Genomic DNA, 57,671 nt, shown 5'->3' with positions numbered 1-57,671 from the left:
GCCTTGGTCTGCTCGGCATTGGGCTTGTCGTACTCGTCGCTTTCTGGCTTTACAGCGCTATCTATGTGGTTGACGAGCAAGAGCAGGCTGTCGTGCTGCGTTTCGGTCAGTACCACGAGACCGTGGGGCCGGGCCTTAACATCTACTTCCCGCCGTTCGATCGCAAGTACATGGAGAACGTGACTCGCGAGCGTGCCTACAGCAAGCAGGGCCAGATGCTCACCGAAGACGAGAACATCGTCGAAGTGCCGCTGACCGTGCAGTACAAGATCAGTGATCTTCAGGCGTTCGTGCTGAACGTCGACCAGCCTGAAATCAGCCTGCAGCACGCGACTGAAAGTGCGTTGCGCCATGTCGTGGGTTCCACGGCGATGGACCAGGTACTGACTGAAGGCCGTGAACTGATGGCCAGCGAAATCAAGGAGCGTCTGCAACGCTTCCTCGATACCTACCGCACCGGCATCACCGTGACCCAGGTGAACGTACAGAGCGCCGCCGCGCCGCGTGAAGTGCAGGAAGCCTTCGATGACGTGATCCGCGCCCGTGAAGACGAGCAGCGTGCACGTAACCAGGCTGAAAGCTACGCCAACGGTGTGATCCCGGAAGCCCGTGGTCAGGCTCAGCGTATTCTCGAAGATGCCAACGGTTACCGCGATGAAGTGGTTTCGCGTGCCAAGGGTGAGGCGGATCGCTTTACCAAACTGGTTGCCGAGTACCGCAAGGCACCTGAAGTCACCCGCCAGCGTCTGTATCTGGACACCATGCAGGAAGTCTTCAGCAACACCAGCAAGGTTCTCGTGACCGGCGACAAGGGGCAGAACAACCTGCTTTATCTGCCGCTCGACAAGATGATCGAGAGCAGCCGCAGCGGTACCGCCAATGGCTCCAATGCAGGTACGCCATCGCAGTCGGCCAATGATGCTGCCGCTGCTGCTGCCGCCGCCCGTGCGAATGAGGCTCAGCAGCGTGGTGAAGTACGTACCAGGGAGACTCGCTGATGAGTAACAAATCGCTGATCGCCCTCATTGTTGGCGTGATACTGGCTGTCATTGCCTGGAACAGCTTCTACATCGTGTCCCAGACAGAGCGTGCGGTCCTGCTGCAATTCGGTCGTGTGGTCCAGGCTGACGTTCAGCCGGGTCTGCATGTGAAGGTTCCTTACGTGAACCAGGTGCGCAAGTTCGATGGTCGTTTGCTGACCCTCGATGCACCGACCCAACGCTTCCTGACGCTGGAAAAGAAAGCGGTCATGGTCGATGCCTACGCCAAGTGGCGTGTGAAGGATGCGGAGCGTTTCTACACCGCGACTTCCGGCCTCAAGCAGATCGCCGACGAACGTCTTTCGCGTCGTCTGGAATCCGGTCTGCGTGACCAGTTCGGCAAGCGCACCCTGCACGAAGTCGTGTCGGGTGAGCGAGACGCGCTGATGGCAGATATCACCGGTTCGCTGAACCGCATGGCCGAGAAAGAGCTGGGTATCGAAGTTGTCGATGTCCGGGTCAAGGCCATCGATCTTCCGAAGGAAGTGAATCGCAGCGTTTTCGAACGTATGAGCACCGAGCGTGAGCGCGAAGCGCGCGAACACCGTGCCAAGGGTAACGAGCTGGCTGAAGGCATCCGTGCCGATGCCGATCGTCAGCGTCGTGTGCTGCTGGCCGAAGCCTATCGCGAGTCGGAAGAAGCGCGTGGTGATGGTGATGCCCAGGCTGCCGCGATCTACTCCAAGGCGTATGGTCAGGACCAGGAGTTCTACGCGTTCTATCGCAGCCTGCGTGCCTACCGCGAAAGCTTTGCGAACAAGAGCGACGTGATGGTGCTTGATCCGAACAGCGAATTCTTTCGCTACATGGAAAAAGCCAAGCCGTAATTAATCACCCGCCGGGCGGCAAAACCGCCCGGTGGGGTGAACGTACGGTGAAACGTGTGTATCATGCGGCAGCCGGGAAATTCCCGGCTTTTTTGCGTCTGCACGATTGATTGGCCGTATCTGAATTTGAACGCGGCAAGATTTTTCGAGGAAAGTGGTCTGCAAGGCCTGTCTCGGGCATTTGTCGTGCCCGTCATACGGCGCACCACTTTCTGCTTCACTCAAGGCCGGCCTGTAGGCTGGCCGCCTGGATCACAGGGGAATGGCGTAATGGCAACGGTCGACCGCTGGCTGCTACCAGATGGCATCGAAGAAGTACTGCCACCGGAAGCGGCGCGCATTGAAGTAGCGCGCCGTCAGGTGTTGGATCTGTTTCAGAGCTGGGGCTATGAGTTTGTCGTCACCCCGCATATCGAGTATCTCGAGTCGCTGCTGACTGGCGCGGGTTCGGATCTGGATCTGCGCACCTTCAAGGTTATCGACCCGCAATCGGGCCGGCAGATGGGCTTTCGCGCCGACATCACGCCGCAGGTTGCACGCATCGATGCTCACACCCTGAAACGTGAAGGCCCGAGCCGTCTGTGCTACGCGGGCAGCGTTCTGCACGCCCAGCCGCGTGCGCTGTCGTCCTCGCGCAGCCCGATACAACTGGGTGCCGAGTTGTACGGCGATGCGAGCCCGAGCAGCGACGTCGAAGTCATCAGCCTGATGCTGGCCATGCTGCAACTGGCCGATGTGCCGGATGTGCACATGGACCTCGGGCATGTCGGTATCTATCGCGGTCTGGCGCGCGCCGCCGGCCTGTCGGGTGAAGTCGAGCAGCAGCTGTTCGATGCGCTGCAGCGCAAGGCCATTGATGAGGTGATTGCCCTCACCGCCGATCTGCCGCAAGAGCTGGCCGCCATGCTGCGTGCACTGGTCGACCTGTGCGGTGGTCGTGAGGTGCTCGACGCCGCACGCGATCGTCTGGCCGGCGCACCTGCGCCAGTGCTGGCCGCGCTGGATGACCTGCTGTCGATCGCCGAGCGTCTGGCTGTGCGTTTCCCGCAGTTGCCGCTGTACTTTGACCTCGGCGAGCTGCGCGGCTACCACTACCACACCGGTGTGGTGTTCGCGGTATTCGTGCCGGGCGTGGGCCAGTCGATCGCTCAGGGCGGTCGTTACGATGACATCGGTGCCGACTTCGGTCGTGCCCGTCCGGCGACCGGCTTTTCCACCGACCTGAAAACCCTGGTAACCCTGGGGCAGGCAGAAATCGTCTTACCGTCTGGTGGTATCTGGGTGCCGGACAGTACGGATGCGGCACTCTGGCAGAGGGTTTGCCAGTTGCGCAGTGAAGGTCAGCGTGTGGTTCAGGCGTTGCCTGGGCAGCAGGCGAGCGCCGCGCGTGAAGCCGACTGTGACCGGCAATTGATTCAGCATGGCGAGCACTGGCAGGTAATGCCGCTGGCTTCTTGAGTATTCCTGCCGGCCGCCGCCGGCACCAAGTTTGCGTGAATGAGGACAAGTGTTATGGGTAAGAATGTCGTAGTCCTGGGCACTCAATGGGGTGATGAGGGCAAAGGCAAGATCGTTGATCTGCTGACCGAACATGCTACCGCCGTGGTTCGCTATCAGGGTGGCCACAACGCCGGCCACACACTGGTGATCGACGGTGAGAAAACCGTATTGCACCTGATTCCGTCCGGTGTGCTGCGCGAAGGCGTGCAGTGCCTGATCGGTAACGGTGTGGTGGTTGCTCCCGACGCGCTCCTGCGCGAAATCGTCAAGCTGGAAGAGAAAGGCATTCCGGTGCGCGAGCGTCTGCGCATCAGCCCGTCCTGCCCGCTGATCCTGTCGTACCACGTGGCACTCGACCAGGCGCGTGAAAAGGCCCGCGGCGAGTTCAAGATCGGCACCACCGGTCGTGGTATCGGCCCGGCCTACGAAGACAAGGTTGCACGTCGCGGTCTGCGCATCGGCGACCTGTTCCATCGCGAGCGTTTCGCCGCCAAGCTGGGCGAGCTGCTCGACTACCATAACTTCGTGCTGGTCAATTACTACAAAGAGCCTGCCATCGACTTCCAGAAGACGCTCGACGAGTGCATGGAATACGCTGACATGCTCAAGCCGCTGATGCTCGACGTCACCGCTGCGCTGCATGAGATGCGTCGCGACGGCAAGGACATCATGTTCGAAGGTGCCCAGGGTTCGCTGCTGGACATCGACCACGGTACGTACCCGTACGTCACCAGCTCCAACACCACTGCGGGCGGCATTGCCACCGGTTCCGGTTTTGGTCCGATGTACCTGGATTACATCCTGGGCATCACCAAGGCCTACACCACACGCGTGGGTTCGGGTCCGTTCCCAACAGAGCTGTTCGACGACGTCGGTGCTTTCCTGGCCAAGCGTGGCCATGAGTTCGGTGCCACCACCGGTCGCGCACGCCGTTGCGGCTGGTTTGACGCCGTCATCCTGCGTCGCGCCATCGAAATCAACAGCATCTCGGGCCTGTGCCTGACCAAGCTGGACGTACTCGACGGTCTGGAAACCATCAACATCTGCGTGGGCTACGAGAACGAAGAGGGTGCCGTCATCGACGCGCCTACCGACGCCGACAGCTATCTGGGCCTGCGTCCGGTCTACGAGCAGATGCCAGGCTGGAGCGAATCCACGCTGGGTGCCAAGACCCTCGAAGAGCTGCCTGCTGCCGCTCGCGCTTACATCAAGCGCGTCGAAGAGCTGGTCGGCGCGCCTATCGACATCATTTCGACCGGTCCTGACCGCAACGAAACCATCGTGCTGCGTCATCCGTTCGGCTGATACGTCACCGGGCTGTGCCAAAAAGGGTCGCATGTGCGGCCCTTTTTTGTTTTCGCGCCGGGGGCAGGGACGCTCGCAAAAGTGAGACTTGTGTCACGGCACGGCGCTTGCTACAAAGATGACAGAAAAGTGCCATCATTTTAATGGCGCTGAGGGTGGAGGGATTCTCCTGTGTCTGCTGTCTTATCTCTTTTGCAAAGTCGTTTGTTGCGTCCAGTCTTCATCGCGCTGGGCATCGCCCTTTTGGTGCAGGTGGTGGTGGCGGTTGCGCTTACCCGGAGCACGGTCACTGCGCTCGAGGCTGATCTCGCCAACCGCCTGGGGGTAGATTCGCAACATCTTTCCTCAGAGCTGGAATCGGCGAGTAGCGAAGTGACATCGAGCCTCGATGCATTGTCAGCCAGCACTCGTCAGCGCCTCAGCGTCGGACTCTCTACCCGCCTGAAGGACGAGCAGGCTCAACTGCGTGCCACGCTGGAAAAAGACCTTCGCGAGTCCGCGACCGACATGGCCGAACTGCTGGCCGCCGTTGCCCCGCGAGCCATGTGGGACAACGACACTCCAACGCTTTCCGAATTCGCACGCCGTGCGCAGCGCAATCCCAACGTACTGTTCGTTGTCTATGACGACGCCGCAGGTGAACACCTTACGCGTTACATGAACCGCGACAATCCGCTGGTCAAGGCCCTTTTGGCCAAGGGCGAAGGCGAGCGGGCGATGGACAAAGTCCTCAATGCGGCGAAAAACGATCCTTCCGTGTATTACGTCGAAGCATCCATCAGCCCCAACGGTGTGGAGATCGGCAAAGTGCGCATGGGTGTGTCCACGGCGACGGTCGAGGAGAATCTTGCCGCCCTGGACAAGCGTTTCGCGACCCTGATCACCAGTGGCGAGCAACTGGTGTCTGAGAGCCTTGCCAGCGCCTCGAAAGACAGCTCGACCGCTCTGCGCACGCGTCTGCAGTCGGCTCAGGCGGCGGGTGTGGCAATGACCGCCAATACGCGTGTGGCGGTTCAGGAGGCTGCCGAAACGCTGCGCTGGCGCATCGGCATGGGGCTGGCGCTGGTCGGCCTGTGCGTATTGCTGTTGCTGGCGGTGGTGCTCGGGCGTCGGGTTGTCAGCAAGCTGCATCTGTTGATCGCGGCACTCAATGACCTGGCGGCGGGTGAGGGCGATCTGACCAAGCGCGTCAAGCTGGACAGTAATGACGAGATTGGCGATATGTCGGCCGCGGTCAACCGCTTCATCGACAAGCTGCAACCTATCGTCCGCGAGGCTGGCGAGGTGGCGCAGCGCACCGGGCAGGAAATCGGTGTCATGAGTGAGCGCAATGCCGGCGCTGATGCCGCAGCCGAATTGCAGCGGGACGAAGTGGCGGCCAGCCTGAAAGCGCTGGAGCAGATGGCCGACGAGGCGCAGTCGGAAAGCCATGCGATGCAGGCAGCCCTGCGTCAGGTGATCGATATCAAACAGGCAACCGATGAAAACACCCGTACTTCCAGTCAGGTTGGCGGGTTGATCGAAGCGCTGGCCGGGCAGGTCGAGACGGGGGCGCAAGTGATCGAGCGTCTGGCGCAGCAAAGCCAGCAGATCGAGGTGGTGCTGGAAGTCATTCATGGTATTGCCGAGCAAACCAACCTGCTCGCGTTGAACGCAGCCATCGAAGCGGCTCGCGCAGGCGAGACGGGCAGAGGCTTTGCCGTGGTGGCTGACGAAGTGCGTGCGCTGGCCAGCAAGACACAAAGCTCGACGGGCGATATTCAGGAGCACATCGTGGCCTTGCAGCGCGGCGCGAAAGAGGCGGTCGCTGCCATCGGCATCGCCGGACGCCAGGCCAAGGAAGGTCTGGAAGTGCTGCGCGACAGCGCCAAGCGACAGCAGACGGTGCAGGCCTCGGTGGAGCAGGTGCATGCGGCCATTGGTCTGGCGACGAAGGCGGCCGTTCATCAGGCTGAAGGTGCCCAGGCGGTGCGTGGTCGGGTAGAGGTGATCCATGCTCAGGCCGAGCGTGCTGCAAAGGCGGTGGTCGAGACGACTGCCAGCGGCAAGGTGCTCGATGGGCTGGCTGCACAATTGAAGGCGAGCCTGGGGCAATTTCGGGCTTGAGCACCATGTGCGGCGCTGCAAATGTGGCGCTGCACTGTCTGCAGGAGGAGAGCTTTCGGGAGTCTGAAAGCAAAAAACCGAGCCATTGGCTCGGTTTTTTTGAATTGGTGCCCAGAAGAAGACTCGAACTTCCACGACCTTGCGGTCACCAGCACCTGAAGCTGGCGTGTCTACCAATTTCACCATCTGGGCAGCATCAGCAGCGTGTACGCCGTTGATGGGGCGCACTATACGGCGATCGTTTTACTCTGTAAACCCCTGTTTTGATTTAATAATCAAAACCCTGAAAATGCAAAAACCCGCTTTCGCGGGTTTTTGTGAGGCTTGAGACTGTTGTAGTCTGTTGCCTGAATTGGTGCCCAGAAGAAGACTCGAACTTCCACGACCTTGCGGTCACCAGCACCTGAAGCTGGCGTGTCTACCAATTTCACCATCTGGGCAGTATCGGCAGGCATCAACCTGTCGATGGCGCGCACTATACGGAGCGCCTTTTGGACTGTAAAGCCTGCCAGTGAAAAAAACTCGAAAAAAATCGCGGACGGCGTATTTCGGGTGTTTCAGCGGGGTTGAACAGGCTTTTTGTTGGGTGCATTGAGCGTGAAATTTCCCGTTTCATGAGGTCTATGCCAAACTAACCCCTATATATACAAGGTGAAAACTATCTAATGGCCGATTGGCAGTCCCTCGATCCCGAGGCCGCTCGTGAAGCGGAAAAATACGAAAACCCTATTCCCAGCCGCGAGCTGATCTTGCAGCATCTTGCCGAGCGCGGTTCGCCGGCCAGTCGCGAGCAACTGGTCGAAGAGTTCGGCCTGACCACCGAAGACCAATTCGAGGCTCTGCGCCGCCGCCTTCGGGCGATGGAGCGTGACGCCCAGTTGATCTACACCCGTCGCGGCACTTATGCACCGGTAGACAAGCTTGACCTGATCCTGGGTCGCATCTCCGGGCATCGCGATGGCTTCGGCTTCCTGGTACCTGACGACGGCTCCGATGACCTGTTCATGAGCCCGGCGCAAATGCGTCTGGTGTTCGACGGTGACCGGGCGCTGGCTCGCGTTTCCGGTCTTGACCGCCGTGGTCGTCGCGAAGGCGTGATCGTCGAAGTGATCTCTCGTGCCCACGAAAGCATCGTGGGTCGCTATTTCGAAGAAAGCGGCATCGGCTTCGTGGTGCCCGACAACCCGAAAATCCAGCAGGAAGTGCTGGTGACGCCGGGCCGTAACAACGGCGCCAAGATCGGCCAGTTCGTCGAGGTGAAAATCACCCATTGGCCGACGCCGCGCTTCCAGCCGCAAGGCGACGTGATCGAAGTGGTGGGCAACTACATGGCGCCCGGCATGGAGATTGATGTCGCGCTGCGTACCTACGACATTCCGCACGTGTGGCCCGAGGCTGTGCTCAAAGAGGCTGCCAAGCTCAAGCCGGAAGTCGAAGAGAAGGACAAGGAACACCGCGTTGACCTGCGCCATCTGCCGTTCGTGACCATCGACGGTGAAGATGCTCGCGACTTCGACGATGCGGTCTATTGCGAAGCCAAACCGGGCAAACTGCGTTTGTTCTCCGGTGGCTGGAAACTCTACGTGGCGATTGCCGACGTATCGAGCTACGTGAAGATCGGTTCGGCCCTGGATGCCGAGTCCCAGGTGCGCGGCAACTCGGTGTATTTCCCCGAGCGCGTCGTGCCCATGCTGCCTGAGCAATTATCCAACGGCCTGTGCTCGCTGAACCCGCATGTCGATCGTCTGGCCATGGTCTGCGAGATGACCATCTCCAAGACCGGCGAGATGACTGACTACGTGTTCTACGAAGGCATCATCCACTCCCACGCTCGCCTGACCTACAACAAGGTCAGCACGATTCTGGAACAGCCGAAAACCGCTGAAGCCAAGAGCCTGCGTGGCGAATACGGCGATGTGGTGCCGCACCTCAAGCAGCTTTATGCCATGTACAAGGTATTGCTGGGCGCGCGTCATGTGCGCGGTGCGATCGATTTCGAAACTCAGGAAACCCGGATCATCTTCGGTTCCGAGCGCAAGATTGCCGAAATCCGTCCGACCACTCGTAATGATGCCCACAAGCTGATCGAGGAATGCATGCTGGCCGCCAACGTGGCCACTGCGCAGTTCCTGAAGAAACATGAAATTCCTGCGTTGTACCGCGTCCACGATGGTCCGCCGCCAGAGCGCCTGGAAAAACTGCGCGCATTCCTCGGTGAGCTGGGTCTGACGCTGCACAAGGGCAAGGAAGGTCCGACGCCGAAGGATTATCAGGCGCTGCTTGAAACCGTTCGCGATCGTCCTGACTACCACCTGATCCAGACCGTGATGCTGCGTTCGTTGAGTCAGGCGGTCTACAGCTCGGACAACAACGGTCACTTCGGTCTGAATTACGAAGCGTATACGCACTTCACGTCGCCGATCCGTCGTTATCCGGACCTGCTGACCCATCGCGCGATCCGCAGCGTCATTCGCTCCAAGCAGGATACGCCGCACGTTCGTCGTGCTGGTGCTGCGACGATTCCGAAGGCGCGCATCTACCCGTACGACGACGCGCTGCTCGACCAGTTGGGCGAACAATGCTCAATGAGCGAGCGCCGTGCCGACGAGGCCACGCGCGACGTGGTCAACTGGCTCAAGTGCGAGTACATGAAGGATCGCGTGGGCGAGTCGTTCCCGGGCGTGATCACCGCTGTAACCGGCTTTGGTCTGTTCGTCGAGCTGACCGACATCTATGTCGAAGGCCTGGTCCACGTGACCGCCTTGCCGGGTGACTACTATCACTTCGATCCGCTGCACCACCGCCTTGCCGGGGAGCGTACCGGGCGTAACTTCCGCCTGGGCGACACCGTTGAAGTGCGGGTCATGCGCGTCGATCTGGATGAGCGCAAGATCGATTTCGAGATCTCCGAAGCGGCAGCGGCTGCAAAGCCGACGGCTCGCAAGCGTCGTGGTAATGACACCGCGGCACCTGCTGCCACCACCACGGCTGAAAAGGACAAGGCGCCTGCCAAGTCCGGACGCCGTAGCGCTTCGACCAAGGAAAGCAGCCCCGAAGCGTATCGCCCGAGCGATGCCGCTGCGAAGAACGCCGAAGTGCGTAAGAGCCGCGAGCTGAAAAAAGCGCTTTTGGCAGACGCGAAGGGTGGTAGCAAGGCATCGTCGGGAAAGTCTGACAGGTCGGGCTCTGCGCCTTCATCGGGCAAGCCGGCCAGCAAACACCGTAAAGGCTCGTCAAAGACGGGCTCCGCGCCAACTGCGAAAAGCAGTGGCGCTCGTAAACCCAAGGCCAAGTCATGAGTCAGCTGGAAAAAATCTACGGCGTTCACGCCGTAGAAGCGTTACTTCGTCATCATCCGAAACGCGTCAAGCACATCTGGCTGGCCGAGGGTCGTAATGACCCTCGCGTCCAGACGCTGGTGGCGCTGGCAGCCGAGAATCGCGTGACCATCGGTCAGGCCGAGCGCCGCGAAATGGATGCCTGGGTCGAGGGCGTGCATCAGGGCGTGGTTGCCGATGTGAGCCCGAGTCAGGTCTGGGGCGAGGCAATGCTCGACGAGCTGCTGGATCGCAGTGAAGGCTCGCCGTTGTTGCTGGTGCTGGATGGCGTGACCGATCCGCACAACCTCGGCGCCTGCCTGCGTACCGCCGATGCGGCTGGTGCGCTGGCTGTTATCGTGCCCAAGGACAAGTCTGCAACCCTGACGCCAGCCGTGCGAAAGGTCGCCTGCGGTGCCGCCGAGGTCATCCCGCTGGTGGCGGTGACCAACCTGGCGCGCACGCTGGAAAAACTGCAGCAGCGCGGATTGTGGGTGGTCGGTACTGCGGGCGAGGCCGAGGTCGAGCTGTATCAGCAGGATCTGACCGGGCCAACCATCATTATCATGGGTGCCGAAGGCAAGGGCATGCGTCGCCTGACCCGTGAGCATTGTGATTATCTGGTGCGCTTGCCGATGGCGGGCAGTGTCAGCAGCCTCAACGTGTCGGTCGCGACCGGCGTGTGTCTGTTCGAAGCGCTGCGTCAGCGCAGTGTCAAGGCTGCCGGCAAAAAGGCCTGATTTCGGCGCCGGGCCAGAGTGAGCAGGTCGCGCCTTGCGATCTGCTCATTAATTCACCAATTGCCTTGCGCCTCCCTCGACCCTTCTCTACAATTGCGCCCCTTGCTGTCACGGCAGGTGCGCATGTGCCTGTCCCTGAGCAAGACCAACAGTGTCATTCACTCCTTGTCTGACCGCTATTTGAGCGGCAGGCTACAACCCGTAAGGAGCATTCATGCGTCATTACGAAATTATCTTTTTGGTCCACCCGGATCAAAGCGAGCAAGTCGGCGGCATGGTAGAGCGTTACACCAAGCTGATCGAAGAAGACGGCGGCAAAATCCACCGTCTGGAAGATTGGGGCCGTCGTCAACTGGCTTACGCAATCAACAATGTTCACAAGGCTCACTACGTGATGCTGAACGTTGAGTGCACTGGCAAGGCTCTGGCCGAGCTGGAAGACAACTTCCGTTACAACGATGCTGTGATCCGTAACCTGGTCATCCGTCGCGACGAAGCCGTAACTGGCCAGTCCGAGATGCTCAAGGCTGAAGAGAACCGCAGTGAGCGCCGTGAGCGTCGTGACCGTCCTGAGCACTCCGACAGCGCCGATGGCGATGACGGCGACAACAGCGACGTTAGCGATAACGCTGACGAGTAATCCACGGACCTTTTGAGGAGCCAATTACATGGCACGTTTCTTCCGTCGTCGTAAATTCTGCCGCTTCACCGCTGAAGACGTCAAAGAGATCGATTACAAAGATCTCAACACTCTGAAAGCCTACGTATCCGAGACCGGCAAAATCGTTCCAAGCCGTATCACTGGTACCAAAGCACGTTATCAGCGTCAGCTGGCCACCGCTATCAAGCGTGCCCGCTTCCTGGCCCTGCTGGCCTACACCGACAGCCACGGCCGCTGAGACCAGGTAGTCGACAAAACGTAACAAAGGATAGAAAGCATGCGTGCCCTGGCTGAATTCATCATGCGCGGCCGTATGCAGGCCACTCTCGTAGTGGCTGGATGTGCGGCATTGCCGCTGTTGTTCTGGTTGAGTGCTGCCGCAGGGTGCCTTGTGCTCCTGCGACGCGGGTTCAGTGATGCCGTTGGTGTCCTGTCCTGGGCTCTGCTGCCGGCCTTGGTCTGGTGGTATTTCGGTGAACCTCGTACAGCCATGGTGCTGGCCGGTTCACTGAGTTTGGCAATGGTTTTGCGTGCCAGCGAGTCCTGGGTCCGCGTGCTGCTGGTCAGCGTGGCGTTGGGTGTGGTGTATGCAGTAATTCTGGGCACGGTTTTTCGCGAACCTCTGGAAGCAATGTCGCAGGAGTTGCAGAAACATCTGCCGACAATGCTGGCCGGGCTCTACGAGCAGTTGAACGTAGAAGAGCGAGCGCGTCTGGGGGCGCTGATTGCACCCGTCCTGAATGGCCTGATAGCGGCTGTGCTGCAAATCGTCAGTGTGCTGTGCCTGATTCTTGGGCGGTACTGGCAAGCGATGATGTACAACCCTGGTGGTTTCGGGCGTGAGTTTCGCGCCGTGAAACTCCCGCTGGCGCCTGCGTTGGTGCTGGTGGTGTGCATGCTGGTGGGGCCGAATTTCGGTCCGCAGATAGCGATGCTTACACCGCTGTGCAGCGTACCGCTGGTCTTTGCGGGCCTGGCCCTGATTCACGGACTGGTCGCTGAAAAGCGTCTGTCCAGGTTCTGGCTGGTGGGGATGTACATCACGCTGCTGGTGTTCATGCAGCTGATTTATCCGTTGCTCGTGGTAATTGCCATTGTCGACAGCCTGATTGATTTTCGCGGTCGCCGGAGCTCGAAAGATTCCGGCAATGGCCCTGCGAACGGTGAAGGTTAAAAGTTAAGAGGATTTCCACATGCAACTGATCCTTCTGGAAAAAGTCGCCAACCTGGGCAACCTGGGCGACAAAGTAAACGTTAAGGCCGGTTACGGTCGTAACTACCTGCTGCCTTACGGCAAAGCAACCGCTGCAACCGCTGCCAACGTGGCTGCGTTTGAAGAGCGTCGTGCCGAGCTGGAAAAACTGGCTGCAGACAAGAAAGCATCTGCCGAAACTCGCGCTGCCCAACTGGCTGAGCTGGAAGTGACTATCACTGCCACCGCTGGTGACGAAGGCAAGCTGTTCGGTTCGATCGGCACCCACGACATCGCTGATGCACTGACCGCCTCTGGCGTTGAAGTTGCAAAAAGCGAAGTTCGTCTGCCGAACGGCACTATCCGCAACGTTGGTGAATTCGACGTAGCCGTGCACCTGCACAGCGACGTAGAAGCAACCGTACGCGTTGTCGTAGTGGCTGCTTAAGCAACACGTAATCGTCTGGTGGCATTGCCGTCAGAGGATTAACATCGGGCACGATCCTGTTCACAGGTCGTGCCCTTTGTCTTTGTGCCATCCCCATTCTGCAAACCTCGAATTGAAGTGGCCATGAACGATATTTCCGCCCCCGAACAATACGATCTGCAAACCGCTGCCCTGAAGGTGCCGCCCCATTCCATCGAGGCCGAACAGGCTGTACTCGGTGGTCTGATGCTGGACAACAACGCCTGGGAGCGGGTGCTCGATCAAGTTTCCGATGGTGATTTCTATCGACATGACCACCGCCTGATATTCCGCGCCATCGCCCGGTTGGCCGATCAGAACAGCCCGATCGACGTGGTCACCCTGGCTGAACAGCTGGACAAGGAAGGGCAGACCTCGCAAGTAGGCGGCCTGGGCTACCTCAGTGAGCTGGCGAAAAACACGCCTTCTGTCGCCAACATCAAGGCCTATGCGCAAATCGTCCGGGCCCGGGCCACGCTGCGGCAATTGATCGGCATCAGTACCGAAATCGCCGACAGTGCGTTCAACCCCGAAGGCCGGACTGCCGAAGAGATTCTTGACGAGGCTGAACGGCAGATCTTCCAGATCGCCGAAGCGCGCCCCAAGACCGGCGGCCCGGTCAGCGTCAACGACCTGCTGACCAAGGCCATCGACCGTATCGACACGCTGTTCAACAGCGACAACGCCATTACCGGCCTGTCGACCGGGTACACCGATCTCGATGAGAAGACCAGCGGGCTGCAACCCTCCGACCTGATCATCGTGGCCGGACGTCCGTCGATGGGTAAGACCACCTTCGCCATGAACCTGGTCGAGAATGCGGTGCTGCGCAGTGACAAGGTCGTACTGGTCTACTCGCTGGAGATGCCAGGTGAGTCGCTGATCATGCGTATGCTGTCCTCGCTGGGGCGTATCGACCAGACCAAGGTGCGGGCGGGCCAGCTTGATGACGATGACTGGCCGCGTCTGACATCGGCGGTCAATCTGCTCAATGACCGCAAACTGTTCATCGACGACACGGCCGGTATCAGCCCCTCGGAAATGCGCGCGCGGACACGGCGGATCGTGCGTGAGCATGGCGACATCGCCATGATCATGATCGACTACCTGCAGTTGATGCAGATCCCCGGCTCCAGCGGTGATAACCGTACCAACGAGATTTCCGAGATCTCGCGCTCGTTGAAAGCGCTGGCCAAGGAATTCAATTGCCCGGTGATTGCCCTGTCGCAGCTCAACCGCTCCCTCGAGCAGCGTCCCAACAAGCGCCCGATCAACTCCGACCTCCGGGAATCCGGAGCGATCGAGCAGGATGCCGACGTGATCATGTTCGTTTACCGGGACGAGGTATACCACCCGGAAACCGAGCACAAGGGCATTGCCGAGATCATCATCGGCAAGCAGCGTAACGGCCCCATCGGTACCACGCGCCTGGCGTTCATCGGCAAATACACGCGCTTCGAGAACCTGGCGCCGGGCAGTTACAACTTCGACGACGACTGAGTTCGGGTCGAGCCCATCAAATCCGACCACCGTGGTCGGACTTGATCAAAAAATGTGCTATATTCCGCGCCCGCGATTTTTCCAACGTGCAAACGTAGGTCCTGAACATGCAATCAGCCAAGCCGTTATTTGACTATCCCAAGTACTGGGCCGAATGTTTCGGACCAGCACCTTTCCTGCCCATGAGCCGGGAAGAAATGGATCTGCTTGGCTGGGATTCCTGCGACATCATTATCGTGACCGGTGATGCGTACGTGGATCACCCGTCTTTCGGCATGGCGATCATCGGTCGTCTGCTCGAGTCCCAGGGCTTTCGGGTCGGGATCATCGCGCAGCCCAACTGGCAGTCCAAAGACGACTTCATGAAGCTCGGCGAGCCGAATCTGTTTTTCGGTGTCGCTGCCGGCAACATGGACTCGATGATCAACCGCTATACCGCGGACAAGAAGATTCGCTCCGATGACGCCTATACCCCTGGCGGCATGGCCGGCAAGCGTCCGGACCGCGCAAGCCTGGTCTACAGCCAGCGCTGCAAGGAAGCCTACAAGCATGTGCCGATCGTGCTGGGCGGTATCGAGGCTTCGCTGCGCCGCATCGCGCACTATGATTACTGGCAGGACAAGGTTCGCAACTCGATCCTGATCGACGCCTGCGCCGACATCCTGCTGTACGGCAATGCCGAGCGTGCGATTGTCGAAGTCGCCCAGCGTCTGTCCTACGGCCACAAGATCGAAGACATCACCGACGTGCGCGGTACGGCGTTCATTCGCCGTGACACGCCGCAGGGCTGGTATGAGGTCGATTCCACGCGTATCGACCGTCCGGGCAAGGTCGACAAGATCATCAACCCGTACGTCAACACCCAGGACACCGAGGCCTGCGCCATCGAGCAGGAAAAAGGCAACGTCGAGGACCCCAACGAAGCCAAGGTGGTGCAGATTCTTGCCAGCCCGCGCATGACCCGCGACAAGACGGTCATCCGCCTGCCTTCGGTGGAAAAAGTCCGTAACGACGCTGTGCTGTATGCCCACGCCAACCGCGTGTTGCACCTGGAAACCAATCCGGGCAACGCTCGCGCACTGGTGCAGAAGCATGGCGAGGTGGACGTCTGGTTCAATCCGCCGCCCATTCCGATGACCACTGAAGAAATGGACTACGTGTTCGGCATGCCTTATGCGCGCGTCCCGCATCCTGCGTACGGCAAGGAAAAGATCCCCGCCTACGACATGATTCGCTTCTCGGTGAACATCATGCGTGGCTGCTTCGGCGGCTGTACCTTCTGCTCGATCACCGAGCACGAAGGGCGGATCATTCAGAACCGCTCTGAAGAGTCGATCATTCGCGAAATCGAAGAAATCCGCGACAAGGTGCCGGGCTTTACCGGGGTCATTTCCGACCTGGGCGGGCCGACCGCGAACATGTATCGCATCGCCTGCAAAAGCCCGGAGATCGAGTCGGCCTGCCGCAAGCCGTCCTGCGTATTCCCGGGCATCTGCCCGAACCTGAATACCGATCACTCGTCGCTGATCCAGCTGTATCGCAGCGCGCGCGCCTTGCCGGGCGTGAAAAAGATCCTGATCGCCTCCGGCCTGCGCTACGACCTTGCGGTCGAGTCGCCGGAGTACGTCAAGGAACTGGTCACCCACCACGTAGGTGGTTACCTGAAGATCGCCCCGGAACACACCGAGGAAGGTCCGCTCAACCAGATGATGAAGCCGGGCATTGGCAGCTATGACAAGTTCAAGCGCATGTTCGAGAAGTACACCAAGGAAGCCGGCAAGGAGCAGTACCTGATTCCTTACTTCATCGCCGCCCACCCGGGCACCACCGATGAAGACATGATGAACCTGGCGCTGTGGCTCAAGGGCAATGGTTTCCGTGCGGACCAGGTGCAGGCGTTCTACCCGTCGCCGATGGCCACGGCCACGGCCATGTACCACTCGGGCAAGAACCCGCTGCGCAAGGTCACCTACAAGAGCGATGCGGTCACCATCGTGAAGAGCGAAGCGCAGCGTCGCCTGCACAAGGCTTTCCTGCGTTATCACGATCCGAAAGGCTGGCCGATGCTGCGTGAGGCACTGGAGCGCATGGGCCGTGCCGATCTGATCGGGCCGGGCAAGGATCAACTGATTCCGCTGCATCAGCCGGCGACTGACAGCTACCAGAGTGCGCGCCGCAAGAACTCGACGCCGGCGGGCAGCCACAAGGTTGCAAAAAATGCCAAGACCACGCTGATCCAGACCCAGCACACCGGCCTGCCGCCACGTGGAAGCGATGGCAGCAAGCCGTGGGACAAGCGCGAAGAGGCCAAGGCTGCCGCAATGGCGCGCAACAAGCAGGCCGCCAAGGAACGCATGGATGCAGCCAAAGGCAAAGGCACCAAACCGCCCAAGCGCAAGCCAGTGGTGCCACGCTAACGCTCGGCGATAGCGCCGCCTGCTCGTAGAGGGGCGGACGCAGAGCGTCCAGAACGGCATGTCGACGCGGAGCGTCGCACGACAGTTGAGATCATCGTTCCTCACGCTCCAGCGTGGGAATGCCGTTCGTGACGCTCCGCGTCACATCATTCCCGCCGCGCCGCTCTATCCATCAACGGCACACGCCCACGGCGCTCACAATTCTTCACCCCCCATTCGATCCCTCTGCCACACTGTCTGCCTTATTACTGTGCGACCCTTGCACCGTTGGCTTCGGCCGGCACGATTTTGGTGCTGCGCCTGTTCAGGCGGGGAATGCCACTCTCGTTGGCGCACGACTTTGACCGGATGGCATAAGTCTTGCGCGGCTCAATTACCGTTCAGGCTCGCAGGAGGCACGCCGTGTCGATTCATATTGCCTTGCACCATGTCACGCATTATCGCTACGACCGCGCGGTCGAACTGGGTCCTCAGATCGTTCGCCTGCGCCCGGCCGCCCATAGCCGCACACGCGTGCTGTCGTATTCGCTGAAAGTCCTGCCTGAAAACCATTTCATCAACTGGCAGCAGGACCCTCAAGGCAATTACCTGGCGCGCCTGGTCTTCCCGGAAAAGACCCATGAGTTTCGCGTCGAAGTCGACCTGGTCGCCGAGATGGCGGTGTTCAATCCGTTCGACTTCTTCCTCGAGCCCTACGCCGAGAACATCCCGTTCACCTACGCCAGCGAAGAGCAGCGCGAGCTGGCGCCGTACCTCGAAAAACTGCCGCTGACCCCGAGATTTCAGGCGTATCTGGACAGCATCAGTCGCGAGCCGATTCCGGCCATCGACTTTCTGGTCGGTCTCAACCAGCGCCTGAGCCAGGACGTCGCTTACCTGATCCGCATGGAACCGGGCGTTCAGACCCCGGAATTCACCCTGGAGAACGCATCGGGCTCGTGCCGTGACTCCGCGTGGTTGCTGGTGCAGCTGCTGCGTCATCTGGGCATGGCGGCGCGGTTCGTGTCGGGCTACCTCATTCAGCTCAAGGCCGATGTCGAGGCGCTCGACGGGCCGTCGGGTACAGATGTCGACTTCACCGACCTGCACGCCTGGTGCGAGGTCTATCTGCCAGGCGCGGGCTGGGTCGGGCTGGATGCTACCTCCGGTCTGTTCGCTGGCGAAGGACACATTCCTCTGGCATGCAGCCCCGAACCTTCCTCCGCAGCGCCGATCAGCGGTCTGGTCGAGCCGTGCGACACCGATTTCAGCCACGAAATGTCGGTCGAGCGCATCTGGGAGGCGCCGCGCGTCACCAAGCCTTACACCGAAGCGCAATGGCAGGACATTCAGGCTCTGGGCCGACAGATCGACGCTGATCTGCTGCGCGACGATGTGCGTTTGACCATGGGCGGTGAGCCGACCTTTGTGTCCATCGACGACCGCGATGGTGCCGAATGGAACACCGCTGCGCTGGGGCCGCGCAAGCGCGAACTGTCCGCCGAGCTGTTCCAGCGCATGCGCGGGCATTACGCGCCGCTGGGCATCGTGCATTTCGGGCAGGGCAAATGGTATCCGGGTGAGCAGTTGCCGCGCTGGTCGCTGAACTGCTTCTGGCGCAAGGACGGCCAGCCGGTGTGGCGCAATAATGCGCTGATCGCCGACGAGACCCGCGACTATGGCGCGACCGGCGAACTGGCGGGGCGTTTTCTGGCCAGCGTTGCCGAGCGCCTGAAGCTGCCGGCGCGCTTCGTTTTCCCTGCTTACGAAGACAATTTCTACTACCTGTGGCGCGAAGGCGCGTTGCCGGTCAACGTCTCGGCCGAAGATTCGCGGCTGGGCGATGAGCTGGAGCGTGCACGCCTGCGCAAGGTCTTTGCCCAGGGGCTGGACAAGATGATCGGTCAGGTCCTGCCGCTGGCTCGCAACGCGGACGGTGACAGCTGGCAGAGTGGCCGCTGGTACCTGCGTGACGAGCATTGCCGTCTGGTGCCTGGGGATTCTGCGCTGGGCTATCGATTGCCGCTGGCGTCGCAGCCTTGGGTGAAGGCGGCGGAATACCCGTTCATTCACCCGACCGACCATAACCAGGACTTCCCCGAACTGGCCGACAGCGATTCGTTGACTTCGGCGCTCAAGTCCACAGACACGGACGCCGAACGCGCGCCGAAGATCGACGAGTCGGCTGACTGGCTGACCCGCACGGCGCTGTGTGCCGAAGCGCGCGAAGGGCGGCTGTATCTGTTCATGCCGCCGCTGCAGAAGCTTGAGGAATACCTTGAGCTGGTGGCCGTGATCGAAGCGACCGCCGAAGAGCTGCAGTGCCCGATCCTGCTGGAAGGCTACGAGCCGCCAAGCGATCCGCGGCTGTGCAATTTCCGGATCACGCCGGACCCTGGCGTGATCGAGGTCAACGTGCAGCCTTCGGCGAGCTGGGACGAGCTGGTCGAGCGCACCGAGTTTCTCTATGAGCAGGCGCGCCTCACGCGTCTGACCACCGAGAAGTTCATGATCGACGGCCGTCATACCGGCACCGGCGGTGGCAACCATTTCGTGCTGGGTGGCGCGACTCCGGCGGATTCGCCGTTTCTGCGGCGTCCGGACCTGCTGCGCAGCCTGATCAGCTATTGGCACAACCATCCTTCGCTGTCGTACCTGTTTTCCGGCCTGTTTATAGGCCCGACCTCTCAGGCACCGCGCATCGACGAAGCGCGCAACGACTCGCTCTACGAGATGGAAATCGCTTTTGCGCAGATGCCGGCGCCAGGCGAGGAGGTTGCGCCGTGGGTGGTGGACCGTTTGCTGCGTAACCTGCTGATCGACGTCACCGGCAATACCCACCGTGCCGAATTCTGCATCGACAAGCTTTACTCGCCCGATGGCGCGACCGGACGCCTGGGGCTGCTGGAGCTGCGCGCCTTCGAGATGCCGCCGCATGCACGCATGAGCCTGGCGCAGCAACTGCTGCTGCGCGCTCTGGTGGCGCGCTTCTGGCGTGAACCCTACGCACCCGCGAAGCTGGCGCGCTGGGGCACGCAACTGCACGACCGTTTCATGCTGCCGCACTTCATCGAGCAGGATTTTGCCGATGTGGTTGCCGACCTCAATGCGGCAGGCTACCCGGTGCAGGCCGACTGGTTCTCTGCGCACCTGGAATTCCGCTTTCCGAAAGTGGGCGATTACGCCGTCAACGGTATCGAACTGGAACTGCGTCAGGCGCTGGAGCCCTGGCATGTCCTGGGTGAAGAGGGGTCGGCCGGCGGCGCGGTGCGCTACGTCGATTCATCGCTGGAGCGTCTGCAAGTGCATATCAGCGGGTTGCCACCGCAGCGTTACGTGCTGACCTGTAACGGTGTCGCAGTGCCTCTGCAGCCGACCGGGCGGGCCGGCGAGTTCGTCGCCGGTGTGCGTTACCGCGCCTGGCAGCCGGCCAACTGCCTGCAACCGACCATCGGCGTGCATGCGCCGCTGGTTTTCGATCTGCTCGACACCTGGATGCACCGCTCGCTGGGTGGCTGCGAGTATCATGTCGCCCATCCGGGCGGCCGTAACTACGAAACCTTGCCGGTCAACGCCAACGAAGCGGAAAGCCGTCGCCTGTCACGTTTCTTCCGCATCGGTCACACCCCGGGCAAACTGGACGTTCCGTCGCTCAACATTAACGACGAGCTGCCGATGACGCTGGATATGCGTCTGCATTAAAAAAACAGTGGCTCTGTGCGTCAGATGCACACGGACGTGACATCTGACTGCACTAATCTGAAGTCCTTACGTTGCCTGCCGAGCCTTCCATGCCCGACCTGCTTGACCACTACCCGCTGTCCGAGGGTACTTACCACGAAATGCTCGACGCCGACGGAGCCGTTCGCCCGCACTGGCGTCGTCTGTACGAGCACATGCGGCGCAGCAGCGCGGCGCAACTGATCCAGCGCCAGGCCCTGCTGACCCGGCAGATTCAGGAAAACGGTGTCACCTATAACGTGTATGCCGACCCCAAGGGCGCTGATCGTCCGTGGGAGCTGGACCTGTTGCCGCACATCATTGCAGCGGACGAATGGCAGCACGTGGCGGCAGGGATTGCCCAGCGTGCACGGCTGCTCAACGCAGTGCTTGCGGACCTTTACGGCCCGCAGACGCTGATCGCCAATGGCCTGCTGCCCGCCGAACTGGTGTTTGGCCACAACAACTTTCTCTGGCCGTGTCAGGGCGTGAAGCCCCCTGAAGGCACGTTCCTGCACATGTACGCCGTCGATCTGGCGCGTACCCCGGACGGGCGCTGGTGGGTCACTGCCGACCGTACCCAGGCGCCCTCGGGTGCCGGTTATGCGCTGGAAAACCGCCAGAGCGTCGCGCGCGCCCTGCCGGAAACCTATCGCGACCTGCAAGTCCGGCACCTGTCGGGTTTCTTTGACGCGCTGCAGCAGACGCTGGCCCGTCAGGCGCCAACCAGCAACGAGGCACCGCTGATCGTCCTGCTGACGCCGGGGCGTTTCAACGAAAGCTACTTCGAACACTTGTACCTGGCGCGGCAACTGGGCTATCCGCTGGTCGAGGGTGGCGATCTGACGGTGCGCGATGCCACGGTCTACCTGAAAACCCTCAGCGGCTTGCGCCGGGTTCACGCCATCATGCGCCGCCTGGACGATGACTTCTGCGATCCACTGGAGTTGCGTACCGATTCTGCGCTGGGAGTGCCGGGGCTGCTTGAGGCCGTGCGTCAGGGCAACGTGCTGGTCGCCAATGCGTTGGGTAGCGGTGTACTGGAGTCGCCGGGGCTGTTGGGCTTTTTGCCGAAGATCAGTCAGTACCTGTTCGGCGAGGACCTGATCCTGCCCTCGGTGGCGACCTGGTGGTGCGGAGAGCCACCGGTGCTGGCCCAGGCGCTGGAAAAACTACCGGATCTGCTGATCAAGCCGGCGTTCCCCTCGCAGCACTTCGCGCCGGTGTTCGGGCGTGATCTGAATGAGGAACAGCGCCTCGCGCTTGCCCAGCGCATGCAGTCGCGGCCCTATGCCTACGTCGCTCAGGAGCTGGCGCAGTTGTCCCATGCTCCGGTGCTGCAGGCCGATGGCACAGGTTTGCAGCCGCGCGCCATCGGCATGCGCGTGTATGCAGTGGCCAGCCTCGACGGCTATCGCGTGCTGCCGGGCGGCCTGACCCGAGTGGCCGCCGAAGCCGATGCCGACGTGGTTTCGATGCAGCGTGGCGGGGCAAGCAAGGACACCTGGGTGCTGGGCGAGCGCTCGCACCTCGGCGAGCCGTGGAAGGGCCAGCGTAAGCTGGGTGTCTACGACCTGATCCGTCGCGACCCTTATCTGCCGTCACGAGTGGTGGAAAACCTGTTCTGGTTTGGACGTTACTGCGAGCGCTGCGACGACAGTGCACGCCTGCTGCGCATCATGCTGACGCGCTACGTCGACGATGATGACCCTCTCGCGCTGCAAGCCGCCGTTGCGCTGGCCGAGAGCCTGGGCATGCTGCCCGAGGCGCAGGAGGGCGAAGAGCTGAAGGATCGTCTGCTCGTCGCGCTGCTGGGGGACGAGTGGCCGTTCAGCCTGCGCGCCAATTTGCAGCGTCTGCAGTGGGCGGCCTCGCAAGTGCGCGGCAAGTTATCCAAGGAAAACTGGCAGGCGCTGGTCGAATTGCAGCGCGAAGCCTTGAGCCTGGAAAGCGAAGAGCCGGATTTCGGCGAACTGCTGGATTTTCTCAACCGTCTGGTGATGTCGCTGGCGGCGCTGTCCGGTTTTGCGCTGGACGACATGACCCGCGACGAAGGCTGGAATTTCCTGATGATTGGGCGACGGATCGAGCGCCTGAAGTTTCTCAGCACCAGTCTGTCGGCGTTTTTGCGCGGGCTGGTGGTTTTCGAGCGCGCCGGGCTGGAGTGGTTGCTGGAGCTGGGCAACAGCAGCATCACCTATCGCTCGCGTTACATGGCGGTGCCGCACCTGATTCCGGTGCTGGACCTGTTGCTGCTCGACGAGCAGAACCCGCATGCGGTGCTGTTTCAGCTCAAGCTGGTGCAGCGCTCGTTGCGCCGTCTCAACGACGAGTTCGATGCGCCACGCGACAGCAGCCTTGCAGTGCTGTCGCAGCGTCTTGCCGCGTTCGACCTGGGCAGCCTGGAGAATCCGTTGTTTGGCCAGAGCAGTATCGACGCCGTGCTCGACGGGCTGGCGGATTTGCTGCAAAGCATTGGTGACAGCAGCGGACAGGCGTCCGATCGCCTGGCGTTGCGTCATTTTGCCCATGTCGATGATGTTAGCCAACGCACGGTGTCTGTCTGATGAGCGCTTTCTACCAGATTTTCCATGACACGCATTACAAGTACGACAGCCCGGTTTCGCTGGCCCAGCAATTGGCGCATCTGTGGCCGCGCAGCAGTCCCTGGCAGCGTTGCACCGAGCAGGCGCTGGAGATTCTCCCTGAACCCACCACGCGTCGCGATGAGCTGGATGTATTCGGCAACCCGCTGACCCGTCTGGCCTTCGAGCGTCCGCACGATGAGTTGCAGGTCAATGCGCGGTTGCGTATCGAGGTTATGGAGAAGCCGTTTCTGGATTTCAATCTGTCGCCGGAATGGGAGGTGACCCGCAGTGCGCTGACGTACAGCGCCAAGCCGATGACGGAGGATATTCTGGAGGCCTGTCGCTATCGCTTCGAATCCCCCTACGTGCACTTGAAGCGCTCGTTCGTCGAGTTCTCGCAGGTCTGTTTCCCGCCGGGACGCCCGTTGTTGCTGTGCGTACAGGCGTTGATGGAGAAGATTTTCGACGAGTTCACCTTCGATGAAGAGGCCACTCAGGTCGCCACGCCGCTGGTGGAGGTGCTGGAGCGGCGGCGGGGCGTGTGTCAGGACTTCGCCCATTTGATGCTCGCGTGTCTGCGCTCCCGTGGCCTGGCGGCGCGTTATGTGAGCGGCTATCTGCTCACCCAGCCGCCACCGGGCCAGCCCCGGCTGATTGGTGCCGATGCTTCGCATGCCTGGGTCTCGGTATTCTGTCCTGCGTCTGGCTGGGTCGATTTCGACCCCACCAACAATGTGCAGCCTGCGCTGGAGCACATCAGCCTGGCCTGGGGGCGTGATTTCTCTGATGTCTCGCCGTTGCGTGGCGTGATTCTGGGCGGCGGCACGCATGATCCGGAGGTACGGGTCACGGTGATGCCGGTCAGCGGCTAATTACCTGTTGCCGTGAATCGTTCTTCAAAAGGGCGCTCTGTCGTGAGCGTCCGCGGGACCATTTGACGCACGTTCTTGGAACCGCGGCCCTGATCGGGCACTCTCTTCTTACATCAGTTTTACGTTAATCAAGTCCTGCCCTGGAGATTCAAATGATTCGCAAGCTTGTAGCGATTTCGCTGTTGTCATTGGCCAGTGGCCAGTTGCTGGCTGCCGAGTGCTCGGCCACAGTCGATTCGACCGATCAAATGATGTACGACACCAAAGCCATTGAGATCGACAAGAGCTGCAAGGAATTCACCGTCAACCTGACTCACTCCGGTAGCCTGCCGAAGAATGTCATGGGCCATAACTGGGTGCTGGGCAAAAAGGCCGATACCCAGGCAATCGTCACTGACGGCATGGCGGCGGGTATCGACAAGGAGTATTTGAAGCCGGACGACAGCCGCGTCATCGCCCACACCAAAGTCATCGGTGCTGGCGAAAAGGATTCGGTGACGTTTGACGTGTCGAAGCTCGACCCTGCACAGGAATACCAGTTCTTCTGCACATTCCCCGGGCACATCAGCATGATGAAAGGCGCTGTGACCCTCAAGTAACGACAGGTCCCTTGAGCAGTGCGAGGAGCGTCGCTCGATAGTTGGGATTGCCGTTCCTCACGTTTCAGCGTGGGAACTCCTTGGGTGACGCTCTGCGTCACAGGTCTGTGCCGCGCCGCACATTCAGAAGCGGACGCAGAGCGTCCGGAAAGGCGTACCCACGCGGAGCATGGGCACGATAGTGTTGCAGCTCTCTCGTTCCGCAAACACCCACTCAAGGCGCGTAAGGCAGTTCGCGCTTGTGCTGGGTTTTGGCGTAGGTGTCGCAAATGATCCGGAAGGCTTCCTCGCGTACCGGCTCGCCGTGCAGGAAGGCGTCGATCTCGGCGTAGGTCACGCCGTGCGAGGCTTCGTCCGGTTTGCCGGGGGACAGGTCTTCCAGGTCCGCAGTCGGTACTTTCTCAACCAGTGATTCCGGAGCGCCGAAATGGCGGGCGATGGCGCGTACCTGGTTTTTCACCAGACCGCTCAATGGTGCCAGGTCGCAGGCGCCGTCGCCGAACTTGGTGAAGAAGCCCATTACCGCTTCGGCCGCATGATCAGTGCCGATCACCAGCCCATGATAGGCCCCGGCGACGGTATATTGCGCAACCATGCGCATGCGCGCCTTGGTGTTGCCGAGCACGAAATCCACCGAGGTCGCTGGAAGCCCGTCGAAGGCCTTGACCTCGGCGGCCAAGGCTTTGACGCTGCTGCCGATGTTGATGGTATGGCGCTCGTCCGGCTCGATGAAGTCGACCGAGGCCTGGGCTTCGTGCTCATCGGCCTGCACCACATAGGGCAGGCGCACCGCGATGAAGCGATAGGCGTTGTCACCCGTGCTTTCACGCAGCTCCTTGACCGCGCGCTGGGCGAGCAGACCGGCCGTCAGCGAGTCGACCCCGCCGCTTATGCCGAGCACCAGCGTCTTGAGCCGTGCGTTCTGCAGGCACTCCTTGATGAAGTTGACGCGGCGGGCGACCTCGGCCTGCAGCGCGTTCTGGTCCGCGAAAGGTGGCTGGACCTTGAGCTGTTCAGCAATCTGGCGCTGTACGGCGTGCATGATTCACTCCTCGTAGATAGGACAATTCAAGCGGGTTTTTCCGGGCTCGGCAAATCCGGCACCTTGAACACATGCCGCAGGTAGGCGACAAAGTTCGGGTCCTTGCACTGCGTCTTGCCGGGCTCGTCAGAGATTTTCGCCACGGCCTGACCGGCGCACGCGGTCATTTTCAAGACCATGTTCATCGGCGCGATGCCGGGAATGTCGGCCGTCAGGTTGGTGCCGATCCCGAAGCTGACATTGATGCGTCCGCGCAATGCGCGAAAGATATCGAGCGCCTTGGGCAGGTTCAGTCCATCGGAAAAAACCAGAGTCTTGCTCATTGGGTCGATACCGAGCTTCTGGTAATGCGAGATGCATTTTTCGGCCCACTTCACCGGGTCGCCCGAATCATGGCGCAAGCCGTCGAATAGTTTGGCGAAGTACAGATCGAAGTCGTTCAGGAACGCATCGGTGGTGATGCAGTCGGTCAGCGCGATCCCCAGCAGGCCGCGATATTCGCGGACCCAGCAATCGAGTGCGGCAATCTGACTGTCGATCAGGCGCGGTCCCAACTGCTGATGCGCCATGATCCATTCGTGGGCCATGGTACCCAAGGGCTTCAGGTCCAGTTGACGGGCCAGATGAACGTTGCTGGTGCCGACGAACTGGCCTGGGAAGTCGTTTTTCAGGACGCCAAGCATTTCTTCCTGCACGCGGTAGGAAAACCGCCGGCGCGTGCCGAAGTCCGCCACTTTCAGCTCGGCCAGTTCATCCGTCGTGGCATGCGTGGTCAGCCATTCGAACTTGTCATACAGACGATCACGCGCCTGGCTGAGCAGGGTGTCCGGGTAACGATGCCTGTTGCGCACTTCGCTGACGATGGCCAGCAGCGGCACTTCAAAGAGGATGACGTGCAGCCACGGTCCGTGCAGGCGAATGCACAGTTCGTCATTCTCGATGGTGGTTTTCACGTAGCGGGTATTGAAGCGGAACAGCCCGAGAAAACGCAGGAAATCCGGTTTGATGAACGTGATGCGCTCCAGAAAAGCCAGGTGTTCGGGGCTCAGCGACAGCTCGCACAACAGCTCGATCTGGTGCTTGATTTCATCCAGATAGGGGCGAAGGTCCTCCCCGTTGCGGCAACGGAACTCCCACTCGACGTCCACGTTGGGGTAGTTGTGCAGGACGGCCTGCATCATGGTCAGCTTGTAGAAATCGGTATCGAGCAGGCTTTGCACGATGCGATTGGAAAAGGCGCTCTCGCTCATTGAATCAGGCTCTCCAGAGCAGCCGGATAAAGTGGGGCGCGTGACTTCCTGTCTGTCACCATGGAAGGCTCACGGCCGGATGGGTGTGCATTGTCGCCCTTAAGCGGGGGGTTGATCCAACTGTTCCAGCATCCACTGCAGAAAAACCCGGATTTTGGGTACGTCGGCGGTGTGTTCCGGATAGGACAGGTAGTAGGCGCTGTTAGTGCTGGGCAATGCGTAATCCCAGGCAATCACCAGTTTGCCCTCGGCCAGTTCCTCCTCGACCAGAAAGCGTGGCAGCAGCGCAACGCCACAGCCGACCTGAGCCGCGCGGATGCACATATAGAAGGTTTCAAAGCGCGGACCGTGATAGCTGTGGTCGGTGTGATAGCCCTGGCTCTCGAACCATTCATGCCACGCTTCGGGGCGGAAAGCATTCTGCAGCAGTACCAGTTCGCTCAGTTGGGTCGGGTCGCTGAGCGGCTCGTCAGGCAGGCTTTCGGGAGCACACACCGCTACCAGTTCCTCGCCGAACAGCTTCACGCTTTCTGCACCGGGCATCGCGGCCTGGCCGAAATAGAACGACACGTCGCAGCGGCCCTTGATCAGGTCATCGGATTCCTGTTCGTTGAGCAGGTCCAGGTGAATATGCGGGTGACGCAGGCGCCAGCCCTTGAGGCGCGGCACCAGCCAGCGGGCGCCAAACGTCGACGGGGTGGAAACCCGCAGCACTTCGGTTTCTCCGCCATAGGAGCGCAGAAAGTGGGTGGACATCTCGATCTGGGTCAGGATCTTGCGCACTTCGGCCAGATACAGCGCCCCGGCCGGGGTCAGTTGCAGACGGCGGCGCACGCGCTGAAACAGCAGGTGCTGAACCAGCTCTTCGAGTTGCGCGACCTGTTTGCTGACGGCGCTCTGGGTCAGGTTGAGTTCTTCAGCAGCGCGCGTGAAGCTCAGGTGCCGGGTCACTGCCTCAAAGCATTGCAATGCGGCTATCGAGGGCAGATGACGTTTGTTCAGCATGATGACTTCTCTGTTTGCGGCGCGCGGGGGCTGGCGTAAGCAATATGAATAATCGGAATGATATCTCGCTTAAAGGTTGTTTGTCGGGTGTCTGCAGGGAGGTTATTACTGGCGGCGCGTGACGCGGGTTTCAGAATCGAGCGATGTCTGCGGCAGGTCTCGTTTAATCCGCTAGCCTCAAATGGTGCGTCTCGTAGCGTTCGCGCACCGGGCGTGTGCAATTCGGTGACGTGTGCTGTTACAGGTGGGTTGCCCATCACGACATGCGCTGGTTGCTACTTGAGTGCGCGTGGGTTGCTCTTTTTTCATCAGGGGTTGCACCTTGTGCGTCCGAAGCAACCGCAGGGCCCTGTAGCGCGGCGTCTGGTTATTGAATGGCACGAAACACACGCCATCTCCCTCAACTAAAAAGCGATGGCACGCGCCTTGCTCTGACCAACTCTGTATCTGCTCGATCATGAAAGTGCCAACTAAAAAAATATCCTCAGGAGCACCACTTATGTCGCATACGTTTTACAGGAAAGGTTTTCTGGCAATCGCAGTGGCTACTGCATTGGGCGTGTCTTCGTTTGCACAGGCGGACGTGAAAATCGGCGTAGCGGGCCCGATGACCGGCGCAAACGCGTCGTTTGGTCAGCAATACATGAAGGGCGCGCAGGCTGCGGCCGATGCGATCAATAAAGCCGGTGGTGTCAATGGGGAGAAAATAGTGCTGGTCGCGGGTGATGACGCCTGTGAGCCGAAACAGGCCGTCGCCGTTGCGAACCGCCTGGTGGATCAGGAAAAAGTAATTGGTGTGGTCGGGCACTTCTGCTCGTCGTCGACCATCCCGGCTTCGGAGATCTACGGCGATGCTGGCGTTATTGCCATTACGCCCGGCTCGACCAACCCGGCCGTGACCGAACGTGGCCTGAAAGAGATGTTCCGCATGTGCGGCCGTGACGACCAGCAGGGTATCGTTGCCGGTGACTACATCGTCGACGTGCTCAAGGGCAAGAAAATCGCCGTCATCAACGACAAGGACACTTACGGTAAGGGCCTCGCTGACGCAACGGCCAAGCAACTGACCGCGCGTGGCGTCAAGCCGATCCTCGAAGAAGGTCTGACCCGTGGTGAGAAAGACTTCAGTGCTCTGGTCACCAAGATTCGCTCGGTCGGCGCTGATGTCGTGTACTTCGGTGGTCTGCACCCGGAAGCCGGTCCGCTGGTTCGGCAGATGCGCGAGCAGGGCCTCAAGGACGTCAAGTTCATGTCCGATGATGGCGTCGTGACTGACGAACTGGTCACCACTGCAGGTGGCGCGCAGTACGTCGATGGCGTGTACATGACCTTCGGTGCTGACCCGCGCGCGTTGCCGGACAGCAAGGCTGTCGTGGACGAATTCCGCAAGGCCGGTTACGAGCCTGAAGGTTACACCCTGTACGCTTACGCTTCGGTACAGGCTCTGGCTGCCGGTTTCAACGGTGCCAAGTCCAACAAGGGTGACGCAGCCGCCACATGGCTCAAGGCCAATCCGGTCAAGACCGTCATGGGTGAAAAAGCCTGGGATGCCAAAGGTGACCTGAAAGTCTCCGATTACGTGGTTTACCAGTGGGACGCCGCCGGCAAATACAAGCAACTCGAAAAACAGAAGTGAGATAGACCTCGCGTCGGCCCTGCGCGTCAGGCGCTGACCCGATGATGGGCTCGCCCAAGAGCGAGCCTGCATCTCTTTTAGTGTTTTCGGACCTGTCGGTCATGCCTCACAAGGGTGTGGCTGGCGGGGTGCTGAGCTGCCTTTTTGTGTGAGCGTGCGTGATGGATGGAATCTTCCTGCAACAAATGGTCAACGGACTCACTCTCGGGTCTGTCTACGGCCTCATCGCCATCGGCTATACGATGGTCTACGGCATCATCGGCATGATTAACTTCGCCCACGGCGACGTGTACATGATTTCCGCCTACCTGGCCGCCATCGGCCTCGCGGTTCTGTCTTTCTTCGGACTGGAATCTTTTCCGTTCCTGATTCTCGGTACGCTGATCTTCACCATTGTGGTCACTGGCGTTTACGGCTTCGTCATCGAGCGTGTGGCGTACAAGCCACTGCGCAACTCGACCCGTCTGGCACCGCTGATCAGCGCCATCGGTATTTCCCTGATCCTGCAGAACTACGCACAGATCAGCCAGGGTGCGCGCCAGCAAGGCGTGCCGACGCTGCTCGAAGGTGCGTGGCGGTTTGAAGTCGGCAGCGGCTTCGTGCAGATCACCTACACCAAGATCTTCATCCTCATCGCCGCCTTCGTCGGCATGGGCGTGCTGACCTACATCATCAAGTACACCAAGCTGGGCCGCATGTGCCGGGCCACGCAGCAAGACCGCAAGATGGCCTCGATCCTCGGCATCAACACCGACCGGGTCATTTCCTATGTGTTCATCATCGGCGCGGCCATGGCGGCACTGGCCGGTGTGCTGATCACCATGAATTACGGCACGTTCGACTTCTATGCGGGCTTCATCATCGGCATCAAAGCGTTTACTGCCGCCGTGCTCGGCGGGATCGGTTCGTTACCGGGTGCCATGCTGGGCGGTTTGATCCTGGGGGTTGCCGAGTCGCAGTTCTCCGGTCTGATCAACTCCGATTACAAAGACGTGTTCAGTTTCGGCCTGCTGGTGCTGATCCTGATTTTCCGTCCCCAAGGCCTGCTGGGTCGCCCACTCGTGGCGAAGGTATAAGTATGTCCGTTCCTGTTGCTGTTCCTGTTTCCAAACCTGTCGACATCAAGAAAAGTCTGATCGATGCCGTGGTCGCCGGGTTGCTTGCGCTGATCGTGTTCGGCCCCATTGTCGGGATCGTGCTCGATGGCTACAGCTTCAACCTGCAGCCGACCCGCGTGGCGTGGCTGGTGGGCGTGGTCATGATCGGTCGCTTTCTGATCAGTCTGTTTCTGCAAACGCCCAGAGGCCTACGTGTTTCCCAGAGCTTCGAAAGCTCCGACTCTGGCGTGCATGTGCTCAAACCGGATCATCGATCGCGCCTGTACTGGATCATTCCGCTGCTGATCGTGATTGCCATCGTGTTCCCGATCTTCGCCAACAAGTACATTCTGACCGTGGTCATCCTCGGTCTGATCTACGTGCTGCTCGGCCTGGGGCTGAACATCGTGGTCGGTCTGGCGGGGCTGCTCGATCTTGGCTATGTGGCGTTTTACGCCATCGGCGCTTACGGCCTGGCGCTGGGCTATCAGTACCTCGGACTGGGCTTCTGGTCGGCCTTGCCGCTGGCGGCGATTGCGGCGGCGCTGGCCGGATGCATTCTCGGCTTTCCGGTGTTGCGCATGCATGGCGACTACCTGGCCATCGTGACCCTAGGGTTCGGCGAGATCATTCGTCTGGTGCTGAATAACTGGCTGTCGTTTACCGGCGGTCCGAACGGTGTGCCGGTGCCGGCGCCCACCTTCCTCGGGCTGGAATTCGGCCGCCGCGCCAAGGACGGCGGGGTGCCGATCCATGAATATTTCGGCTTCGATTACAACCCGGACCTGAAATTCATCTTCATCTACACCGTGCTGTTTCTGGTCGTGCTGGCGGTGCTGTTTATCAAGCATCGCCTGACCCGCATGCCGATCGGGCGTGCCTGGGAAGCCTTGCGCGAGGACGAGATCGCCTGTCGTTCGATGGGCCTCAATCACGTGCTGGTCAAACTGTCGGCGTTCACCATCGGTGCGTCGACCGCAGGCCTTGCCGGGGTGTTTTTTGCCAGCTACCAGGGCTTCGTCAACCCGACCTCATTTACCTTTTTCGAGTCGGCGCTGATTCTGGCGATTGTGGTGCTGGGCGGCATGGGATCGACCGTCGGTGTGGTCATCGCCGCGTTCGTACTGACCGTTGCGCCTGAACTGCTGCGCAGCTTCTCCGAATACCGCGTGCTGCTGTTCGGGATTCTGATGGTGCTGATGATGATCTGGCGACCGCGCGGCCTGATTCGCATCAGCCGCACCGGGGTGAAACCGCGCAAGGGCGCGCTGGTCACAGAGGGGGCTGCGCGATGAGCACTGAAGTGATTCTCTCCGTCGAGCACCTGATGATGCACTTTGGCGGCATCAAGGCGCTCAGCGACGTCAGCCTCAAGGTCCGTCGCAATTCGATCTTCGCCCTGATCGGCCCCAACGGTGCGGGCAAGACCACGGTCTTCAATTGCCTGACCGGTTTCTACAAGGCCACTGGCGGACGCATCGAACTGCATACCCGCGGCAAGACCACCAACGTGATCAGGCTGTTGGGCGAACCGTTCCAGGCGACCGACTTCGTTTCGCCGAAAAGCTTCCTCAGCCGGGTGTACTACAAAATGTTCGGCGGCACCCATCTGGTCAACAGGGCAGGGCTGGCGCGCACGTTCCAGAACATTCGCCTGTTCAAGGAAATGTCGGTGGTCGAAAACCTGCTGGTCGCCCAGCACATGTGGGTCAACCGCAGCCTGATCAGCGGGATCCTGAATACCAAGGGATATCGCAAGGCCGAAGAGGACGCGCTGAATACCGCGTTCTACTGGCTGGAGGTGGTCGATCTGGTGGACTGCGCCAACCGTCTGGCTGGCGAATTGTCCTATGGGCAACAACGCCGCCTGGAGATTGCGCGGGCCATGTGCACACGGCCGCAGGTGATCTGCCTGGACGAGCCGGCAGCCGGTCTCAATCCGCAGGAGACCGAGGCACTCAGCGGCATGATCCGCCTGCTGCGTGACGAGCACGACATGACCATCGTGCTGATCGAGCACGACATGGGCATGGTCATGGGGATTTCCGACGATATTGTGGTGCTCGACCATGGCAACGTGATTGCGATGGGCGGGCCGGAACAGATCCGTAACGATCCGAAGGTGATCGCCGCGTATCTGGGCGCTGATGAAGAGGAGCTGGTATGAGCAAGCCGATCCTCGAACTGAAAGAGATCGATGTGTTTTACGGGCCGATTCAGGCCCTGAAGAAAGTCTCGCTGCACATCAATGAGGGCGAAACGGTGAGCCTGATCGGCTCCAACGGTGCGGGCAAATCCACACTGCTGATGTCGATCTTCGGTCAGCCGCGCGCGGCCAGCGGGCAGATCATCTATCAGGGCACCGACATCACCCAGAAGTCCTCGCATTACATCGCTTCCAACGGCATTGCGCAGTCGCCGGAGGGGCGCCGGGTGTTTCCCGACATGTCGGTCGAGGAAAACCTGATGATGGGCACCATCCCGATTGGCGACAAGCATTCGGCCGAAGACATGCAGCGCATGTTCGAGCTGTTCCCCAGGCTCAAGGAGCGCCGCAATCAGCGAGCCATGACCATGTCCGGGGGGGAGCAGCAGATGCTCGCCATCGCCCGCGCGCTGATGAGTCGTCCGAAATTGCTGCTGCTCGATGAGCCAAGCCTGGGTCTGGCACCGATCATCGTCAAACAGATCTTCTCGACCTTGCGTGAACTGGCAGCCACGGGCATGACGATATTTCTGGTCGAGCAGAACGCCAACCACGCTCTCAAGCTGTCCGACCGGGCTTATGTGATGGTCAATGGCGAGATTCGACTGTCCGGCACCGGGCAGGAATTGCTGGTAAATGAAGAGGTAAGGAACGCTTATCTGGGCGGGCATTGAGTTCGTCAAAACCCTGCCGTTTTCTTCGCGCGCCCCGGATGCTCAAACATCCGGGGCGCGCTCGTATGCAATTGTGGAAAACAATTTTGGCGCGTCTGACAAGTGCGACATAAAACCGCTGCAAAGAGTTGTTTTGTCACCGTTTTGACTTGTTCAGGTTTACTGTGGAACCGGCTGTTAATAACTTGGGAGTATTTACCTGCAGCCCTTTATGCATAAGGCCTGTAGAAGAGTGGTTAAATTTTGCACAGAGGTTTTTGGCCAACTTTATGGAGGGTTTGTCAACTGCATTCGAGCTGGTCGTTCATACAGTTTTTGCAGGTCAACAGCCTGTGGATAAGTCTGTTAACAAGCCTTGGAAAGACTGCCCCGGACGTTACAGAGTCTGGGCTACAGGCCATCACCGTTTTCTGACGCTTTTCGGCCCCTTGACGGTGTCGGGCAAAGTCAAGGGAAAAACTTTGCCTGATACGCCGCAGGCCCCGAAAGACGTGACGTTCAGCGTCACTGACTTGCCCCCAGAGATTGTGGGTCTGACTGTGGATAAGGTGGGCAAAAGTGCCTGTGAGGCCCGTGGCGCAAGGCTTGCTTCGGGTTGGTTGTTTTTTGTACAGATACACTCGGTTGTTGCATCGATGTCCCGCTGACGGGCATTCTGCTGCCCTTGCCAGAAACTTATTAACAGGCAGCGCTGTTTTTGCGCCATGTCAGGAGAATGAAATGACTTCCACTGTATTCATCACGGGCGCCACTTCCGGTTTTGGCGAGGCGTGCGCCCGCCGTTTCGCCGAGGCAGGCTGGTCGCTGGTGCTGACCGGTCGACGCAAGGACCGCCTGGATACCTTGAGCGCCGAGCTGTCGAAGCAGACCAAGGTGCATACGCTGGTGCTGGATGTGCGTGACCGCAAGGCGATGGAGAGCGCCATCGCAGGTTTGCCTGAAGAGTTCGGCACCATTCGCGGGCTGATCAACAACGCCGGTCTGGCACTGGGAATCGACCCGGCACCCAAGTGCGATCTGGATGACTGGGACACCATGATCGACACCAACGTCAAAGGTCTGGTTTACACCACCCGTTTGCTGCTGCCGCGCCTTATCGCGCATGGTCGCGGCGCGAGCATCGTCAACCTGGGGTCGGTCGCCGGTAACTACCCTTATCCGGGTGGCAACGTCTACGGTGGCACCAAGGCCTTTGTCGGGCAGTTCTCGCTGAACCTGCGCAACGATCTGATCGGCACAGGCGTGCGGGTCACCAACCTCGAGCCGGGGCTGTGCGAGAGCGAGTTTTCGCTGGTGCGTTTCGGCGGTGATCAGGCCAAGTACGACGCCACCTACGCCGGTGCCGAGCCGATTCAGCCGCAGGACATCGCCGATACCATCTTCTGGATCATGAACACGCCAGCGCACGTCAACATCAACAGCCTGGAACTGATGCCTGTCAGCCAGACCTGGGCCGGCTTTGCGATTGATCGCAACCGCGGCTGATTGACCTGCTGACCGGGCCGCGTTGCTGCGGCTCGATCAGTTGTCTGCTGGGGTTGGCGGCGGGAATGCGCTGACGAAGCGGTTTTCGACGAAATCCGCCAGACCGATGTAGCAGGTCGCCAAGTGGTAGGGCGTGGTCGACGGCATGTCGCTGCGGCTGACCCTGCCATCGGGCTCGACGCACTCGTTCCAGCCCCTGGCATGCAGAAAGCGCTGTTCGAAGGCCGACAACTGCTGAGTCAAGGCCAACTCGCAGTCCGGGCGCAGGGCCATGGCCCGCAGGTATTCTGCCTGGGCCCAGATACGTTGAGTGCCATCGCGCACCGTACCATCGAGCGCCAGCATCGCCGTCACAGCCCCGCTCTGTGTGTCGACTCCCTGCGCCTGGGCGTAGGCGAACGCGCGGGTCATGGATTCATGCAGCTCGCGCCCGTGCAGTTCCGGCGATGATTGCAGCAGGAAGAACCATTCAAACTGATGGCCTGGTTCGTACCAGTTATCCACAGCGCCCAGAGGCTTCTCCAGCATTACGCCGGTTGCCGTATCGACGAAACGGCGCTGCATGTGGATAACCAGCGCGTCCAGTGCCGCCTGCGTGGCAGGGTCGGCACGCACCGACAGGGTGGCCAGAAAGGCCTCTGCCAGGTGCATCAAGGGGTTTTGCAGCGGACCGGTGCCCAGTACCGACCAGTCTTCATCGAGTTGCGCCTCGTAAAGCCCGTCGTCGTCGGCAAAGCGTTCTGCCACAACGTTGAGCGCTGCGTTGAGCACCGACTCTGCCAGCGGGTCCTGCACTTTCGCCCAGTAATGTGCGCAGGCAAAAATAATGAAGGCATGGGTGTAGAGGTCCTTGCGGCGATCCAGCGGCTTGCCCTGCGGATCGATGCTGTAGAACCATCCACCATGCTCGGCATCGTGGAAGTGCTGTTGCAGGGAGCGGAACAATTCACCGGCCCGCGCCCGCGCGCCTGGCAATTGCGCGTGATCGATGAGGCTGGAAAACAGAAACAGCTGACGCGCACAGGCCATGGCGCGATAGCGTTGCGGCGGCAACGGTTGATCACTGGCGTCGAGTGCTTCGTAGGGCAATGCCAATTGCGCGTTCCAGCCAGGGCCCTGCCACAGCGGAACGACGACCTGCATGAAGTGCTGCTGCAAGGCGGCGAACAGCGAGGTCAATTCAGGCGTGGAGGCGGAGCGGGTCACATGAGGCATCGGCTGGCATCGCGGCAGTGTCGAAGTGCGCAGCATGTTATCAGGATTGCTGCGCGAGGGAGGGTGATGATCGTTCCTCACGCCAGACGCGTGAGGAACCTCTGGCAGTCAGCCGATCAGCGCCAGTCGCTCGTTGATTGCGGCTTCGATCCCCTTGGCATCCAGGCCGCACTCAGTGAGCATCTGCGCAGGCTTGGCATGCTCGACGTAGACATCCGGCAGACCCAGGTGCAATACCGACTTGAGGATATTGGCGCGTGCCAGGAACTCGCTGACCGCAGCACCGGCACCGCCCATGACGGCGTTTTCTTCCAGTGTGACCAGCAATTCGTGGTTGGCGGCAGCTTCGCTCACCAGGGCTTCGTCCAGTGGCTTGACGAAACGCATGTCGATCACCGTTGCGTCGAGCTTCTCGGCCACCACCAGCGCCTCGGCCAGTTGCACGCCGAACGCCAGTATCGCAACGCCCTGGCCCTGACGACGCACGACGCCCTTGCCGATCTCGACCGTGTCCAGACTGGCCTCGATCACCGCGTTAGGGCCGGTGCCGCGTGGGTAGCGCACTGCCGCGGGGCCGGTGTGCAGGTAACCGGTGCTGAGCAGCTTGCGCAGTTCGTTTTCATCGCTCGGCGTCATGACCAGCATGCCGGGGATGCAACGCAGATAGGAAAGGTCGAAGCTGCCCGCATGAGTCGGGCCGTCTTCGCCCACCAGCCCGGCGCGGTCGATGGCGAACAGCACGTCGAGGTTCTGTACCGCGACGTCGTGGATCAACTGATCGTAGCCACGCTGCAGGAAGGTCGAATAGATCGCCACGACCGGCTTGCTGCCTTCGCACGCCATACCGGCTGCCAGGGTCACTGCGTGTTGTTCGGCAATGGCCACATCGAAGTAGCGCTCCGGGAAGCGTTCGCTGAACGCGACCAGATCCGAGCCTTCCTTCATTGCTGGCGTGATGCCGACCAGCCGCGAGTCAGCCTCGGCCATGTCACAGATCCACTGACCGAACACGCCGGAGTATTTCGGTGCGCTGATCTTTTTCTGCGCGGCAGGCGCATTCAGCGGCTCGAGCTTGGTAATGGCGTGATAGCCGATCGGATCGACTTCGGCCGGCTCAAAACCCTTGCCCTTCTTGGTCACCACATGCAGAAACTGCGGGCCTTTCAGGTCACGCATGTTGCGCAGGGTGGCGATCAGGGTCGGCAGGTCGTGGCCGTCGATAGGGCCGATGTAGTTCCAGCCCAGCTCTTCGAAGAGCGTGCCCGGGACCAGCATGCCTTTGGCGTACTCTTCGGTGCGCCGCGCAATCTCCCAGGCACCGGGCAGGCGCGAAAGCACCTTTTTGCTGCCCTCACGCATGCTGCTGTAGGTGCGGCTGGAAAGGATCTTGGCCAGGTAGTTCGACAGACCGCCGACATTGCGCGAGATCGACATGTCGTTGTCGTTGAGGATCACCAGCATGTCGGCGGCCACTTCCGGCGCGTGGTTCAACGCTTCGAAGGCCATGCCGGCGGTCAGCGCACCGTCGCCGATCACGGCAATCGATTTGCGCTCGCTGCCCTGCAGGCGCGAGGCAATCGCCATACCCAGCGCGGCACTGATCGAGGTGCTGGAGTGCCCGACACCGAATGTGTCGTACTCGCTTTCGCTGCGCCGCGGAAAGGCCGCAACCCCGTCCTTCTGGCGCAGGGTGGACATGCGCGCGCGACGGCCGGTGAGGATCTTGTGCGGATAGGCTTGATGACCCACGTCCCACACCAGACGGTCGTCCGGGGTGTCGAAAACGTAATGCAGCGCGATGGTCAGCTCGATGACCCCAAGGCCAGCACCGAAATGCCCTCCGGTCTGGCCAACGGAATACAGCAACTCCAGGCGCAGTTCATCGGCCAGGGTTTCCAGCTCGGCTTCGCCCAGACGGCGCAGGCCGTGCGGGGTATCGGCTCGGTCGAGCAACGGCGTGACCGGGCGCTCGCGTGGGATCTCTTTGAACGTCGTGGGCATCAGGCGAATCGTTATAAGTAAAAGAGGCGGCAGTTTACCTTATGCATCGCACGCTGCCCATGAAGTGAGTCGGCGGATGATCTGCCGACTGACATGTGTACTCACTGAGACCACGATGAAGCGTGGTTGATTCAGCGGATTTTACGGTTCGGGTGCCAGTGCTCAGTGGCGACGTTCGACGATGTAGCGTGCCAGCTGGCGCAACGGCTCTGCGGCGGTATCGAACGGGCTCAGCGCCTGCAGCGCCTGATCACACAGTTCCAGTGCATAGTGCTTGGCCGCTTCCAGGCCCAGCAGCGCCGGGTAGGTCGGCTTGTCGCGGGCGATGTCGGCGCCCTGGCGCTTGCCGAGGGTCGCGGTATCGCTTTCGACATCGAGAATGTCGTCCTGGACCTGAAACGCCAGACCGATTGCACGCGCATAGACCTGTAGAGCATCGAGCCGCGGCTGATCGGCATGACCGCTGGCCAGTGCGCCAAGCCGGACGCTGGCTTCGATCAATGCGCCGGTCTTGTGACGATGCATGTATTCCAGTGCGGCCTGATCGAGCTTCAGCCCCACTGAACCCAGGTCGATGGCCTGACCACCCACCATGCCCGCCGGTCCGGCCGCAGTCGCGAGGGCCGTGACCATCTGCAGACGCGTCTCGGCATCGCGTGACGTCAGATTGGGGGCGAGCAGGGCCGTAAAGGCCAGGCTTTGCAGGCCGTCACCGGCGAGGATCGCGCAGGCTTCATCGAAAGCCTTGTGTGTGGTCGGCTGGCCACGACGCAGGTCGTCGTCGTCCATTGCCGGCAAATCGTCATGTACCAGGGAGTAGGCATGAATCAGTTCAACGGCGCAGGCGGCACCGTTGGCATCCTCGGCTACACCGCCCAGTGCTTCGCAGGCGGCATACGCGAGCAGCGGACGCACGCGCTTGCCGCCGTTCATCACGCTGTAGCGCATGGCTTCGTAGAGGCGGTCGAGTTCAGGGGCGGGTGCCTGAAACAGCCCGTCGAGTGCTGCGTTGACGCGAGTCTGGCTTTGCGCTTGATAGCTCGCGATCATTCGGGGAGTTCCGCATCGTCGAACGGCTCTTCGCTCAGCTCGCCATCGCGCTCCAGCAGTACCTGAACCTTCTGCTCGGCCTGGGTGAGGGCGCTCTGGCAGTCGCGGGTCAGGCGTACACCTTGCTCGAAGGCGGTGAGGGAGTCTTCCAGCGACAACTCGCCGTTCTCCAGCCGCTCTACCAGCGTTTGCAGATCAGCGAGTGACTGTTCGAAATCCAGTGCAGCTTTCTTGCGGGCCATGAGGGCATTTCCGGTAGAGGTTAAACCGCGCGACACTAGCAGAGCGATGGCGTCTGGGCAAATTGCGGCGACGGGCTTGCGCTCTTCAAGCGGCTGCCGGGGTCAACCTGCCGCAAACCCGTTGTGCAGGTCTGCGATCAGATCCTCCGGGCTTTCCAGGCCGACCTGCAGTCGCAGCATCGGGCCGGTGCCGCGGTCGGGGCCGTGTTGCTCGACTTCCGTGATCAGGCTTTCGAAACCACCCCAGGAATAGCCGATGCCGAACAGTTTCAACGCGCCGGTAAAGCGATCCAGCACCTGCCGGTCAACGGTATTGAATTCGAAACTGAGCAAGCCGTTGCAGCCATGGAAATCGCGTTTCCAGATCGCGTGGCCCGGATCGTCCGGCAACGCGGGATAGCGCACGCGGGCAACCTGAGGCTGGGCCTGCAGCCATTGAGCGATCTGCAGCGCATGGCGCTCATGCATGGCCATGCGCGCCGCCAGACTGCGGGCTCCGCGCAGCACCAGATAGGCATCGTCGGGGCTGACGGTATTGCCTACGGCGGTGTTCATGGTCTTCAGGGTATGCCAATGCGCTTCAGTGGTGCTGACGCTGCCCATCATGACGTCGGAATGCCCGGCCACGTACTTGGTCAGAGCCATCAGCGAAATGTCCGCGCCCAGCTCCAGCGGCTTGTACAGCACCCCGGAGCCCCAGGAGTTATCCACAGCCAGCAGCAGATTCCTGGCCCTGCACAGCTGCGACAGGGCAGGCAGGTCACACATGTCAAATGTCAGCGAGCCTGGCACCTCGGCATAGATCATCCGGGTGTTGGCCTTGATCAGCGATTCCACATTACTGCCGTCGGCCGCGTAGAAATCGAACTGGATGTCGAAGGCGGTCAGCATGGTTTTCGCCAGCCGCCGAACAGGGCCATAGACCGATTCGGTGATCAGGACATGATCGCCGGGGCGCAAGAACGACTGAAACATCTGCGCCACTGCGGCCAGCCCGGTCGGGTACAGGCAGGTGCCGTGTGCGCCTTCGAGCTCGGAGATGAGGTCCTGCAAGGCAAACGCGGTCGGGTTGCCGTTGGCGCCGTACGTCAGCGAGCGCTCCGGCCCCGCGGTACGAATTTCCGCCTGTCGCAGACTCTCCAGACTGTCGAACAGCACCGTACTGAGGCGCACGACCGGCGGGTTGACCGCAATCCCGGGCCCGCTGCCGGCACTGCGGCCGCGTTGCGACAGGGCGGTGTGGGCACGAGGGTCTTTGTCTTGCGGCATTGGAGGCTCCGGGTGGAAAGGCTTGCAGGCTGCGGCTCAGGTACCCGCAAGCGTAATGCATCGTGCGCCTGGCAGGTATCACTGATCGTTCAACACAGCGCTTGCGTAGAATTCATGCAGTTTCGCTTGCAGTAACTGTCTGTCCGGCAGGCGGGTCTGGTACTCGGCAATCAAAGCGGGTGAAAGCGAGCGGTTCAGAGCGTACTCGACGACTTCGTCGTTTTTGCTGGCGCAGAGTAAGACGCCAATGGCCGGGTTTTCATGGGGTTTGCGTTCGTTGCGGTCCAGCGCTTCCAGGTAGAAGTCCAGCTTGCCGAGGTATTCGGGCTCAAAGCGGCCGACCTTGAGCTCAATGGCAACGAGGCAGTTGAGGCCTCGATGGAAAAACAGCAGATCCAGAGCAAAGTCCTGGCCACCGACCTGCAATGCGTACTCGGAGGCGACAAAACAGAAATCGCGACCTGGCTCGATCAGAAAGTCCCTCAGGCGTTTCAACAAGCCGCCATGCAGGTCCGATTCGGCGTGCCCCGGTGGCAGCTCCAGAAACTCCACCATGTAGGCATCACGGAATATATCCAGTGCGGCCGGCCGGGTTTCCTTGAGCATCGCCGAGGCTTTGGCTGGCTGGGTGACAGTGCGCTCGAACAGAGCGTTCTTGAATTGGCGCTCAAGTTCGCGTTTTGACCACCTTTCCTGAGTTGCCATTTTCAGGTAGAACTCGCGTTCTTCAGGACGCTTGCTCTGGCTGAAAATGATCAGGTTATGTGACCAGGATAATTGTCGCGCCAGTGGCGCGACTTTCTCTTCTGCACGGTAAATCTCATAGAATTGACGCATGCGAAAAAGGTTGCTGCGCGTAAAACCACGCAGTCCTGGCTGGGTGGTGGCCAGATGCTCGGCAAGCTGGGTGACCACCGCGTCACCCCATTCAGCGTTTTCAAGCTTGCGACTGATGTAAGCGCCGACTTGCCAGTAAAGCTCGATCAATTGGGTGTTCACCGCCTGTGCGGCCTGCTGTCGAGCGCTCCGGATCATGGCGAGCACTTCATCAAAGCGATCATGTACAGGCGTATGCGGTGTGTTGGGAGTACTCATACTGAAAGTACTCCACTGCGTGGCAACCCGATGGGCGATTGCAAGCGAAAGTCTGGAAGAACAGTTCTTCGGCTCATAAAGGCGCGTCCTTGGGCAGTGGCTAAGGTCGGCTACTTTACGGGCGGATCAGGACGTCCTGTTCCAGAGTTTCCTGTGGGTTTGTAGCATCAGGTTTCTGTCTGCGCAGGCCTGGATTTGTGCCTCATTTATCCAGATCGGACGCCTGATGCCGCTCCGGAACCTGATCGGCTTCTTCGCCCCAGGTGCGATTGACCTTCTGGCCTCTGATAACGGCAGGGCGTGCGGCGATTTCTTCTGTCCAGCGAATCAGGTTCGGGTATTCGTGTACCGAGAGGAATTCGGCCGCCGAATACACCTTGTTCTGCACCAGTGCGCCATACCATGGCCAGACTGCGATATCGGCAATCGTGTAGGTATCGCCAGCCAGGTAGCGGTGCTCGCCCAGGCGACGGTTCAGCACATCGAGTTGGCGCTTGGCCTCCATCGCGAACCGGTTGATGGGGTATTCGAGTTTCTCCGGCGCGTAGGCATAGAAATGCCCGAAACCGCCACCCAGGTACGGCGCGGCGCCCATCTGCCAGAACAGCCAGTTCAGCGTTTCGGTACGGCCTGCCGGGTCGGCAGGCAGGAAGCTGGAAAACTTCTCTGCCAGGTACAGCAGAATCGAACCGGACTCGAATACCCGAACAGGTGTTTCATGACTTCGATCCAGCAATGCGGGGATCTTGGAATTCGGATTGATCTCGACAAAACCGCTGGAGAACTGCTCGCCCTCGGAGATGCGGATCAGCCAGGCATCGTATTCCGCGCCGCTGTGTCCGAGCGCCAGCAGCTCTTCGAGCATGATCGTGACCTTCACGCCGTTGGGGGTGGCCAGCGAATAAAGCTGCAGCGGGTGCTTGCCCACCGGCAGCTCCTTGTCGTGCGTGGGGCCGGCGACGGGGCGGTTGATGCTGGCGAACGTACCGCCCGCTTTTTTTTCCTGCTGCCAGACCTTCGGCGGGGTGTAGGACGTTTGGGTCATGAGGAGCCTCGCTTGTTCAAGGGTGATCGCTGGACCGGTCGTGTTGCAAAGGACCATTGACGTTATAGATCAACGCGCGTGCAGGGAAGTGCCTTGCGATCTTGAACGAGTGTAGCGAGGGCAGGAGGGGCTCATTTCGCTGCAGTGGGTAGCTTGTAGAATATTCCTACAGGAACTAAGGCGGCGTCCTATAGCTGTAGCAGGGTGAAAGAAGAGAACATGTGTGCGCAGCATGAGGCCATAAGGTTATTCATTTATGACCTTGGTTGTCAAAGTCGTTCTCTCTGATTTGCCTATTAATAGCTGGATACCTTATGCCGTACTTATGCAGTCCAGGCGTTATGAAATGGCGTGACCTGATCATTAACCTTGTCTCCAAGGAAATAAAAATCCGTTACATGGGCGCAACGTTGGGCTTTATTTGGTCATTGGGTAATCCGCTGGTCGTCACACTCACGTATTACACAGTGTTCACCTATATTCTGCCCAGTAGTCAGGACCGCTTCGCGCTTCATCTGGTGACGGGTGTTGTCCACTGGATGCTTCTGGCGCAAATTGTTTCGCAAAGCGGAGAGTGGCTGATCAATAACGGCAACCTCATTCGAAAGTTACGTTTTCCCCGATTGTTGCTACCCATTTCCGGGGCGCTGGCAATCATTGTTTTCTGGGCCGGCTGCATGCTCGTCTATGCGTCGTTATTTGCCATGCTCGGTGGAGTGTTTTCGCGTGCGCTGTTGTTTTATCCGATTGTGCTGATCGCATTCATGGCATTGATCATGGGCGTTGGTCTGGCACTCAGCGTCATCCAGGTCACCGTTCGGGATGCCAAGCACTTCATCGACGTGTTTCTACCCTTGCTGTTCTGGCTCACGCCCATTGTATGGGTGACTTCATCGCTGCCCGACGGTATCGCCCGCATTGCGGCCTATAACCCGATAGGTCTGTACTTCAACAGTTTCACCAGCATTCTGCATGCCGGAGTCGTTCCCGAGCCCCGTGATCTGCTGCTCTGCGTGTTCATGGGCGCTGCGTCGCTGCTTGTAGGCCTGTTGATGTTCAGGAAGGTGGACAACGTGGTGGAGTATTTATGAGTCGCGTGGTCATCAAGGCAGAAAACCTCACCAAACAGTTTGTTCTGCGCCACAACAGGGGCGGGTTGAAGAAGAAGTTTCTGGGACTATTTGACGCTCGGTACCGCGAGCGTGCCGAAACATTCACGGCAGTAAGCGACGTGTCGTTCACCCTGCATAAAGGCGAATCACTTGCACTGGTGGGGCATAACGGTTCTGGTAAAAGTACGCTGTTACAACTGGTTTCGCGCATCCTGGTACCCACCAGTGGGCGTCTGACCAGTGTGGGGCGGGTAGCACCGCTAATCGAAATAGGGGTGGGTTTTCACCCCGAGCTGACCGGTGAAGAAAATATCTACCTGAACGCCAGTCTGTTTGGATTGAGCAACAAGGAAGTGCGCTCGCGCTTCAATGAAATTGTCGATTTTTCCGGTTTGGGAAATTTCATTGATACACCGGTAAAGAACTACTCGTCAGGTATGTACATGAGGCTGGGTTTTTCAGTCGCCGTTCACGTAGAGCCTCAGACATTACTGGCTGACGAGGTACTTGCGGTAGGCGATGAAGAGTTCAAGCGCAAATGCCACGAACGAATTCGGGTGATGCAGGATGACGGGATGGCCTTGATTCTTGTTACCCACGCAGTAGAAGAAGGTAAAGAGTTTTGCCAGCGTTACCTGACGCTCGAGCGTGGCCGGATGACCGGGCACGGTTATTACTGATTCATTGTTTCGCGATGCCATGCTTCCAATCAACTTGGCCATCACTTAATTCATAAAGGTATTTCCATGTTGCAAATTATCGTTCCGATGGCCGGGGCCGGGAGTCGCTTTGCCGTTGCGGGTTACACCGATCCCAAACCGTTGATCCCTGTGCATGGTGTACCGATGATCAAGGTGGTTATCGACAACCTGACGCCGGAGTGCCCGCACCGCTTCATCTTTATCTGTCAGGCGGAACAGGTCGCAAGCTACGGGCTGAGAGAAAAGCTGAGTGCCTGGGCGCCTGGCTGCGAGATCGTCGAGCTCGGCGGGCTGACCGGTGGCGCTGCGTGCTCCGTGTATGCAGCGAGGCACCTGCTCGACGACGGCGAGCAAGTGATGATCGCCAACAGCGATCAATACGTCGATGTGGATATAAACGCCTATCTGCAGGCAATGAACGAGAGTGATGCAGAGGGTTTGATCATGACCATGAAAGCCGACGACCCGAAATGGTCGTTCGTGGGCTTCAGTGCTGCGGGCCTGATCGACCGTGTGGTGGAAAAGGAGGTTATCTCCGACGAGGCCACTGTCGGCATCTATAACTTTCGCCGCGCAGGTCAACTGATATCGGCCATCGAGGCGATGGTCGCGAAAGATCTTCGCGTCAATGGCGAGTTCTATGTTGCACCGGTTTACAACGAGCTCATCGGGCAGGGCGCCAGGGTCATTCATTACAGCATTGGCGCAGAAGGTCATGGCATGTATGGCCTGGGCATACCGGCAGATCTCGACCGGTTCCTGTCGCTGCCGCTGAGCAGGCAGGCAGCCTCGGGAAAAGAGGCCTGACATGCAGATCATCAGCCACCGCGGCTATTGGCTGCAAAAGCCCGAGCGCAATTTGCCGGAAGCCTTTCATCGATCGTTCGACCTTGGCTTCGGCACCGAGACCGATGTCCGCGATGTGGCTGGCCAGTTGGTCATTGCCCACGACATGCCCAAGGGCGGTGAGCTGACGCTGGAGGGTCTGCTCGACATCATGGCCGGTCGCAACCTGCCTCTGGCCATCAACGTCAAGGCAGATGGCCTGGCACAGGCTCTCGCTGAAACCTTCGCCCGGTACAGCCACACCCACTGGTTCGCCTTCGATATGGCGGTGCCGGACATGCGCAGTTACCTCAATGCCGGGCTCGTCACTTACACCCGTCTCAGTGATGTTGAACCGTCGCCAGCCTGGCTTGAACAGGCAGCAGGCGTCTGGCTTGACGGTTTTGAGGGAGAGTGGTTTTCCGATCAGGTCATTGGCGATCTGCTTTCTCAGGGCAAGCAGGTTTGTGTGGTGTCACCCGAGTTGCACGGGCGTGCTCATGACGCCCTGTGGCGGCAATTGCTTGAGTTCGGGTCGCAGGACCGTTTGATGCTGTGCACTGATCTTCCCGCAGACGCAGCCACTTTTTTCTCGTGAGGCAATCATGATCAAGGCAGTGATTTTCGATATGGACGGTGTCCTGATCGACGCCAAGGAATGGCATTACGACGCACTGAACAAAGCGCTCAGCCTGTTCGGTTACAACATCAGTCGTCACGAACACCTCACCGCCTACGACGGTCTGCCCACCTCGCGCAAACTCGACATGCTGAGTGTCGAACGCGACCTGCCGGTTGCCTTGCACGCCTTCATCAACGAGATGAAACAGCAGTACACCATGGAGATCGTGTACGCCCAGTGCAAACCGACCTTTGTGCATCAGTACGCGTTGTCATCACTGAAAACGCTGGGTTACAAGCTGGCGGTGGCGTCCAACTCCATTCGCAACACGGTGGAGGTCATGATGAACAGGGCAGATCTTGATCGATACCTCGATCTGCGGCTCTCCAACGAAGACGTCAAGCATGCCAAGCCAGCGCCGGACATCTACACCAAGGCCATCAGCCAGCTGGGTCTTCGCCCTGAAGAGTGCCTCATCGTCGAGGACAACGAGAATGGCATCAAGGCTGCCAGAGACTCCGGTGCACACGTTCTGGTCGTGGCTGAAACCTGCGATGTAAACCTCACTAATATTCTTGGCAAAGTCGAACAGATCAACGTCGACAAGGCGGCTGCCCTGTGAGCGCGTTGAATATCATCCTTCTGACCGGCAGGCAGTCAGAGGCGGCGCACGACGAGGGCGAGTACCCGCAATATCTGTGCGAATACAAAGGCAAGCCACTGATTCATACGCTGATAGACAACTGCGCAGTACTTCAGCCGCGCAGGATGATCTGCACATTCTCGAACCACGATATCGCCCGGCTGTACCTTCGTAACATGGTCCCGCAGATGCACCCGTCGGCCAGTGTTCTACCGGTTCACAACATCACCCGGGGCGCGGCGTGCACGGCGCTTCTGGCGAGTGAAGAAATCGACAACGATGATGAGCTGCTGATTCTCAGTGTCAGCGACTTTCTGGATATCGAGCTGCAGGATGTAGTGCGTGCATTTCGGGAACGTCATGAGGATGCCGGAGTGGTGATCTTCAATTCTCTGCACCCGCGTTATTCATTCGCGCGCCTGGATAGCGACTGCCGGGTTATTGAGGCTGCCGAAAAAAATCCGATCAGCTCACACGCCATTGCAGGTGTGTACTGGTTCAAGTCAGGCTCGCTGTTCGTATCGGCGGCCAAGCAGATGATTCGCAAGGACGCCAGGGTCAACGACAACTTCTACATAGCCCCCGCCCTCAATGAACTGGTGCTGTTGCAGAAGAGGATCGGCGTCTACCGGATCGAACCGAATCAGTACCGGCCACTGAAAACCGATAGTCAGCTTCACGCCTTCGAAGCAGGAGAAATGCGATGAAAACGGCAAGGCTGGAAGACATGGTCAAAGGCTGGTTCGTGGGCGGATTCGAACCTGCAGTGTTCAGTACCGAGTCCTGTGAGGTCGGGGTCAAGACTTACAAGGCAGGTGAAAAGGAAGCGGCCCATTACCACAAGGTCGCCACCGAGATAACCGTGCTCATCGCCGGGTCGGTCAGCATGCGGGATAAGGTCTGGCATGCCGGTGACATCATCGTTCTGGAACCGGGCGACATCACGGCGTTCGAAGCGCTCACCGATGCGACCACCGTTGTCGTGAAGGTGCCGGGCGCGCTCGCTGACAAGTATGTCGTCTGACCATGAAAACGACCCATCTCCAACACCACCCAAGCCTTGGTTACGTAGCGGCGGGCAGTTTGCGCAGCCTCCCGGTAGGCCTGCTGCTGCCCCATGAGTGTTCCAGCTTCATCTCGTTTCGCGCGCATCCGTTTCGCAAGCCTGAACAGGTGATAAGTAAACTGCATGCCGCACGGCGGCCGTTGTGCATGTATGGGGCGGGGAGCTACTGTTTTTATGGTGTCCAGAGTGATTCACCGCTGGCCCCTCTGCTGTTGTGGGACGGTGCTCACTTTCTGAATGTTGGCGAAAAAATCACGGTTATCGAAGACACGCCTATCGAGTGTTATCTGGATCGTGATTACTTCGCGGGGTCGCTCAAGGTCATTGCGCGTTCGGCCAACTCCGTTACTTACACGAAAGTATCCAGGCTGACTGCCGAGTCGAACGACGATCTCGATAGCTGGACCTTCGGCATTCCTGTCGGTCCAGGTGACGCCACAGTTCTCAATGCTGTCGTGAAGCGCATTCTGGAAATTGACATCCCGCACAAGGAGATACTTCTGTGCGGTACACCGGGAAGCAACTTCGCCTATTTCGACAAAGTTCGCATCGTGGGGAAGGACATTACTGCCCCGCCCGTGCAGATATGCAAGAAGAAAAATCGCCTCGCTCGGGAGGCCGCACACAGCAATCTGGTGATCCTGCATGACCGCGTCTTTTTGCCAAAACACTTCGGGGAAGTTGTCCGCCGCTTTGGCCCGCGCTATCCGTTGATGACATTGCAAAGCATGTTTTTCGATAACCGGATCAGCATGCACCCGCGGCGCTATTCGGATTACGGCATGGCCATGGCAGAGGTTGCTCAGGGACTGCAAGGGCTGCATCGCACCGGCGGTCATGCTCTGTCCATTGCTCCGTCAATATTTTCGGACGTCGACCGGACCGGGTTCTGCTTCGCCAGCCCGATGCGCTACAACAACGACGCCAGTTACCCGACAGGTAGTCTCTACATTTGTCGCAAAGACGTATGGAATGCGTGCCCGCTGGACGAGTCCCTGCACTGGGTGGAATACGAAGACATCGAGCATGCGTTGCGAGCGTCCCGCGCGGGTATTCCGAACCGCATCAATCCCTTTGGCATCACTCAGTCAGTGACCTCCCGGGCGCTACTGGGTGGCAAGGCTTCGGTCGAATCGGTTAACGGATGCCTTGAGGTGTCCGGGCCTTGCTATGTCTCGATGCTTCAAAAGAAACCCCTTTTCAATTTGTCCGCCGAGGCCGCGCTGGCCAGACTGCAACAGTTCGGGGACAAGTACCTGGCCAATCCATCGGCGGTTGTCATTCCAACCGGTCTTGATCGCATCTCGGTCCGAGACTGGGTCGAACTGATTGATCGCGTGGCCCAGCAGTCCAGCTTCAGGAATGATATCGACTCAGTCAGAGAGTTCCTCGCAGACTTCGAGAGGCTTGTGTTGTTCGATCAACTGACAGAAACCCGCCAGGAGTTTCTGGTCAATCGCTTCCTCACAGACCCTGTGCTGGCCAAACAGACACTGATCACGCAGAGCTGCGAGGTGCGCAATATGTTGCGTCAACGCGGCACGCAGACCTGGTTTGCTCGCCAGCAGGATGATTATTTTCACCACAATCTTCTGTCGCTCCCTGGCATTTTGATTTCAGCCGTTCGCGCTTATCGAAATAACGGGAAAAACTTCTATTTTGAAAGCCTGTGGGCTGCTGTGAGGACCATCTACAACTCGACCCCCTTCATGTCCTACAGCAAGGGGGCGAAGTGAAGGTATTCGTCGTATCTCATTCGAGCCCCGGCACTGCCAGCCATCAGTTGATCTGTCAGCTGGCGCGCATTCAGCACGAGTATAGGAAGACCGTTCCCATACTTGTGATTGATGACCTTTACAACCTGACCGAGCTACCCGTCAGCGATTCATCGACCGAGCATGCCCTGTTCAGCCTGGAGGATTTTCTTCACGACAATGGCCTGAGCGGCATTGTGGCGAACAGAGTTGCCCAGCACATGGATAAAGTCGAAAGCGACTGGATACTGATCGATTTTGGTCAGCATGACTCGACTACCTGTATGGATTTCATCCGGAAAATTGCCCGCCACAACTATTTGAGCACCAGGCTTCGGAAGCGAAACCTGGTGATCATGGTGCCCGCCATGCATCTCGGCGTTTATGCGCGAACCCTCAACGCGTCGTTCAATAATTTGCCGGCAAGCACAACAGCCTCAAATCGTTCTGCTCAGATCAGAAGGCTATTCATGGTCACCCGTCTTGAGAGAGTGCTGATGAGTATTCCATTTCTGGCGGGCATCCTGCGTCGAATAAGGCGTGTTGTTCTTCGCGTCTTTCAGCGGGTTGCAGGATCCCTCTGACTGACCTGCCGCTAACCGCCGATAGCAGGCGCTTTTATTACAAGGTTAAAAAACATGCCTCATCTTGTGGCCGTTGATTCCAGAAAAATCAGCGTGGTTATTCAGGGCCCCCTGTATCGCAACCTGAGTTCCGAGCGAAATATCTTCGTCTGTATCGCATCAATCCGGAAGCACCTGCCGCAGGCCGAAATCATCGTTTCGACCTGGCGTCATGAAGATACTTCCGATGTGAAGGCGGACCAGCTCGTCATGTCGGATGATCCGGGCGCCTTCGTCGATGACGCCGGTAATCAGATCAACATCAATCGCATGCTGCAATCGACGTTATGCGGCATTCAGAGCGCCTCAAGACCCTATGTGATGAAAATGCGTGCCGACCACAATCTGACCAGCGCTGCACTGGCTGTCATAGGTCTGCCTGATGATTCCGTGCCGGGCGAGACGCAACTGTTCGACACGCCCATCACCACCACGACGCTTTATATTCGCGACCCTGAGCGCTTGCCGATGTTGTTCCATATATCGGATCTCGTTCAATTCGGCACGCGCGACGCGATGCTCGCCATGTGGGAGCAACCACTGTTCGAAAGGGACGCGCTGTTCAACGACAGGCCGTCTCGTAACCCGTTTGGCAACTTCATTGGCTACACGTCCGCGCGCATGGTGAGCGAGCAGGCACTCATGCTGGGTGTGATGCGCAGGAAGGGCATTGATGCGCGGCTCGCACGGCCCTGCGAAGTAGGGCTGAGCAACCTGAAGTTATGGGACAACGTCTTGAGGCGCAACTTCAGAGTCCTGAATCACTCCGAGGCTGGCATCGACTTCCCGGAACGCTTTCTGATCAGCCGCCGCGTATTGACGACGCTCTATACAGCCTCTGCGATAGAACAATTGCAGCGCCTGGATCCGAAGGGCTACAGGCTGAGAATCGCGCGCATCTGGCTCAATCAATACCTGCTGACCTGCCTGCGCCCCGGCTGGTGGGTATCCTTTGCGACCATCGTATTGTTCAGCACTTCACCGCCCCTTGCCAGGCGTATCCGCTCGTACTGGCGCACGCTCAGGAAGGTAGCGCATGCGGAGTCGTATCGGGTCTAGTGATCTAGACCCCGTGCACTTCTACGATTTTAACGAAGTGCGATTGCATCGATAATATTTGATGTTATTTCAAGTCGGTTACTTTATCCTCGCCGCGCTCTTCTACGTGGCCAATCGCCACTTTTTGCTGCGGCACGTTCTCGCTACGCATGGAAGCGCCCCCAACATAAGGAATGAATCGTGAACGCTGTGATATTTCGCAAGACCCTTCTCGCCATGGCTGTGGCTGCAACTGCTGTTCCGGCTTTTGCTGAAACAGTCGAACTGACCAACGCGGGTTACAAGAGCGAGCGTCAGACCCATGCCGGCAATCTCGAGATCAACGGTGCCTATACGGGCAGTGCGGTTAAAGATGCGATCGAGCTCAACGGTTCGACTATTGAAAAGGGCCTGATCCTCAACGCGAACATCACCGGTTCCGGCAATTTTGCCAGTAGCGAAGGGGTCAAAGGCATCAGCCTTGAGGGCGGCAAGATCAGCGGCAGCGTCATCAACCGCGGTCTGGTTGACGTTACCGGTCAAGGCGCGACAGCTCTGGATTTCGCCACGAGTCTGAAAGCTATCGAAAACCAGGGCAGCCTCTCCGCCAGCGGCGCAGGGTCTGAAGGTCTTCGGGTCGATGGGGTCACCATGATCGGCAATAGTGCGGACATAATCAATACCGGGACGATTCGCGGCGAGGGCGCTGCTATCGTGATGGGTACTACAACATTCTCCATGATCGGTGCTCAACCCTGGTACATCGAGCGGGGCGACTTCAATATCTATAACAGCGGTTCGATCATTTCCTCTGACAGGGCCATCGACGCCTCCAAAAGCAATCGTCCGATCGAGCTGATCCTGAGACAGGGTAGCGTCGTTGTCGGTAACCTGATCGACCTGAGCAATATCGAGCTTGAAGGGGATACTTCCTTCACAGGTACTGACAGCCGTAAGGATGGTTACAACATTCGCCTCAAGAGCGGCGGGTCGGTTTACGTTGGCGGCAGCTCCGACAGTCCGACTACCATGACTTTCGAATCCACGCACAGCAGCATTAATGGCGATCTGTATGTCGACGCCAATTCGGCGCTCGGCCTGAATCTGAGTAAGGCCACTGATACAAAAACCGCAGTGCTGAAAGTTACCGGTCTCACTCAGTTCGAACAGGGCGCGCAAGTAAAGCTCGCGGCCAAGGGTGACGACTTCAGTGCCAACGGCACCACCTACAAACTTATCGAAGCAGGCAAGATCGAACTGCTGACCAAGGATGGAAGCGCGGTCGATGCTGCCGGCAAGCTCGATGTAGTCAGTACCTCGGCGCTGCTTAAAATCGACAGTTATACCGTTGACGGCAAAGAAGTGGTGGCTGTGGTCACCGGCAAAGGCAAGCAAGAAGTCGCCCAGATCATCACTGACAATGGTGGTTCTTCCAACGACCAAGAAACGCTCGTCAATCTGACTGGCGACAGCATCATCAGCAAGCTGAACGACAGTGATGCGTTCAAACAGCTTTTGTTGAACGCTGACGGGGGGCAACTCGCCAAGCTGGCCTCTCAGCTATCGCCTGAGGTCAACGGCGGGGCCAGAAGCGCCGCTACTACCAGCCAAGGCCTGATCAGCAATGTAACCGGCAGCCGCACCAGTTCGATACGCGGTGCTTCCTCTGGCGAGGGCTTCAAAAATGCAGGTGTCTGGGTCCAGTCGCTTTACAGCGATGCCACTCAAGGCCAGCGTGACGGGATTGCGGGCTACAACGCGTACAGCAGCGGCGTCGCTGTGGGTGCTGACGGCAAACTCAACGACAACCTGACGCTGGGCTTGGCGTACAGCTTCATCAATACCGACGTGAATGGCAAAAGTGGCAACAAAACCGAAGTCGACAGCCATGCATTCACTCTGTATGGGGGCTTTGAGCAGGGCAATTACTTTGTCGATACAAGCCTGACTTACGGCTTCAATGACAATCAGGGCAAACGCAGCATCGCCGGTACACGTGCCAAAGCTGATTATGACAGCGACCTGCTGGGCCTGAACCTGGTGGGCGGTTACACCTACCACGTCAGCCCGCAAGTCCTGGTCGAGCCGCGCGTGGCGGCACGTTACAGCCAGGTGAACATCGACGGCTATCGCGAGAAAGGCTCGTCGGCTGCGCTGAAGGTTGAAGATCAGCGTTATGAAGCCATTGAGCTGGGCGCGGGTATGCGTGTGGCTGGCAGCTTCCTCCTGGGCGCCGGAACGCTGGAACCACAGGCCAAGCTGATGGCCTACCACGATTTCGCCGCCGATGAAGCGCAGAGCACGTCCACCTTTCTGCTCGGCAGTACACCGTTTGTGACCAGTGGCGCCAAGGCCGTGCGTGACAGTTACGAAGCGGGCGTGGGGGCCGACTACAAACTGGGCGCAGTTACACTGGGCGTCAACTACGACTACATCGGGAAATCGGACTTCGATGCCGATGTGTTCTCTGCCAAAGTGCGTTACGACTTCTGATGTGGAGTTACCGCCTCGGTCGAAAACGCCTGGGCGGTATCCTTGCAGTGGTGATGGTGCTGCTGTTAAGCGGGGCCATTGCCGGTTGTCAGTCGCCACGCGTAGGTCTACAGCAATTGGCGGAGCAGCATGGCCGGCAGATGCAGACGCTGTCGGCACAGCCCTTTCCACTGGCGGCGCTATTACCTCCAGAGACCTTCAGGACGCCTCGTCTGCGGGTCTATCTGGAAGGCGACGGTCACGCCTGGGCCACCGCCACTCAACCCAGTCTCGACCCAAGCCCGCGTAAGCTGCTGGTGCCGCGTCTGGCAATCAACGACCCGACTCCCAGCGCCTATCTGGCGCGACCTTGTCAGTTCATCACGGCGCCGGCCTGCAACCCTGCACTCTGGACCGATCGCCGCTTCTCCCAGGACGTGGTCACCAGCCTCAGCAGCGCGCTGGACCAGATGAAACAACGTTACGGTAATAACGAGTTCGAGCTGATTGGTTACTCAGGCGGCGCAACCCTTGCGTTGCTGCTGGCCGGACAACGAAACGACATCACCCGTATCCAGACCATCGCCGGCAATCTTGCGCCGAATCAGTGGACAGCGCTAAAGGGACTTTCACCCCTCAATGGCTCGTTGGACCCACTCGATTACATCCAGCACCTTGCATTGATACCCCAGCGTCACTTGTCAGGAACGCACGACGAAATGATCCCGACTGAACTGGCAACGCTTTACAGCACGCAACTAGGCAGCGGCGCGTGCAGTCAGTTGATCGTTGTCTCGGGCCCGAGCCATGAAGCTGGCTGGGAAGAGGTCTGGAAGCTGTGGAGAGAGCGGGACTTAGAAGTCTGCCCGTGACAGTCCTGTATCTGACCAGAACGGACTGGATTGAATCGCTATGAGTCATTCTTTACGCAAGCGCTCATCCAGCATATCCAGCAACGCTTGCTGACTCATCGACGCCTGTTTGGCATAGCACGAGACCAGCAGCTCAAGCGGATGAATTCCGATCCTTGTCGCGAGCTGATCCAGCTTCTCAAGCGTCGGGCTCTTCAATCCGCGTTCGATCTCGGACAGATACGTCCTGCCACTGACCCCGACAAAATCCTCCTGCGTGAGACCCTTCGCTTCGCGCGCTTCTTTCAGTGCTGCTCCGATTGCGTTGCTCAGATCCATGGCGCACCCCCTTTACAAAAGGAAGGGATTTCGCTTGAATGCACGTTATAGCGCTACACGCTATAGCATTCATTATGCCGAGTGCGCTTTACAAGGATGAGTCGCTGCCACAGCAAAGGAGTAGATGCTTCATGAGTCGTCACAAAGCCTTCGGATCACCGCAACGGCGTCATGCTTCAAGATACCTGCCGATCTGCAAAAAATGTCGCGCTCTCCAGCGCATACGCTCGCGGATAGGTGTTCTAGCCGAGGCATCCCCAAAGCCCAAGTCTTCGACTAGCCCCCAAATCGTCAGCGCAATGTACGCCTATCTCATGACCAGCTGGGAAGAACTACCCGAGCAGAACAAGCGTGCGCTCGGCTTTGATTCAATCGTGGGCGGCGAAGAGGAAGAGGCAGCGCTGAATCGATTGGCAACGCTGTTTATGGAGTATGCGGATGTTTCCCTGCGCAGGGCGCTGGTGGCGCGGCGGAGGCGGCTGGGGGAGGGCGGTGGGTAGTTTTCTGCGAGCCATCGAATAACCAGCAAAGTGCTGCCAGCGGCTGATTTGGCTGGAAGCCTCTTAAGCAAATGATATCCACGGTTTGGCTGCAAGAAGAAAGCGGGAGGCATTAAAAAGCCGGCTTGTGGCCGGCTTCTCGTAGGCGGTTCTGATCTATTTTTGATAGACCGCAATCGCCTTCAACAGGTGCGCCTCTTGAAGAAACGCGAATAGGCAACAAGGCAAACGGATCACATGCCCCGTTCAAACACCGCATCGCATGACTGCGTCAGGTGCTCTGGATGGCGAACAGGATACTGAAGTTCGCCTCCCATGCCCAGCCCGAATGCCTTTCAACCGCGAACGCCTCATAACAGCAGCATGGCATTACGTCGGCTGTTCAGCGTCGACCACCAGAATATCCAGCCCAGAATCCGTATTTTCTCCCGGTCGATGTCTTCGGCGCTGAACAGTTCGTCCGGGTATTCGGCGTCGTTGTGGCTGCGCAGGCGCAGGCCGCCGTTGGGGAGGCGGTAGAGGTAGCGTACGCGCAGGATGCCGCCGTGTTCGAGGGCGTAGATTTCGCCGTCGATGACCTGGGTCAGTTCGCGGTCGACGCCGAGGATCGAGCCGTCCTGGATCTTGTCGGCCATGCTGTTGCCAACCATGGCGACGCACATGCAGTTTTTCGGGTCGATGCCCATGTTCTGCAGTACTTGCAGGGGCAGGCGGATTTTCTGTCCGGGGGCTTCGGCGAGGACGGTCTTGCCAACGCCGTGGGTGGATTCGGCTTCCATGAATATCTGGATTTCCACGTCGCCGCGCGACACGTTTCTGGCCTGATGAATAATGACGCGGGTGTCGCCGCCAGTGCTTTCATTGGCGCAGTCGTTAGGATGTTTGGGGCCTTCGCCGGTGCGCAGCCAGCGGGCGTTGACGGTCAACAGTTCAGCCACCTCGTCAATCCGCGCCATGGGCACGCCGCGCTTGAACCAGTTATTGACGTGTTGCGGCGTGATTTTGCGGTTGGCGGCAAAATCAGTCGCTGTGAGATGGCACTCCCGAAGGAGGATGCGGAGTCGATCACCTGATGTATTCATAGGGCGAAGTCTACGGACGTCGCCGGGGCGTTTAAATGAACGAGGTGTTGACGTCGACCTTATCCCGGGGTGCGCATGGCTATCCGGACTACGGATGGAATGAATGTTGTGTAGGTGGATTCCGTAATAGCGCTTTTTTGGCTAAACGACGTATTGCGCGTTTACCCCAGCTATACGGGCATTAACGAACTGTTTATCGAATGTCTAAAAGCCGGACGCATTTTTAAACGTGCGCGCTGCAAAAAAAACGGGTGGTTGTGTTTCAGCGAGCGAGGTATGCGGGGAGGTGCAGCGAGGAGGGGCAAGCGTGTTTCAGGGCGCGCGCGTGGCGTGCCCTGAAACGCCAGATCGATGATCAGCCTTTGAACGCTGCAACCGATTTGGTGATCTCGGCACGGGCAGCATCAGCGTTGCCCCAACCTTCGATCTTCACCCATTTGCCTTTTTCGAGATCCTTGTAGTTCTCGAAGAAGTGCTTGATCTGCTCAAGCAGCAGCGGCGGCAGGTCGGTGTACTCTTTCACGTCGACGTAAATCTGGGACAGCTTGTCGTGTGGCACTGCGATAACTTTGGCATCGCCGCCGCCGTCGTCAGTCATGTGCAGGATGCCGACCGGGCGTGCGCGGATAACCGAGCCTGGGGTAACCGGGTATGGGGTTACAACCAGCACGTCCAGCGGGTCGCCGTCGTCAGCCAGGGTGTTGGGGATGAAACCATAGTTGGCCGGGTAGAACATTGGGGTGGCCATGAAACGGTCAACGAACAGGCAATCGGAATCTTTGTCGATTTCGTATTTGATCGGCGCGTGGTTGGCCGGGATTTCGATGGCGACGTAGATGTCGTTCGGCAGGTCTTTACCAGCCGGAATCTTGCTGTAGCTCATTGGGCATTGCCCCCCTAGT

At 59.3% G+C, this 57,671-nt stretch carries 49 protein-coding genes and 2 tRNA genes (1 of these 51 running past the window's edge); 36 read left to right on the top strand and 15 right to left on the bottom strand.

The window, feature by feature from the left end:
- From hflK to BLR20_RS15265, 5 genes are all read left to right on the top strand, one after another.
- Window positions 1–998, top strand: partial view of an FtsH protease activity modulator HflK gene (hflK, locus tag BLR20_RS15285; protein ID WP_054994379.1) — the 3' portion only. The gene continues 202 nt to the left of window position 1, outside the view; only the last 998 of its 1,200 coding nucleotides appear in the window; its start codon lies off the left edge, out of view; its stop codon occupies window positions 996–998.
- Entirely contained in the window at window positions 998–1,867 is an 870-nt protein-coding gene (gene hflC / locus BLR20_RS15280; RefSeq protein ID WP_003393535.1) for a protease modulator HflC, read from the top strand. The genes hflK and hflC overlap by 1 nt, the downstream gene beginning before the upstream one ends.
- 270 nt (window positions 1,868–2,137) lie before the next feature.
- Window positions 2,138–3,325: an ATP phosphoribosyltransferase regulatory subunit gene (locus BLR20_RS15275; protein WP_010439864.1), complete on the top strand. Its 1,188-nt coding sequence runs from the start codon at window positions 2,138–2,140 to the stop codon at window positions 3,323–3,325.
- A 54-nt stretch (window positions 3,326–3,379) separates the two neighbouring features.
- Window positions 3,380–4,672 carry an adenylosuccinate synthase gene (locus BLR20_RS15270; RefSeq protein WP_003366319.1) on the top strand — a complete coding sequence of 431 codons (1,293 nt, stop codon included), beginning with the start codon at window positions 3,380–3,382 and terminating at the stop codon, window positions 4,670–4,672.
- Between the two features lie 171 nt (window positions 4,673–4,843).
- Entirely contained in the window at window positions 4,844–6,778 is a 1,935-nt protein-coding gene (locus BLR20_RS15265; protein WP_054994380.1) for a methyl-accepting chemotaxis protein, read from the top strand.
- Window positions 6,779–6,883: 105 nt separating this feature from the next.
- Here BLR20_RS15265 and BLR20_RS15260 read toward each other — a convergent pair.
- Together BLR20_RS15260 and BLR20_RS15255 are read right to left on the bottom strand one after the other, a co-directional pair.
- Window positions 6,884–6,970: transfer RNA gene (locus tag BLR20_RS15260), tRNA-Leu, on the bottom strand.
- A gap of 161 nt (window positions 6,971–7,131) precedes the next feature.
- Window positions 7,132–7,218: transfer RNA gene (locus BLR20_RS15255), tRNA-Leu, on the bottom strand.
- 225 nt (window positions 7,219–7,443) lie between these two features.
- On the opposite strand from BLR20_RS15255, the gene rnr reads away from it, so the two are divergent.
- The 12 genes from rnr to azu all read left to right on the top strand — a co-directional run bounded on the left by rnr (window position 7,444) and on the right by azu (window position 24,829).
- Window positions 7,444–10,077 carry a ribonuclease R gene (gene rnr / locus BLR20_RS15250; protein WP_054994381.1) on the top strand — a complete coding sequence of 878 codons (2,634 nt, stop codon included), beginning with the start codon at window positions 7,444–7,446 and terminating at the stop codon, window positions 10,075–10,077.
- Complete coding sequence (rlmB, locus tag BLR20_RS15245; RefSeq protein WP_003317206.1) at window positions 10,074–10,835, top strand: 23S rRNA (guanosine(2251)-2'-O)-methyltransferase RlmB; 762 nt, start codon at window positions 10,074–10,076, stop codon at window positions 10,833–10,835. The genes rnr and rlmB overlap by 4 nt, the downstream gene beginning before the upstream one ends.
- 214 nt (window positions 10,836–11,049) lie before the next feature.
- The gene (rpsF, locus tag BLR20_RS15240; RefSeq protein ID WP_002551828.1) at window positions 11,050–11,475 is read left to right on the top strand and encodes a 30S ribosomal protein S6; all 426 of its coding nucleotides are present in this window, start codon (window positions 11,050–11,052) and stop codon (window positions 11,473–11,475) included.
- A gap of 28 nt (window positions 11,476–11,503) precedes the next feature.
- A complete protein-coding gene (gene rpsR, locus BLR20_RS15235; protein ID WP_002551829.1) occupies window positions 11,504–11,734 on the top strand; it encodes a 30S ribosomal protein S18 in 231 nt (76 codons plus the stop codon).
- Window positions 11,735–11,773: 39 nt separating this feature from the next.
- The gene (locus tag BLR20_RS15230) at window positions 11,774–12,670 is read left to right on the top strand and encodes a YybS family protein (RefSeq protein WP_054994382.1); all 897 of its coding nucleotides are present in this window, start codon (window positions 11,774–11,776) and stop codon (window positions 12,668–12,670) included.
- A gap of 19 nt (window positions 12,671–12,689) precedes the next feature.
- Window positions 12,690–13,136: a 50S ribosomal protein L9 gene (gene rplI / locus BLR20_RS15225; RefSeq protein WP_003317208.1), complete on the top strand. Its 447-nt coding sequence runs from the start codon at window positions 12,690–12,692 to the stop codon at window positions 13,134–13,136.
- 123 nt (window positions 13,137–13,259) lie between these two features.
- Window positions 13,260–14,654, top strand: a complete 1,395-nt coding sequence (dnaB, locus tag BLR20_RS15220) for a replicative DNA helicase (RefSeq protein WP_003317209.1) — start codon at window positions 13,260–13,262, stop codon at window positions 14,652–14,654.
- A gap of 107 nt (window positions 14,655–14,761) precedes the next feature.
- Complete coding sequence (locus BLR20_RS15215; protein ID WP_025990818.1) at window positions 14,762–17,071, top strand: YgiQ family radical SAM protein; 2,310 nt, start codon at window positions 14,762–14,764, stop codon at window positions 17,069–17,071.
- A gap of 402 nt (window positions 17,072–17,473) precedes the next feature.
- Window positions 17,474–20,752, top strand: a complete 3,279-nt coding sequence (locus BLR20_RS15210) for a transglutaminase family protein (RefSeq protein ID WP_054994383.1) — start codon at window positions 17,474–17,476, stop codon at window positions 20,750–20,752.
- An 89-nt stretch (window positions 20,753–20,841) separates the two neighbouring features.
- On the top strand, window positions 20,842–23,337 hold the full coding sequence (locus BLR20_RS15205; protein ID WP_054994384.1) for a circularly permuted type 2 ATP-grasp protein: 2,496 nt from the start codon (window positions 20,842–20,844) through the stop codon (window positions 23,335–23,337).
- Window positions 23,337–24,230, top strand: coding sequence for a transglutaminase family protein (locus BLR20_RS15200; RefSeq protein ID WP_010427806.1), 894 nt, complete (start codon window positions 23,337–23,339; stop codon window positions 24,228–24,230). The genes BLR20_RS15205 and BLR20_RS15200 overlap by 1 nt, the downstream gene beginning before the upstream one ends.
- A gap of 152 nt (window positions 24,231–24,382) precedes the next feature.
- Window positions 24,383–24,829, top strand: coding sequence for an azurin (gene azu / locus BLR20_RS15195; protein ID WP_010427807.1), 447 nt, complete (start codon window positions 24,383–24,385; stop codon window positions 24,827–24,829).
- Between the two features lie 214 nt (window positions 24,830–25,043).
- Here the strand turns inward: azu and nadE are convergent, their stop codons facing one another.
- The 3 genes from nadE to BLR20_RS15175 all read right to left on the bottom strand — a co-directional run bounded on the left by nadE (window position 25,044) and on the right by BLR20_RS15175 (window position 28,126).
- Window positions 25,044–25,871, bottom strand: a complete 828-nt coding sequence (nadE, locus tag BLR20_RS15185) for an ammonia-dependent NAD(+) synthetase (RefSeq protein WP_010427808.1) — start codon at window positions 25,869–25,871, stop codon at window positions 25,044–25,046.
- 26 nt (window positions 25,872–25,897) lie between these two features.
- Window positions 25,898–27,121: a nicotinate phosphoribosyltransferase gene (gene pncB / locus BLR20_RS15180; RefSeq protein WP_010427809.1), complete on the bottom strand. Its 1,224-nt coding sequence runs from the start codon at window positions 27,119–27,121 to the stop codon at window positions 25,898–25,900.
- Between the two features lie 99 nt (window positions 27,122–27,220).
- Window positions 27,221–28,126, bottom strand: a complete 906-nt coding sequence (locus tag BLR20_RS15175; RefSeq protein ID WP_054994385.1) for a LysR substrate-binding domain-containing protein — start codon at window positions 28,124–28,126, stop codon at window positions 27,221–27,223.
- A gap of 499 nt (window positions 28,127–28,625) precedes the next feature.
- On the opposite strand from BLR20_RS15175, the gene BLR20_RS15170 reads away from it, so the two are divergent.
- From BLR20_RS15170 to BLR20_RS15140, 6 genes are all read left to right on the top strand, one after another.
- The gene (locus tag BLR20_RS15170) at window positions 28,626–29,762 is read left to right on the top strand and encodes a branched-chain amino acid ABC transporter substrate-binding protein (RefSeq protein ID WP_010427811.1); all 1,137 of its coding nucleotides are present in this window, start codon (window positions 28,626–28,628) and stop codon (window positions 29,760–29,762) included.
- Between the two features lie 161 nt (window positions 29,763–29,923).
- Entirely contained in the window at window positions 29,924–30,838 is a 915-nt protein-coding gene (locus BLR20_RS15165; RefSeq protein WP_003366358.1) for an ABC transporter permease subunit, read from the top strand.
- Between the two features lie 2 nt (window positions 30,839–30,840).
- Window positions 30,841–32,154 carry a high-affinity branched-chain amino acid ABC transporter permease LivM gene (gene livM, locus BLR20_RS15160; protein WP_010427812.1) on the top strand — a complete coding sequence of 438 codons (1,314 nt, stop codon included), beginning with the start codon at window positions 30,841–30,843 and terminating at the stop codon, window positions 32,152–32,154.
- Window positions 32,151–33,026 carry an ABC transporter ATP-binding protein gene (locus BLR20_RS15155; RefSeq protein ID WP_010427813.1) on the top strand — a complete coding sequence of 292 codons (876 nt, stop codon included), beginning with the start codon at window positions 32,151–32,153 and terminating at the stop codon, window positions 33,024–33,026. The genes livM and BLR20_RS15155 overlap by 4 nt, the downstream gene beginning before the upstream one ends.
- Window positions 33,023–33,739, top strand: coding sequence for an ABC transporter ATP-binding protein (locus tag BLR20_RS15150; protein ID WP_004407872.1), 717 nt, complete (start codon window positions 33,023–33,025; stop codon window positions 33,737–33,739). Before BLR20_RS15155 ends, BLR20_RS15150 begins: the two co-directional genes overlap by 4 nt.
- A gap of 720 nt (window positions 33,740–34,459) precedes the next feature.
- Window positions 34,460–35,224, top strand: a complete 765-nt coding sequence (locus BLR20_RS15140; RefSeq protein WP_032615396.1) for an SDR family oxidoreductase — start codon at window positions 34,460–34,462, stop codon at window positions 35,222–35,224.
- Window positions 35,225–35,260: 36 nt separating this feature from the next.
- Here the strand turns inward: BLR20_RS15140 and BLR20_RS15135 are convergent, their stop codons facing one another.
- From BLR20_RS15135 to yghU, 7 genes are all read right to left on the bottom strand, one after another.
- Complete coding sequence (locus BLR20_RS15135; protein WP_054994386.1) at window positions 35,261–36,475, bottom strand: AGE family epimerase/isomerase; 1,215 nt, start codon at window positions 36,473–36,475, stop codon at window positions 35,261–35,263.
- A 72-nt stretch (window positions 36,476–36,547) separates the two neighbouring features.
- On the bottom strand, window positions 36,548–38,440 hold the full coding sequence (gene dxs, locus BLR20_RS15130) for a 1-deoxy-D-xylulose-5-phosphate synthase (RefSeq protein ID WP_054994387.1): 1,893 nt from the start codon (window positions 38,438–38,440) through the stop codon (window positions 36,548–36,550).
- A 162-nt stretch (window positions 38,441–38,602) separates the two neighbouring features.
- The gene (locus tag BLR20_RS15125; RefSeq protein ID WP_054994388.1) at window positions 38,603–39,490 is read right to left on the bottom strand and encodes a polyprenyl synthetase family protein; all 888 of its coding nucleotides are present in this window, start codon (window positions 39,488–39,490) and stop codon (window positions 38,603–38,605) included.
- Window positions 39,487–39,732 (bottom strand): exodeoxyribonuclease VII small subunit, encoded by a 246-nt coding sequence (locus tag BLR20_RS15120; protein WP_010427819.1) that lies wholly within the window; start codon window positions 39,730–39,732, stop codon window positions 39,487–39,489. Before BLR20_RS15120 ends, BLR20_RS15125 begins: the two co-directional genes overlap by 4 nt.
- A gap of 102 nt (window positions 39,733–39,834) precedes the next feature.
- Complete coding sequence (metC, locus tag BLR20_RS15115; RefSeq protein WP_054994389.1) at window positions 39,835–41,001, bottom strand: cystathionine beta-lyase; 1,167 nt, start codon at window positions 40,999–41,001, stop codon at window positions 39,835–39,837.
- A 78-nt stretch (window positions 41,002–41,079) separates the two neighbouring features.
- Complete coding sequence (locus BLR20_RS15110; protein ID WP_054994390.1) at window positions 41,080–42,096, bottom strand: PDDEXK nuclease domain-containing protein; 1,017 nt, start codon at window positions 42,094–42,096, stop codon at window positions 41,080–41,082.
- Between the two features lie 202 nt (window positions 42,097–42,298).
- On the bottom strand, window positions 42,299–43,141 hold the full coding sequence (gene yghU / locus BLR20_RS15105) for a glutathione-dependent disulfide-bond oxidoreductase (RefSeq protein ID WP_054994391.1): 843 nt from the start codon (window positions 43,139–43,141) through the stop codon (window positions 42,299–42,301).
- 314 nt (window positions 43,142–43,455) lie between these two features.
- Between yghU and BLR20_RS15100 the strand changes: the two genes are divergently transcribed.
- The 12 genes from BLR20_RS15100 to BLR20_RS15045 all read left to right on the top strand — a co-directional run bounded on the left by BLR20_RS15100 (window position 43,456) and on the right by BLR20_RS15045 (window position 54,869).
- On the top strand, window positions 43,456–44,232 hold the full coding sequence (locus BLR20_RS15100) for an ABC transporter permease (protein ID WP_054994392.1): 777 nt from the start codon (window positions 43,456–43,458) through the stop codon (window positions 44,230–44,232).
- Window positions 44,229–44,933, top strand: a complete 705-nt coding sequence (locus BLR20_RS15095) for an ABC transporter ATP-binding protein (RefSeq protein WP_032615382.1) — start codon at window positions 44,229–44,231, stop codon at window positions 44,931–44,933. Before BLR20_RS15100 ends, BLR20_RS15095 begins: the two co-directional genes overlap by 4 nt.
- 66 nt (window positions 44,934–44,999) lie before the next feature.
- Window positions 45,000–45,761 (top strand): glycosyltransferase family 2 protein, encoded by a 762-nt coding sequence (locus BLR20_RS15090; RefSeq protein ID WP_054994393.1) that lies wholly within the window; start codon window positions 45,000–45,002, stop codon window positions 45,759–45,761.
- Between the two features lies 1 nt (window position 45,762).
- Window positions 45,763–46,377 (top strand): PI-PLC domain-containing protein, encoded by a 615-nt coding sequence (locus BLR20_RS15085; RefSeq protein WP_054994394.1) that lies wholly within the window; start codon window positions 45,763–45,765, stop codon window positions 46,375–46,377.
- 7 nt (window positions 46,378–46,384) lie between these two features.
- Window positions 46,385–47,023: an HAD family hydrolase gene (locus BLR20_RS15080; protein WP_032615376.1), complete on the top strand. Its 639-nt coding sequence runs from the start codon at window positions 46,385–46,387 to the stop codon at window positions 47,021–47,023.
- Window positions 47,020–47,751 carry a glycosyltransferase family 2 protein gene (locus BLR20_RS15075; RefSeq protein ID WP_032615374.1) on the top strand — a complete coding sequence of 244 codons (732 nt, stop codon included), beginning with the start codon at window positions 47,020–47,022 and terminating at the stop codon, window positions 47,749–47,751. The genes BLR20_RS15080 and BLR20_RS15075 overlap by 4 nt, the downstream gene beginning before the upstream one ends.
- Window positions 47,748–48,068, top strand: a complete 321-nt coding sequence (locus tag BLR20_RS15070) for a hypothetical protein (RefSeq protein ID WP_010427835.1) — start codon at window positions 47,748–47,750, stop codon at window positions 48,066–48,068. Before BLR20_RS15075 ends, BLR20_RS15070 begins: the two co-directional genes overlap by 4 nt.
- A gap of 2 nt (window positions 48,069–48,070) precedes the next feature.
- On the top strand, window positions 48,071–49,846 hold the full coding sequence (locus BLR20_RS15065) for a hypothetical protein (protein WP_054994395.1): 1,776 nt from the start codon (window positions 48,071–48,073) through the stop codon (window positions 49,844–49,846).
- Window positions 49,843–50,448, top strand: a complete 606-nt coding sequence (locus tag BLR20_RS15060) for a hypothetical protein (protein WP_054994396.1) — start codon at window positions 49,843–49,845, stop codon at window positions 50,446–50,448. The genes BLR20_RS15065 and BLR20_RS15060 overlap by 4 nt, the downstream gene beginning before the upstream one ends.
- A gap of 54 nt (window positions 50,449–50,502) precedes the next feature.
- Window positions 50,503–51,546 carry a WavE lipopolysaccharide synthesis family protein gene (locus BLR20_RS15055; protein WP_054994397.1) on the top strand — a complete coding sequence of 348 codons (1,044 nt, stop codon included), beginning with the start codon at window positions 50,503–50,505 and terminating at the stop codon, window positions 51,544–51,546.
- 180 nt (window positions 51,547–51,726) lie between these two features.
- The gene (locus tag BLR20_RS15050) at window positions 51,727–54,018 is read left to right on the top strand and encodes an autotransporter family protein (RefSeq protein ID WP_054994398.1); all 2,292 of its coding nucleotides are present in this window, start codon (window positions 51,727–51,729) and stop codon (window positions 54,016–54,018) included.
- Entirely contained in the window at window positions 54,018–54,869 is an 852-nt protein-coding gene (locus tag BLR20_RS15045; RefSeq protein ID WP_054994399.1) for an alpha/beta hydrolase family protein, read from the top strand. Before BLR20_RS15050 ends, BLR20_RS15045 begins: the two co-directional genes overlap by 1 nt.
- A 45-nt stretch (window positions 54,870–54,914) precedes the next feature.
- Here the strand turns inward: BLR20_RS15045 and BLR20_RS15040 are convergent, their stop codons facing one another.
- A complete protein-coding gene (locus tag BLR20_RS15040) occupies window positions 54,915–55,187 on the bottom strand; it encodes a helix-turn-helix domain-containing protein (RefSeq protein WP_054994400.1) in 273 nt (90 codons plus the stop codon).
- A gap of 299 nt (window positions 55,188–55,486) precedes the next feature.
- On the opposite strand from BLR20_RS15040, the gene BLR20_RS26495 reads away from it, so the two are divergent.
- Complete coding sequence (locus BLR20_RS26495; protein ID WP_003384292.1) at window positions 55,487–55,687, top strand: hypothetical protein; 201 nt, start codon at window positions 55,487–55,489, stop codon at window positions 55,685–55,687.
- Between the two features lie 350 nt (window positions 55,688–56,037).
- Here BLR20_RS26495 and BLR20_RS15030 read toward each other — a convergent pair whose 3' ends face one another.
- Window positions 56,038–56,769, bottom strand: a complete 732-nt coding sequence (locus tag BLR20_RS15030; RefSeq protein WP_054993607.1) for a LexA family transcriptional regulator — start codon at window positions 56,767–56,769, stop codon at window positions 56,038–56,040.
- Window positions 56,770–57,124: 355 nt separating this feature from the next.
- Window positions 57,125–57,652, bottom strand: a complete 528-nt coding sequence (gene ppa, locus BLR20_RS15025; protein WP_010427871.1) for an inorganic diphosphatase — start codon at window positions 57,650–57,652, stop codon at window positions 57,125–57,127.
- Window positions 57,653–57,671: the final 19 nt, after the last annotated feature.

This window comes from Pseudomonas congelans (assembly GCF_900103225.1).
GTDB lineage: Bacteria > Pseudomonadota > Gammaproteobacteria > Pseudomonadales > Pseudomonadaceae > Aquipseudomonas > Aquipseudomonas congelans.
The sequence above is the reverse complement of the archived record's forward strand: the minus strand, read 5'-3'. Positions and strand labels throughout refer to the sequence as shown.

Coding starts and splice junctions, on each gene's coding strand:
- BLR20_RS15125 (WP_054994388.1), bottom strand. CDS start 39,490: ATGATCGCGAGCTATCAAGCGCAAAGCCAGACTCGCGTCAACGCAGCA.
- BLR20_RS15045 (WP_054994399.1), top strand. CDS start 54,018: ATGTGGAGTTACCGCCTCGGTCGAAAACGCCTGGGCGGTATCCTTGCA.
- rplI (WP_003317208.1), top strand. CDS start 12,690: ATGCAACTGATCCTTCTGGAAAAAGTCGCCAACCTGGGCAACCTGGGC.
- BLR20_RS15120 (WP_010427819.1), bottom strand. CDS start 39,732: ATGGCCCGCAAGAAAGCTGCACTGGATTTCGAACAGTCACTCGCTGAT.
- BLR20_RS15135 (WP_054994386.1), bottom strand. CDS start 36,475: ATGCTGCGCACTTCGACACTGCCGCGATGCCAGCCGATGCCTCATGTG.
- BLR20_RS15165 (WP_003366358.1), top strand. CDS start 29,924: ATGGATGGAATCTTCCTGCAACAAATGGTCAACGGACTCACTCTCGGG.
- rpsR (WP_002551829.1), top strand. CDS start 11,504: ATGGCACGTTTCTTCCGTCGTCGTAAATTCTGCCGCTTCACCGCTGAA.
- BLR20_RS15230 (WP_054994382.1), top strand. CDS start 11,774: ATGCGTGCCCTGGCTGAATTCATCATGCGCGGCCGTATGCAGGCCACT.
- BLR20_RS15100 (WP_054994392.1), top strand. CDS start 43,456: ATGCCGTACTTATGCAGTCCAGGCGTTATGAAATGGCGTGACCTGATC.
- pncB (WP_010427809.1), bottom strand. CDS start 27,121: ATGAGCGAGAGCGCCTTTTCCAATCGCATCGTGCAAAGCCTGCTCGAT.
- BLR20_RS15070 (WP_010427835.1), top strand. CDS start 47,748: ATGAAAACGGCAAGGCTGGAAGACATGGTCAAAGGCTGGTTCGTGGGC.
- nadE (WP_010427808.1), bottom strand. CDS start 25,871: ATGCACGCCGTACAGCGCCAGATTGCTGAACAGCTCAAGGTCCAGCCA.
- azu (WP_010427807.1), top strand. CDS start 24,383: ATGATTCGCAAGCTTGTAGCGATTTCGCTGTTGTCATTGGCCAGTGGC.
- BLR20_RS15275 (WP_010439864.1), top strand. CDS start 2,138: ATGGCAACGGTCGACCGCTGGCTGCTACCAGATGGCATCGAAGAAGTA.
- BLR20_RS15030 (WP_054993607.1), bottom strand. CDS start 56,769: ATGAATACATCAGGTGATCGACTCCGCATCCTCCTTCGGGAGTGCCAT.
- BLR20_RS15140 (WP_032615396.1), top strand. CDS start 34,460: ATGACTTCCACTGTATTCATCACGGGCGCCACTTCCGGTTTTGGCGAG.
- rpsF (WP_002551828.1), top strand. CDS start 11,050: ATGCGTCATTACGAAATTATCTTTTTGGTCCACCCGGATCAAAGCGAG.
- BLR20_RS26495 (WP_003384292.1), top strand. CDS start 55,487: ATGTACGCCTATCTCATGACCAGCTGGGAAGAACTACCCGAGCAGAAC.
- BLR20_RS15055 (WP_054994397.1), top strand. CDS start 50,503: ATGCCTCATCTTGTGGCCGTTGATTCCAGAAAAATCAGCGTGGTTATT.
- rnr (WP_054994381.1), top strand. CDS start 7,444: ATGGCCGATTGGCAGTCCCTCGATCCCGAGGCCGCTCGTGAAGCGGAA.
- BLR20_RS15155 (WP_010427813.1), top strand. CDS start 32,151: ATGAGCACTGAAGTGATTCTCTCCGTCGAGCACCTGATGATGCACTTT.
- BLR20_RS15090 (WP_054994393.1), top strand. CDS start 45,000: ATGTTGCAAATTATCGTTCCGATGGCCGGGGCCGGGAGTCGCTTTGCC.
- BLR20_RS15205 (WP_054994384.1), top strand. CDS start 20,842: ATGCCCGACCTGCTTGACCACTACCCGCTGTCCGAGGGTACTTACCAC.
- BLR20_RS15200 (WP_010427806.1), top strand. CDS start 23,337: ATGAGCGCTTTCTACCAGATTTTCCATGACACGCATTACAAGTACGAC.
- dnaB (WP_003317209.1), top strand. CDS start 13,260: ATGAACGATATTTCCGCCCCCGAACAATACGATCTGCAAACCGCTGCC.
- dxs (WP_054994387.1), bottom strand. CDS start 38,440: ATGCCCACGACGTTCAAAGAGATCCCACGCGAGCGCCCGGTCACGCCG.
- BLR20_RS15110 (WP_054994390.1), bottom strand. CDS start 42,096: ATGAGTACTCCCAACACACCGCATACGCCTGTACATGATCGCTTTGAT.
- BLR20_RS15150 (WP_004407872.1), top strand. CDS start 33,023: ATGAGCAAGCCGATCCTCGAACTGAAAGAGATCGATGTGTTTTACGGG.
- metC (WP_054994389.1), bottom strand. CDS start 41,001: ATGCCGCAAGACAAAGACCCTCGTGCCCACACCGCCCTGTCGCAACGC.
- rlmB (WP_003317206.1), top strand. CDS start 10,074: ATGAGTCAGCTGGAAAAAATCTACGGCGTTCACGCCGTAGAAGCGTTA.
- BLR20_RS15085 (WP_054994394.1), top strand. CDS start 45,763: ATGCAGATCATCAGCCACCGCGGCTATTGGCTGCAAAAGCCCGAGCGC.
- hflC (WP_003393535.1), top strand. CDS start 998: ATGAGTAACAAATCGCTGATCGCCCTCATTGTTGGCGTGATACTGGCT.
- livM (WP_010427812.1), top strand. CDS start 30,841: ATGTCCGTTCCTGTTGCTGTTCCTGTTTCCAAACCTGTCGACATCAAG.
- BLR20_RS15170 (WP_010427811.1), top strand. CDS start 28,626: ATGTCGCATACGTTTTACAGGAAAGGTTTTCTGGCAATCGCAGTGGCT.
- BLR20_RS15065 (WP_054994395.1), top strand. CDS start 48,071: ATGAAAACGACCCATCTCCAACACCACCCAAGCCTTGGTTACGTAGCG.
- yghU (WP_054994391.1), bottom strand. CDS start 43,141: ATGACCCAAACGTCCTACACCCCGCCGAAGGTCTGGCAGCAGGAAAAA.
- BLR20_RS15095 (WP_032615382.1), top strand. CDS start 44,229: ATGAGTCGCGTGGTCATCAAGGCAGAAAACCTCACCAAACAGTTTGTT.
- BLR20_RS15215 (WP_025990818.1), top strand. CDS start 14,762: ATGCAATCAGCCAAGCCGTTATTTGACTATCCCAAGTACTGGGCCGAA.
- BLR20_RS15270 (WP_003366319.1), top strand. CDS start 3,380: ATGGGTAAGAATGTCGTAGTCCTGGGCACTCAATGGGGTGATGAGGGC.
- BLR20_RS15080 (WP_032615376.1), top strand. CDS start 46,385: ATGATCAAGGCAGTGATTTTCGATATGGACGGTGTCCTGATCGACGCC.
- BLR20_RS15175 (WP_054994385.1), bottom strand. CDS start 28,126: ATGCTGAACAAACGTCATCTGCCCTCGATAGCCGCATTGCAATGCTTT.
- BLR20_RS15040 (WP_054994400.1), bottom strand. CDS start 55,187: ATGGATCTGAGCAACGCAATCGGAGCAGCACTGAAAGAAGCGCGCGAA.
- ppa (WP_010427871.1), bottom strand. CDS start 57,652: ATGAGCTACAGCAAGATTCCGGCTGGTAAAGACCTGCCGAACGACATC.